Genomic DNA, 57,671 nt, shown 5'->3' with positions numbered 1-57,671 from the left:
GATAGTGGTGGACCCCACAGTGGCGTCAGTGGGTTACGGGTTGGAATACTGTTATTCTGTCATGGAGAGGGTGCGCATGGCTGCTCTCACACAGAAAGATGAAAGGCTCCAGTTTCCGATAGTGTGTAACCTGTCCAAAGAGGTCTGGAAGATCAAAGAGGCAAAAGTGAGCCAACAGGAGGCCCCCTTGTTGGGAGATCCTGAAAAGAGGGGTGTTATGCTTGAGGCCATGACAGCGATGTTATTCCTTCTGGCCGGCGGCGACATCCTGATCATGCGGCACCCGCATGCCATTAAGTTGGTCAGGGGTTTTATGAATGACCTGATGGGAAACTGAATGGAATGTGGAGTGCGGAGTGGGGAATGAGACAATTGCGGAATGCGGATTGCAGAATGCAAAATAGGTGATAGAAATCCGAAATCGAAGTTCCAAATCCCAAAATCTGAGAGACGAGGTGTTTGAAAAGTGTCAAAAATCATTTGTTCTGCAGCAATTCGGGGTGCCCATAAGATCGTAGAAAGGGCGCAAAGCAACTATCAAGAAGCCATCGATAAATGGGGGCCTGATCAAGAGATCGGCTTTCCCAACACGGCCTATTACCTTCCCGTTATCTTTGGCATTACAGCCATACCTGTCAAAAACCTTGGAGATGTCAAACAGGTCCTTGAGCGGTGCAGGTCATTGCTGCCCCCCATGGTTGACGAACATGTGTGGCTCCCGTATCTGGCACCCGCCTTGGAAGCTGGGATGGCTGCACTCTTTGCAGAAGAGATCATTGAGGCCATACGCTATCTTGAGGCCCCGGAGTTCTATACCAAGACGGAAGACCCTTCAAACGGAAACATCTGGTTGGGCGCAGCCGATGACGTGATATTGCGTAAACGCGGCGTGGAATTCGTTGACGGCACCGCCCCTGGCTTTGCAGCTATCCTTGGCGCCCCGCCGACCATAGAGATTGCTGTACAGCTTGCCCAGGAACTTCAGGAAAAGAACCTCTATGTCTTCATGAGTGCCGATCATCAGGGCCGCACTATGTCCGAGCAGTTGGTCGAGGCAGGGGTTCAGATCGGGTGGCCCACACGGCTTGTTTCCTTTGGGCCGGAGTATACGGCTACCGTATTTGCTGCTGGCTTTGCCACCCGGGCGGCCATGTCCTTTGGCGGAATAAAGCCAGGGGATTTTAGGGGCATTCTTTTTTACAACAAGGACCGTATCTTTGCCTTTGCCATGCCATTGGGTACAGTAACCGATGAATGGTATGCAAATGCCGCCGGTGCAATAAACTGGGGTTTTCCGACCATTGCTGACACGCCGATCCCGGAAGTACTCCCCACAGGTATCTGCACGTATGAGCACGTGGTCTCCAATGTCCCGTACGACGAATTGGTAGCCAGAGCGATTGAGGTCAGGGGGCTGAAAGTCGCCGTGACAAAGGTTCCCGTCCCGGTGTCCTACGGGCCGGCCTTTGAAGGAGAACGGGTACGTAAAAACGATCTCTATCTGGAGTGCGGCGGCGGCAGGACGCTAGCCGTGGAATGGGCTACGACCAAGGATATGGACGAGGTGGAAGACGGCAAGATCGAGCTGTTCGGCCCGGATGTGGATGATGTGCGGGAAGGGAGTAGGCTTCCTCTGGCTATCGTGGTCGAGTTTGCAGGAAGAAAAATGGAGGAAGACTTTGAGCCGATCCTGGAAAGACAGATTCACCATTTTGTAAACTACGCCCAGGGTCTTATGCACATTGGCCAGCGAGACATTACATGGATTAGGATGGCCAAGGCTGGCGCCGCAAAGGGCCTCAAGATCAAGCACATCGGAGATATCCTCCATGCCAAGTTCCATCAGGATTTTGGTGCTATCTTTGATAAGGTCCAGGTCAAACTCTATACAGAAGAAGAAAAGGTAAAAGAAATTCTGGAAAAGGCAAGGCAGGTGTACCAGCATCGAGATGCCCGGATCGAAGGGATGACTGATGAGACTACTGAGACGTATTACTCCTGCACGCTTTGCCAATCCTTTGCGCCGAATCATGTTTGCATTATCAGCCCTGAGAGGACCGGCCTTTGTGGTGCTTACAACTGGATGGACTGCAAGGCATCCTATGAGATCAATCCCACTGGGCCTAACCAGCCGGTAGAGAAGGGGGAAACTCTCGATGCAAGGCTGGGACAATGGAAAGGGTGTAACGACTTTCTGTACATGGCCTCACGCCAGGCCCTGGATCACTACAATTTTTACAGCATTGTCCATGACCCCATGACGACCTGCGGTTGCTGCGAATGCATTGCTGCTATACTTCCCATATGCAATGGCGTCATGACCGTGGATCGTGATTATGTGGGGATGACTCCCTGTGGCATGAAATTTACTACCCTTGCCGGAACCATCGGGGGCGGGATGAGCGTGCCCGGATTTGTGGGGCATGGTAAGTACAACATCACTCAGAAAAAATGGTTAGTGGGTGATGGCGGGATCAAGCGCCTGGTTTGGATGCCAAAGCGCCTTAAGGAGGAGATTGCAGAGCGCCTGAAAAAACTGGCGGAAGAGATTGGTGTCCCTGATTTGCCAGACATGATTGCCGATGAAACCGTAGGGACTTCCGAAGAGGAAATCCTCCCTTTTCTGGAGGAAAAGGGCCATCCGGCTCTATCCATGGACCCGTTACTTGAGTAGAGTCATTTATCATCCGTCACTTATCAATGACCAATACCCAATAATAACCGATACCTGATGCCCGATGCCAGCCCCCTCTATCAGGCATCTGGCATCAGGCATCCTGCATCGAACCAATGACCAGTCACTGATGACTAACAACGGAGGAACAATATGGCTTTAACAGGAATTCAGATTTACAAACTTTTGCCCAAGACCAATTGCGGGGAGTGCGGGGTGCCAACCTGCCTGGCCTTTGCCATGAACCTGGCTGCGGGCAAGGCAGAGCTGGGTGCTTGCCCCTATGTTTCAGAAGAGACCAAGGCAGAACTCGCTGATGCCTCAGCACCTCCCATCAGAGTGGTGGAGATTGGAACCGGGGACAGGAAGCTGAAGATAGGCGGTGAAACCGTGCTCTTTCGTCACGAGAAGACGTTCTTGAATTCGCCTGGGCTAGCTGTCCTTGTCACGGATGAGATGGCTGACGAGGAGGTGGCTGGCCGGCTTGAACGGTTCAGGACACTGGAATACGAACGTGTGGGGCTGATCCTGAGGGCTAACCTTGTGGCTGCAAAGTCCATCTCTAGCGATACGGGAAAGTTTGAGGCCCTGACTGCGAGGGTAAAAAATGAGACAGACGGTGGCATTATCCTCATGGCCACGAATGCCAGCGTGATGGAAGCAGGGCTTAAGGTATGCGCTGATCGCAAGCCGCTCATCTATGCAGCGACCAGGGACAACGTGGACAGCATGGCCGGCCTTGCCAAAGAATATGGCTGTCCCTTGGCAGTTAAGGGAGACGGTATCGACGACGTTTCGGATTTGACCACGAAGTTGACAGAAGACGGACTCAAAGACCTGGTTATCGATTCTGGAGCACGTACTACCAGGAAGGCCTTTGAAGACCAGATAGCTATCCGCCGTGGGGCCATTGTCAAGAAACATCGTCCCCTCGGTTTTCCCACCATTACATTGCCATGCGAGATGATCGATGATCTTATGCAAGAGACCTTGATCGCCGGCATGTTTGTGGCAAAATACGGTGGAATCATTGTGCTTTCAGACCTTCAAGGTCATAGCCTCTTCCCGCTCCTCGTGGCCCGTATGAACATCTATACAGACCCGCAGCGCCCCATGGCTACATCTCCCGGTATTTACGAAATCGGAGGACCAAAGGAGGACTCGCCCGTACTGGTGACCTGCAATTTCTCGCTAACCTATTTTATTGTGTCGGGCGAGATCGAAGCGAGCCGGATTCCTGCATGGTTAGTCGTTGTAGACACAGAAGGCCTTTCAGTGCTTACGGCCTGGGCTGCCGGAAAATTCGTAGGAGATGCCGTCGGCATGTCCATAAAAAAGTGTGGCATAGCAGACAAGGTGAATCATAAAAAGGTGATCATACCAGGCTATGCAGCTGCCATCTCAGGGGACCTGGAAGAAGAATTGGGCGACTGGGAGGTCATGGTGGGGCCAAGAGAGTCGGCCCACATCCCCGCCTATCTCAGGGAGTGGCAGGCTTAGAATTGACGATTTTTGATTGTAGATTGACTATTTTGAAAGGAATCGCTTGATTCCTAATTCATCAATCATCAATCATCAATATTCAATCGCTAGGGGGTTTCATGATTCTGATCGGTGAAAATCTGAATGTTATGGTCAAGAGAATCGGGCAGGCCATCAAGGAGAGGGACCCAAAGCCCATCCAAGGGCTGGCCGTGGCTGAAGCAGAAGCTGGGGTGGATTACATAGATATCAATCTGGGCCCTGCCAGAAAGGGCGGGGAGGAATTGATGGAGTGGATGGTGAAAACCATCCAGGAAGTCGTTGACCTGCCCCTATATCTCGACACCACGAATGCGAAGGCTGTTGAAGCTGGCCTCAAGGTTTATGAGAACAGACTGGGAAAGGCAGTGATAAATTCTATCATGTGTCGCCCTGAAAGGATGGAGCAACAGATCCCGATGGTTACCAGATATGATGCGGGCATGGTGGCACTGCTTTGGGGGCCCGAAGGGATGCCCAGGGACGCGGCAGAGCGCGGAGTCCTGGCTGCCGATATACTCCAGAGGGCTGTGGAGGCTGGTGTGGCAGGAGAAGATATATGGGTCGATCCGATTATAACGCCTGTCAATGTCCAGCAGAATCAACTGCTGGAATGTAATCAGTTCATGTCAGAGCTGGCTATGATAGCAGAAGTGCTGGCTCCTGGGTGCAAATCCACTTGTGGGCTGTCTAACGTCTCAAATGGCGCACCTGACCATCTTCGGCCCATCCTGAATCGGACTTATATGATCATGCTCGAAAAGTTCGGGATGAAATCATGTATCGTGGACGCCTTTGACAAGGATCAGCACAAGATCGCACGGGGCAAGCTGCCAGAAATCACAGCCTTGGTTCATCAAGTGGTTGACGGGAACGATCCGATCATGGAAAACCTCAGCAAGGAAGCTAAGGAGTATGTGAAAACCGCAAGGGTGCTTTTGGGGCATTCCCTCTATACCGATTCATGGCTGGGGTTATGAGTCGTTGCCAGGGATGTGAAGAACTCCTTTGCTGAATAGCTAGTGCCCATCGACGAATGGTTTTCAAATCAAAAGGCAGTGGCGTATGTTTCCAATTCAGTCCGCCTGAGGCGGATTTCTCTGAGCACTTGTGCCGGCGTAGCCTTGGCGAAGCCGCAAGGCCGCACAAGGGTTTATGCCGAGACGTACTTTTCGTACGTCGCAGGCGTACTGTTCTCAAGCCGCAGGCGCACAACCCGCGGAGAACGCCGCTCAGAGAAAAAAGGGCCATTTATGGATGGAAACTAGCTAACTGTTCGGAGTCCAAGTGACGAATAGTGTGCAAGTCAGGATCGATGGTCAAACCGTGTGGGTTGAACCTGGCACGACCATTCTCGATGCCGCCTCGCATGCCGGTATTAATATCCCCACCTTATGTTCGCATCAGGCGGATCATCCATGTCAAATATGCGCTGTTGAAATTGAGGGGGAAAAAGCCCTCGTGCGAGCCTGTTCCACGCCGGTGGAACACGGCATGATTGTAAGCACCAAGAGTGATCCTGTTCGAGCACACCGCAAACATATCTTGGAACTAAAACTCTCCCGGCACTATGGAGACTGTATCTCCCCTTGTTCCTTTTCCTGCCCGGCCAACATAAATATCCAGGGGTATGTCAGCCTGATCGGCCGTGGGCAATATCTTGAGGCGCTCAGGCTCATCAAGGAGAAGAATCCCCTTCCGTTATCGACAGGCAGAATCTGCCCCCACCCTTGTCAGGACATGTGTCGCCGGATGCTGGTTGACGAGCCTGTGACTATAAATCACCTCAAGCGATTTGTTGCAGACTATGCGTTGCATGCTGAACAAAGAGATATTCTTGGTCCTTTGGCGTCCACCGGACATCGTGTGGCCGTCATTGGCGGTGGACCTGCAGGACTGTCAGCAGCCTACTATCTGGCCCGAAAGGGTCATGCGGTTACAATCCTTGAGGCGATGCCCAAACTAGGCGGGATGCTCCGTTATGGCATACCAGAGTACCGACTCCCCAAGAAGATCCTGGATCTGGAAATAAGAAATATTCTTCAAACCGGTATTAGCGTTAGGACCGGACAGCGGCTGGGAAAGGACTTTACTCTGGAAACTCTGAGTGAGGAAGGCTTTGGTGCGATTTTTGTCGGCATAGGAGCATGGCGCGAAATAAATATGGGGGTGGAGGGGGAAGATCTGGAAGGGGTCGTTTCCGGATTGGAGTTCCTGAAAAACGTAGCTGCCGGCAAAGATGTCAGTATAGGTAAAAGGGTGGCTGTGATCGGAGGGGGAAACTCGGCCATGGATGTGGCGCGGACCTGCCTGAGAATAGGGGCTGAAGAAGTAACCATCATCTACCGGCGCAGCCGGCTGGAGCTGCCCGCCAGGGAGCAGGAGGTCAGGAAAGCAGAAGCAGAGGGGGTGCGCTTTTTTTTCGTGGCAACTCCTTCAAGGATTATGACAGAGGATGGGCGCCTGAAAATTGAAGTACTTCGAACCCGACTCAGCGAACCGGAAAAGGACGGACGACGACGTTATCCTGTTCCCATTTCTGGTTCTGAGGCTATTTTTGAAGTGGATAATGTTTTTTCTGTAATCGGTCAGAGGCCTGACGTCTCATTGTTTTCTACTGAAGGTAAAATTGGTGAACTCGCTATATCTCAAAAAGATAGGATCATTGTAGACCCGGACACTTTTCAAACTAGCGTAAAAGGGGTTTTTGCCGGTGGGGACGTGGTTAGCGGTCCAAGAACGGTCGTTAAGGCAGTTGCTGCCGGTCGGAGAGCTACCGATTCGATCCATCTCTACCTTACCGGGAATGAGATAAGACCTGCTCAAACAGAGCTTAACGTTACCAGGGGAGGGAACCTTGATGAGGTAGATCTTAAGAATTTCGCTGGGATTCAAATCGAGCCGAGTGAACAGATCCCCGAGCGTCCTCCCAACATACGTATCCGGAGTTTTATCGAATATACGCTTGGCTTTTCCGAGGATATGGCCCTTCGAGAGGCGGGACGATGTCTGGGTTGCGGCTGTGTGGCTCTTCCCAAATGTGAACTCAGAAGGCTTGCCATGGAATATGGTGCGGATCTCTCTGTCTTGGGAACGGAAAAACGTCTCAAGTATGCGATAGACGATAGCCATCCTCTTATCACGATTGATCCCAACAAGTGTATCTTTTGCCAGCGCTGCAGAAGTAATTGTGAATTTCAGGCAATGGAAGTGAATGCATCTCAATTCGATGACAATGACCTCCCTTTGGACATTACGATCAGGATAAACGAAAGCTGTACGTCTTGCGGAAAATGTGTGGACAGTTGCCCCACAGGCGCCCTGGTAAAAAAGTGCGTCACGCTTCCTGTTCCTTCTGATCGATTGAAGCAGACAAGGACCGTTTGCGCATATTGCGGGTGCGGCTGCAATCTGACACTGAACGTGAACGGGGAATCCCTGGTGGAGGTGACATCAGATCCTTCCCATGCCCCGAATTTTGGAAACACGTGTGTCAAGGGGCGATTCGGATACGATTTTCTCCATCATAAAGACCGTCTCACGCATCCTCTTGTGCGAAAAGGTGAGTATTTCGTTGAAGCAACCTGGGAGGAAGCGCTGTCATTGGTCTCCCAAAAGTTTTTGGAATTGAAGGAAAGATGCGGCCCACAGGTTTTGGCCTGCTTGAGTTCTGCTAAGTGCACTAATGAGGAAAACTACCTCATGCAAAAGTTCATGCGAGCTGTGATCGGGACGAACAATGTGGATCATTGCGCGCGACTCTGACATGCCTCGACCGTGGCCGGTCTGGCCGCCGCCTTTGGTAGTGGAGCGATGACCAATTCTATGATGGAAATAGAAAAGGCGTGTGTTATTCTACTTACCGGCAGCAACCCGACAGAGAACCATCCCATAGTGGACCTCCACATCAGGCGCGCAGTCTCCCGGAACGGAGCAAGACTTATCGTGGTAGACCCTCGTGAGCTAGAACTTATGAAATACGCCGATGTCTGGCTTCGGCCCAGACCAGGCACAGATGTGGCCTGGCTTAACGGCCTGATGCACGTCATTATTCAGGAACAGTTGTGGGACAGGTCCTATGTGGAGAAGAGGACAGAAAACTTTGATGCCTTGAAAGAAAGCGTCACAAAATACGATCCCGAGTTTGTGGAAAAGATCACAGGCATCCCTGCCCGGGATCTCAAGAAGGCTGCCCGCCTCTATGCCGAGGCCGAGATTGCTTCTATCGTGTATGCAATGGGGATTACCCAGCATGCGGCAGGGACTGATAATGTGAAGTCCATTGCCAATCTGGCCATGCTGTGCGGGAATGTGGGGATCGAGGGAGGAGGGGTAAACCCCCTCCGTGGGCAGAATAATGTCCAGGGAGCCTGTGATATGGGAGCGCTTCCAAATGTGTTGCCAGGGTACCAGAGCCTCTCTGACCAACGGGTAATTGAGAAGTTTGAGCAGGATTGGGAGGTAAAAATCTCTCCTGAGCCAGGGTTAGCCGTTACAGAGATGTGGCCTGCCGCACTCAAGGGGAAGATCAAGGGTCTATATGTTGTTGGGGAAAACCCGGTCATAAGCGACCCTAACTCCAACGAAGTGAAGGCTGCCTTAGATAGTCTGGAGTTTTTGGTCGTGCAAGACATATTCATGACCGAGACGGCCAAGCTTGCCAACGTAGTACTTCCCGCAGCGAGTTTTGCCGAAAAGGAAGGTACCTTTACCAACACAGAAAGGCGTATCCAGAGGGTAAGACAGGCATTTACTCCGGTGGGCCAGGCCAAGTCGGACTGGCAGATCATTTGCGAACTTGCCCGGACGATGGGCTACCGGATGAACTATCTATCCCCCGGAGAAATCATGGAAGAAATCGCCGGCCTCACTCCGAATTATGGTGGGATTTATTATGATCGCCTGGAAAAACAGGGGCTTCAGTGGCCTTGCCCGACGAGAGATCATCCAGGCACACCATACCTTCACAAGGACACGTTTACCAGGGGCATGGGGCTATTTCATCCGACAGAATTCATTCCGCCCGGCGAACTGCCGAATGACACCTATCCATTTTTTTTCTCCACAGGACGTGTACTGCAACACTATAACAGCGGCACAATGACCCGGAGGGTACGGGACCTGAATTTGCTATGTTCAGAGCCGTTATTGAAAATCCATCCTAAAGATGCTGAGACGTGCAATATTGAAGAAGGCTGGATGGTAAGAGTTTCCTCTCGCCGCGGGCAACTGGTTGTCAGGGCCCATCTGACTACAAGTTGCCCACAAGGGCTTGTCTTTATCCCTTTTCACTTCAAAGAGGCCGCCGCAAATCTTCTGACCATTGATACCCTTGATGCGGTTTCGAAGATACCCGAATACAAGGTTTGCGCGGTTAAAGTCGAACCAGAGACAGGGATTGGGGCGGTCAAGAATTTTTCGCGATAGCGCCCCGGTGCTCTATTGACAATTTTGGATTTGGGATCTTAATTGCACAATCCGCAATCCCAAATTGTATATCTATCTATGGAAAAAACGCGCTTGACAATCAAAGCCGGTCCCTGTCAGGTCTTCAGATCCGTCTGTCATAAACCGGGCGCCATCTTTTTAGAAACTCAGAAGCCTTCCTTTACCAACCGATATTCCTTTATTGCCTGGAAGCCGGAAAAGGTGCTTAGCGGAGATATCACGGGCCTTAAGAAGGATGATTTCTTTGGTTTCATATCATCCAATGCACAAGTCTACTTTGTAGCCGGTTACATAGGGTACGAAGCCTGTCAGTGGATAGAAAACCTGCCAAGGCCTGGCGGCAAGGACAGAGCACTTCCTGACATCTACCTTGGGGCCTACCCTCAAGTCCTCGTATTTGATCATTTCCAAAAGAGCTGGTCCTGCTGGCACAGAGACGAACGCCCTGCCCTACCTGCCTCTCGTTATGAAAACAGCAGGCCCTGTACGGGCAAAATAATAGGATTCAATCAAAGCAAAGCCACCTATCTTGAAAATGTCCGCCACGTACTCGATCATATAAGGAAAGGAGATGTTTATCAGATCAACTACACCCAGAGGGTCTATTTCACCTGCCGGGGAGACATCTTTGATCTGTACTTGCACTTGAGGGAGATCCAGCCGGTCGCCTATGCGGCCTTCATCAACTTGGGAGATGGTCTGGTTATTTCCGGAAGCCCGGAACTTTTTTTGCGCCTCAAAAAAAATAAGATCTTGAGCAAGCCGATGAAGGGAACGAGAAGAAGATCGAGTAATGCCTCTACAGACAGGAGATTGCGGCAGGAACTCAAAAAAAGCGAGAAAGATAGAGCTGAAAACACCATGATCGTGGATCTCATGAGAAACGATTTGGGAAGGTTCTCCGAATTCGGTTCTGTGGAGGTGCCCAGACTGTATGTCGTGGAGGCCTACGACACCGTCTATCAAATGGTTTCTTACGTGACTGGCAGGGTTAGAAATGACACTTCGATGTCCGACATCATCCGCGCCACCTTTCCGCCAGGCTCTATTACGGGCGCCCCTAAAAAAAGGACCATGGAGATCATTTATAAACTGGAACCCCATCAACGAGGCGTGTATTGTGGAACGATTGGATATTTTTTTCAGGATAAAATGACCCTGAACGTAGCGATTCGAACTCTTGAACTATGGGACGGACAGGGTGTCCTCGGGGTGGGAGGGGGTATCGTGGCTGATTCAGACCCTGAAGGAGAATATGAGGAGAGTATCCTCAAGGCAAAAGCTTCCATGATGGCAATTGGAATCGAATTATAGATGAAAAACCGAACTCTCTTTTTTGGTGAAGGCCTCTTTGAGACGTTTCGCGTCTATGCAGGCAGAAAGGTCGCCTTTGTAGAGGATCATTTGGACCGCATGACCGACGGGTGCCGCTTTTTCGCCCTCCCCTTCTCTAGAAAAAAAGCTATGGATGCATTGATACTGGCCCTAAAGGAAATTCCAGCCGGCACAGAGGCCCGCCTTCGGCTCAACCTGATCTCCTATGGAGATCACAGTGTGGAAAAAACAGCTTTCCAGACAACCTGGGAGCCATTGCACGGGATCCGGGCCTGGCAGGATTCAGGGGTCAAGCTGGCCTTGGCCCCTTTTCAGAGATTTTCTCAGTCTCCTTTGGTAAGGTTCAAGACAACTTCCTACCTGGAAAACATCTTTGTTTTCAACTGGGCCAGAGAGGAGGGGTTGTTTGATGCCCTCTTTACGAACGAACGTGGCGAGATTACTGAGGGGAGTGTCACTAACGTGTTCTTCTTGAACAAAGGGAGGATCAATACACCGCCGGTAGATGCAGGCCTCCTTCCAGGTATAACACGCAAGCAGATCATAAAGGTTGCCAGGAGGATTGGCGTCTCCTTGACCGAATCGAAGGTGACGCCGGCAGATCTGAACCGATTTGACGGGGCCTTTGTCACCAACTCGGTCATTGAGGCCCTGCCAGTGCGCAGGATAGGCGCTACGGATTACGGGTTTCCTGAAATGATCAAGGTGTTACAAGAGGGCTATCAAAAACGTTTGGAGATCTATTTTCTGGAAACGCATCCGCTCCTTTTTTCGTAGCTCATCAAAGAACCCGGGTAGTTCGTTCTCCGTGGGGGGAAACCAAGCTATTGGGAAGTTGCCTTAGACCGATCATCTTGGAGGTGCATATCCGTGAGGGCCTCCCCTACGCGCAGCCAGTCACGCTCCTCCTTTTTCTTACATTCTTCCCAGAGCTTTGCAGTTTGCTCGGCGAAACGTTGACGCATCTCATAGTCATGATCAGTGTGGTTGTGTTCTTTCATATCATTAAACCGTTTTCTAGCCAGCAGGAATGTTGTTGCAAAGGTCTTTTATGATTCTCTGGGCATGATAGCTCTGTCGTTTATCATCAAGCAAAGTTACAGTGCTATTGCCGGAGCCTGACCACACTAATTGACCTGTGTAGCCGTCATAGATTTTTATGGTAATCCCGACACCACCGTCATTACGAAAGGCTATGAATTCACGCCACTCCGTTATGGACCCGGTCACAAAACAATCGACCGCCAACAGCTGACGCACTTTGTCGAGATTGGTTCCTACCGGGAACTCGCTTATTTCAAGATTGCGCTCCTCAAAGATCGCTTGCACGCGGGCACGCTCTACCACGTCCCATCCTTTTTTCAGGAGCTGCGTGGCAACAATATCAGCCACGCCTTCACAGATGCCGGATGCTTGTTCCTTCGGCACTTCAGGTGGAGGAGCAAATGGCAGGACAGCCGCCCGTTTGAATCGAGAAAATTTTGCATCTTGTTTGACATAATGATCAGTGCTCATGCATCCAACAAAAACCCCAAGGCAGATAACAAGGTACGTTGAACGGGTAATGGTCTTAAATTTAAACATTTCAGCGGTCTCCTTCCTTTCAGGTATTATCGGCATCTGAGCTGAAAAACTTGAAAGCAAGGACATCAACAGCCGGGGTATTTCTGAATCAGAAAATCAATGAGACTGCAACATCGGAAGGAAAAACCTCACGCTATTTCCCACGCCATCCTGGATTTCCAACTCAATTCTGCCATTGTGAGCTTCTATGATTTTTCGTGCCATGGGAAGACCCAGGCCGACGCTAAAGGTCTTGGTGGAAGGATTCGACTCCTCTAAGGCATCTCGTATGTCATCCGGCATGGGGCGCCCGTTGTCAGAAATGCCGATGCATACTTGTCTGGTTTGCCGGAAGGGTTGAACGGTCACGGCTACAGCGCCACCGTCTTGACCAATCATGCCAATGGCGTTCTTCACAAGCTGTCGCAACACCCTGGAAATTCCGTCCGTGTCCACAGGGACCCGGACCGGTTCTTCAGGAAAATGCCTGACCACGTCGATGCCTTTTTCGTGGAAGAGATCTCGAAATTCATCAAGGATCTTGTCTGTTACTCTAACAAGGTCTTTCTCGGCAAAAGTGGGCTCGTAAGCTCGTGTATATTCCAGGATCTCCTTTAAGATGCGCTCCAGCCGTATAGACTCTTCGGCAATGATTTTGGCATATTGCCTGCCATGATCTTCTGCGCCGGCCTGGTGTGCGAGCCTCCTGGCAAAGCCCCCGATGGCAAGCAGTGGGTTGCGAATCTCGTGGGCCACCGCGTCCAGAGTGTTTTGAAGGATATCTCTGCGGCTTTGGCTCATCTCCTCAGATATCCGGTTCAGTGATCGGTCATACCGACCCACCTGGTCCAAAAGCCCCTGAAGGGAGGTGTCCATGGAGGCGTTTATCCGACCGAGGGCCTGATTTGCGTTTTCCATTACCCTTACTATGTCGGTCTGTGAATCAACCTCGATAAGGAGTTGCTCGGCCAAGTCTTCAACCTTATCAAATGCCTCTGACAGAATGACGTTCACCCCCTGCGGTTCCAACTTCAGGAGGTCTTGAGCCAGCCTTTGCAGCTCATGCAAATCCGCGGTTTGACCGAATACGATTTCCGTTGCTCTCCTTGCCAGCTCCACCACCCTGCACAGAATCGGCTTGTCTGCCTCAATGGCCCCCGTCCCGAAATAACTCTGGCTATCCACCAGATCGGCTGAAAACCGCCAGCGTCGCAGAATGAGGCTCCCTACCTCCCTGTGGTTGACACCCAGATTTTTCTCCTCCCAGGAAACGGCCTTTTCCAGGGGCAGATTCCCGCCAGGAAAGCTCTTCCTCATCTCCTCGGGACAAGCCGCATGGTAAAGCATGAGCATGCCGATTTCCAGGATCAAGCCCGCCACAAAGGCTTCTCCCGGATCGAGGCTGCGTGGCTGCGCGCACTGGGCAAAATCATGTGCAATGAGCGCTCGATACAAAGAGGTCTTCCAGAAATGATTGTAGTCCATGCCCTCTGTCCCGCCCATGGGAAATGTGTCCCGCAGAGAAAGGGTTAAACCCATGATGCGCACCCTCTTGAAACCTACCAGGACAACTGCCTGGGAGATAGAGGCGACCGGCTGTGGCCGAGCAAAAAAAGCGCTGCCAACTAATCTCAGAAGCCGCGTAGCCAGACCAGGGTCCTGTTCAATGATTGCGGCCAAATCCCGTGCAGAGCTCCGGTCGTCCGCAGCGAGTTCAACCAACTTGATGGCAAGAGGCGATAACGAGCGAAGGCCCTGACTGTCCAGAATCCTCTTGAGCAGCTTTGCTTTTTCGCGATTTTTCATGGCAAAAAACCTACCAGAATGGGTTTAGTTTGACAATGGGCTATTTGACCAGTGCAGGACAGAAAAGAATCTTGAAATGCGATAATAGCACCTTAGTCCGCCAGCCCGAAAGTTAGGTTTCAATATTGTAATTGCGATGAAGAAACATATCCCCCGCAAATCACTAAAACCCGTCTCGACCCCTCCTTTCCAGAAAAAGGCGCAACAAAGTCCGACTGGCTTTTCACACGGCCCTTTTTACTACATTCATGGGGTCTCCCCACCTGCCTTAAAGCCTTTTCAATCAACACTCCAGGCACGAATTTCATAGACTCGCGTATTCAATAATCTTCTTCATATCTAGTTCGCTCAGTCGAAAAAAGAATCCATTGAAGAAGTCTCCGTCTGAAGTACTTATAGGCAATGGCATGCAAGTTGCGTAACGCTCCGACAAAACGTTGCGGTTCATCCGGAAACGTTATCCGCGGCCATTGGATGAGTCGCCCACTTTTTGACTGAGAGGAGCCAAATATTTCTACCAAAACACCTCATTGAAGTCAGGTTCCTTCACGTACTTACAGGAGGAGTAAAATGCACCGAAAAAAATACATGATATCGATCTGCACATTTGTCATATTCACGTGTTTGTTCAGCGTCATAAAACCCGATTGCTGCGGAAAAAGCTACTCACCTAACGTTCACTGGATATTTTGTATCGATACAAGTGGAAGTATGAAAAGGAAAGGTCATATAGACCTGCTAAGAGTAATTACAGACAAAATTGGCGCCGAATTTCTCGACGGCAGCAAGAATATCATTAAGGCCGGAGACAGGATAACTATTTTTTCGTTTGATGAAGGAGTGAAACTGGAAGCAACAGCCCTGTACCAGACCGAAAATGATATCCTTCCGATCAAAGATAGACTGGTCAGGCTGAACAAGAAGAGTGGCAGCTTGACATTCATTTCTGAAGCTATCGTCCAGGCTACGGATTTCGCAGGACAATATAGTAAATTTTTTCACACCAACGCACTGTACGTATTCACAGACGGAAAGTCTGAACCATATTCCAACAAATGGTCAAAAGAGAAAAAAGAGGCAAGGAAGAAAAAAGATATGGAGAACTTTAAGAAGATCTCACTACTTGGGAGGGAGCATGAATTGAATGCCTGGCTTGGTGTCTTGAAATGGGAAGCATTCAATGATGCGAAGTCTCTTGTAGCGAAGTTGGGCAAGGGGGCACATCTTGTCGATCTGACAGATTTTAATCGCCTGTCATTAGAGAAAGCCTTGACCAATTTTGCTGAAACAGTGAGATCCAGCCTTGAACTGCCGGATTTGAGAGCAATAAATTTCGGCACAATCCCTTATGACCGTGTGGGGCAATACCAAAAACATGTCTCTTTCAACGTACGGGGGGACAAAATCAACGAGCCGCCTCCGATAACCGGACGCATCAGTTTTGATCCGAACAACCCTTCTGAAATTCCACAGGACTATCCTTTAGAGATAAGAACTACGAAAGACAAAATGCTGTTTAACTTTCAACTAGCACAATCCAACGAACTCAAACCTGGTACGTACAAAGGGAAGCTTGACCTCTTCCCATCTCAAAAGCACTTCGGCACTCTTGTAATCAAACCATCACAGTTTCATGTGAAATTCAAAAAAGCAGGCTATTTATCGTTTTATGTTTGGAGAGGGCTGGCTGCGCTTGTCGCTACCCTTTTCATTTCCTTTTACCTAATAAGCAAAATCAGAAGGAAGATGCCCATCAAGGTGTAACCTCAACAAAAAAACTGACAGAAAGGAGACATTCATGATGTTAAGACATCTTATATCAGCCAGTAACAAGTTCTACGAGGACCAGGCGCTAATCTTTTTGACCTTTGGTGGGTTTGGAAGATATGTACTATCTCTCTTGCATGCTGAATTCACGAGACTCGGTATCCCCGAAGACAAGGTGAGTTTCCTGGCATTTGATACTGAAAAACCACACAGAGATCGTTTAGACCTGGAGCGTGAGTCAGATTACTTTATCCATCTGGATGAATTTGATGGCGACGTTTACATAGAAAACGAAGAGAACGAGCAGCTTATGGAGCAGGTAGCTCACATACCTACTAATCTATTATGTGACATCGAAGGTGGCTGCAAAGGGGTTCCTGCCGTTGGTTTTGTTGCCTTTCACAAATACGACGATCTTCTCATTACAAGAGAAGCTCTTCGCCTAATCGATGATGTCAGGGCAAAGAATCCCGGAAAAAAACTCAAACTGATAGTCATTTCCGGAATGGGTGGCTCCGTTAGCAATGGAATGACCATACCCTTTTTGTACAGAATAAGAAACAGGTTAAGGGAAAAGAAAATACGAGTGGAGGTGTTCCTTGCCACTTCAGAAGGTTATCTCGGCTTGCAGAATGTGCAGGAAGACAGTGTGGAAAGAAACTGCGTGGCATCTGCCATGTTATGGGAATATGCCATGGCCGGCAGGAATGGGTTGAGATATCCCGGCAAGAATGGGGTGAGAGACCAAAGGATGTTTGATGGCAGAATAGCTCATAGGGTGTATGCCTTTTCCGGAGGGTGCGCAGAGACATCACTGAAATACCAGGCCATTGCAGCAACTATTGCGCAGTGCATTTCAACACTGGAAACAACAAAACTTGGAAGCTATCTGGACGGTGATAGAGTCAACTATTCTGCTCACATACTGGAGCGCGAATGGAAAGGCAAAAATGGAAACGCCCATCCCACAGCTCTCATGACCATGAATGTTGCCGGTCTTAAAGCCGATTGCCTTCCGCAAGTATTTCATCTCCATATGGCAAGGCGCCTTTTTGAGGAACTAGTCAAACCGGTCAACCACCAGGATGCGGAAAAGATAAAAGGCAGAGCCATGTCTTCTTTTTTTGAGAGCAATCTTAATGAAGACGACATACTTGACCTGTTTAAAATCGACATTCCCAGTCTGACCGCGGAAACCATAAATCAAGCAGGTGTATCGGAGGAAAAGATCTACGAGTTCTTAATGGATAAAATTGCCGAAATGCATGAGACTGCCGCTGAGCGGTTTGAGAAGAAAAAGAAACTCGATGACGTCTCATGGTTTGTTGAGAAAGCCGTTAACATCTTCTCGCAAGCAGGCGACGAGATAATCCTGACTTCCGCCAATTCTTTGAAAGCTGCCTTTCTCTTCTATGAAAGGTTGTCATCGCTTCTTGACGAAAAGATAACAGATGTAGCTGAAGGTATCTCAAAACTCGAAGAGGACCTTTTTCAAGGCGCAAACCAGAAGGCTTTGAACAGTCTGCTGGAGAGGCTGGCAACTGTATCGAGGAAGAAAAGCGGGATTGGAGAACTTGTGGTAAAACTCGGAGGCCAGTCACCCACCATCTCCCTCGTGAATCAAATCCTGGATGTTGCTTCAAAGATACAAGAGCAGAAAAAGGGAAAATATGATTATCTTTTGTTGAAGCATATTTACGATTCGTTGTTGAAATCTGTTCGGAACAAACAGGGCATGTTAAAGAACAGCGTTTTCAAATACAACGGACTAATTTCAGAAATTGACCGCGAGGTGGATAAGATAAAACGTATAGGCCGGAGCGCTTTTACTTATAACAAAGCGCAATTTGACGAAGTCACTGAACACCTGATGGAACAAATCTATTCAAGACTTGACGTAATGCCTACTCAGGAGGTTATAGCAAAACTGGGTGCTCAGATACCGCAAAATGGGAACTTCAAGGAGAGAGAATATCTTGAAAGAGTCTTGGAAATCATGAAGCCTGACTTGAATCAGTTCAGCGGGGTTGTGGATGAGCTATTTTGTATGGACAAAAAGGTGTATGATTATGTTGAATCAATGCTTGGTCAATTCTTCATGACCCTGAAATTGGATCGTGACAGGTTCCCCACTCTGGAAACCAGTCAATCCTGTTTCGTGATATGCACAAGAAACTTCTACGAGAAGTACAAGGATGATTTGTTCGTGGGGTATTCCCATATAGAGACGGAAAACCCCTTCAACGTTATTGTGACAAAGCATGAGGAGGGGTTTCCATTCATTGCAATGAGCTATTTACACCGGATTAATGAAGAGTTCAAGGAACTCCGTGGTCGTGGTGAGTCAGCCGCCGGGCATATTATGGGCAACCTGGACGAAAAACTTCCACTCCTTGACGCCTAAAACAGGAGTTGTCGTTGGGGCAGGACAATGAGCGAGACCAAGAGAAATTTGGACGGGTTGATCGAAAAGATCGAAGAGATACCGACCATTCCGGTCGTTTCCCAGAAGGTCATGGAACTTTCCGGAGACGAAGAAGCCCGTTTTGAGGATTTCGTAGAGATTATCGAAAAAGACCAGGCATTGGCCGCAAGGATACTAAGAGTTGCAAACTCTGCTTTTTACGGCTTTCTGAGCCGGATCAGTTCTCTTGAGCATGCTTTGGTCATTTTGGGTATTGATGAGGTAAGGTCCATTGTGCTGGGCTGTTCCGTATACAATTTCTTTTCTCAGAGTGAAAGTGACGCCTTTGAGCGCACAGGATTCTGGAAACATGCCATCATATGCAGCCAGGTTGCCAGGTTATTGGGCACACATTTTAATATCCGCAATAACGGCTCTTTCTTTCTTGGTGGGCTTATTCACGATATTGGAAAGGTCGTCCTTGATCAATATTTTCATGAAGACTTCCTGAAAATCATCGGACATGTCTCCTTGACCAAGACTACCTTCAGTAAAGCGGAAAAGAAGATCCTTGGGACAACCCACTATCAAATCGGAGCAAAACTCCTCAAGCAGTGGAGATTCCCTGACGAGGTTGTCACGCAAATCCTATATCATCATGCGCCGTGGCGTGATGAAAATCCCGGGCCAAATTCCAGCATGATATACCTTGCAAACGTTCTCACAAAACTGGCTGGTTACCCGTGCCATCCGGATGAGCAACAGATCGATCTCCATGAATTCGCAAACTCGTCAGAACTCGATTTCATTATCAAAAAAGGATTTGACCTCGATTACGAGACAATCAAAAACCTCATAAGTGACATTCAGGAGTTTGCGCTCGCAGAGGCGGACAATGTAATGAAGCTCTTTAACTGATCGTGCGATCAAGGGCAATTTGTCCTGCCAAAATGTGCAGCAAACAAAGCCAGGCCCAGCCGGGCCGCGGATTATACGACACGGCGCAATCATCCCCAAGTGTGATCCAGGATGATCATGTCTCCTGCCTCGTGCTGGGGGGCCAGGCTGAGCCGAGCGGCTTGATGGCTCACGGCCTCGCCCACGACAGACAAAGCCTTGCCAGGCTCGTTGTTTGTCTCGCTCATGTGGGATACGATCACATGTTTGAGTTTGCTGCCTGCAACAGCGCCCAGAAGATCACGCGAGGCCTCATTTGAAAGGTGACCCAAGCGGCTTGAAATCCGCTGTTTGACATGCCACGGATAAGGGCCTTCTTCCAGCATCTTGAGATCGTGATTCGCTTCGAGGATCATTAGGCTGCACCCCTCAAGATGATGGCATACCAACTTCGTTGCCACACCGAGATCGGTGGCAATGCCTATTTTGGCGCCACCATCTCGAATCGTAAAACCCACGGGATCTGCAGCATCGTGTGAGACGGAAAAGGGATGAATACTGAGGCTGCCAATGCAAAAGGAAGCGCCGCGTTGGAAATGTCTAACCTCATGAAGGGCGCCAAGCCGGGTTCTTGATACCGCAAGCGTTGGCTCATTGATGTAAACCGGAAGGTGAAATCGGCGCGACATGACGCCCACACCGTGAATGTGATCTCCGTGTTCATGGGAGACCACTACGGCATCAAGTGCGTCCGGGCTGATGTTGCGCGAGCGCAGGCGTCGATCTATCTCGGTCCCTGACAGGCCGGCATCAATTAGAATGGCGGTTTTATCATTGGAAACAAAAATAGCGTTTCCCTTGCTCCCGCTGGCCAGCACACAGATCTTGGTCATTAGTCACTAATGCCCAGTATGCCCAAACCCGCCTTCGTTACGCTCGGTTTCGTCAAGGGCCCCCACAACTTCTAATGATGCTTGATACACCTTTTGAATAACAAGCTGGGCTATTCTATCGCCCCGGCGCACGGTATAAGGCTCTCCTCCCAGATTGATAAGGGCGACCATTATTTCACCTCTGTAGTCAGCGTCTATGGTGCCGGGGCTGTTTATGATACTGATCCCGTGCTTGAATGCCAACCCGCTTCGGGGGCGAACCTGCCCTTCAAATCCCTCCGGAATAGCCATCGCGATGCCGGTCGGAATCGCTTTAATGGCGCCCACATCTAGGACCTGTTCGGTCTTAATGGCTGCACAAAGATCCATCCCGGAACACTTCGGGGTCATATAGCCAGGCAGGGAAATATCGGAATCGTCTTCCGGGCGGAGACGGCGGACTCGAATGACAGGATTATTAGTCATTGGTCAATTACCGGCTGACATCAACTACAGACTGAGCGCCTCCTCGTAGGACGCGTCTCTATCAACCGGTCCGAGAAGAGTCAAAGAGACACGGTCATTTTGAAAAATCTCCCGGGCAACTTCCAGTATCTGTTCCGCAGTAACCTCTTCGACTTTGTCTTCCACCTCTTTCAAAGGCACGAAACGGCCAAAAGTGATCTCATTTTGGGCAATACGAGTCATCTGATTATCAGTGCTTTCCGCGCCAAGATATAGACCGCCTTTCAAGTATTGCTTTGCATTTGTAAGTTCGGAACTATCGACAGGTTCGTCTTTGGCTCGCTTCATCTCTCTGGCAATGACTTCTACAACTTGCTCCGTATTTGAGTTGTCGACTCCCACATAGGCGCCCCACGTTCCTGTGTCAGAGTACAGCGAAAGAAAGGAATACACGGCATAGGCCAGACCACGACGTTCTCGAATCTCCTGAAATAGCCGTGAACTCATGTTTCCTCCCAGAATCGTATTCAAGACAGCGCAAGCATAGCGCCTTGGATCCGTGGCGTGGACCCCCTTGGCGCCGATACAGACATGGACCTGTTCCAAATCCTTGGGATGGACACTAATGACTCGATTCATGTCCGGCACAATACGCTCCGGAAAACCATCTGCCTTCCCAACTACTTCAAACGATTGAGCAACCAATTCCGCAAAGGAGTCATGCTCCAAGTTTCCGGCTGCGGCAATCACTATACGCTCCGGCTGGTAGAGTCGGCTAAAATATTCCTTGGCGGTTGCAGAATTAAACCTGGCCACAGTTTTAGGGCTTCCCAGAATGGGCCGGCCCAAGGGGTGGTTCCCCCACACGGACTGGGCCAAAAGCACATGGACGTATTCATCAGGCGAGTCCTCCAGCATCCGGATTTCCTGAAGAACAACCTGGCGCTCTCTTTCAACCTCCTGAGCATCAAATACGGAGTTGAGAAAAATGTCAGTCAAGAGGTCCACCATCGTATTCAAATAGGCATCCATGACCTTTGCGTGATAGCACGTATTCTCTTTGCTGGTAAAGGCGTTGGATTGGCCGCCGATGGCGTCAAACTCCTTGGCGATTTGAACTGCCGTTCGCTTTTCAGTGCCCTTGAAGATCATATGTTCGATAAAGTGAGAAAGGCCGCTCTCCTCCGGCCTCTCGTCTCGGGCGCCCACATTCACCCAAACGCCCATGGCCACCGAACGAGCATGAGGTACCCTCTTGCTGACGATTCTGATCCCGTTGTCCAGGGCGGTCTTGTTGAAATTATCTTGCACCCTTTTGCTCCTCCAAGGCAGCCTTTCGGCTCAGCCGGATCTTGCCATCACGGTCTACTTCCAGAACCTTCACCCGGACCTTATCCCCCTGTTTCAAAACATCGGTTACCTTGGCGACGCGCTTTGAATCGAGTTGGGAAATATGCACCAATCCGTCCGTTCCAGGAAAAATCTCCACAAAGGCCCCGAAATCCATTATCTTGCGGACAGTCCCCTCGTAGACGGCTCCAACCTTGGCTTCCTGAACAATGGCTTCTATCATCTTCAAAGCCTTGTCTCCTTCTTCCTCGTTACCGGCCACGATTTTAACAAGACCGCTCTCTTCGACTTCAACGCGTGTATTAGTCTCCGCCTGGATAGCCTTGATTACTTTTCCACCCGGTCCGATAATATCTCGGATCTTGTCCGGATTGATCTGCATGGTGAGGATCTTGGGGGCGTAGGGGGATATTTCCGCCCTTGGTTCTTTCATAGCCTCATCCATCTTGTCCAGGATAAACAGGCGGCCTTTGCGTGCTTGCTCAAGTGCCTGTTGCAGCACCGGCTCAGTCAGGCCCTGCATCTTGATATCCATCTGAACTGAAGTAATACCTTCCCGTGTGCCGGCCACTTTGAAGTCCATGTCTCCCACGTGGTCCTCGTCACCCAGGATATCCGAGAGTATGAGAACCGTATCCCCCTCTTTTACAAGGCCCATGGCAATCCCGGCCACTGGCGAGCTGATAGGAACACCCGCATCCATAAGAGCAAGGCTACTCGCACACACGGTGGCCATAGAAGAAGAACCGTTCGATTCCAGAATCTCCGACACTATACGGGTGGTGTAGTCAAATTTCTCTTTGTCTGGCATAACCTTCTCAACAGCCCGCGTTGAAAGCCCCCCGTGCCCGATGTCCCGACGGCTAGGCCCTGCCAGTCGTTTTACTTCTCCCACGCAGAATGGCGGAAAGTTGTAATGAAGCATAAAGGGTTTGAACACATCGCCATCCAGGGTTTCAACTCGCTGTTCATCGCCCGTCGAACCAAGGGTCACAACGCCAAGGGCCTGTGTTTCACCCCGCGTGAAAAGGGCTGAACCATGCGTGCGGGGTAGTATGCCAACCTCGCAGTGAATGGGACGGATTTCATCAAATCCGCGGCCGTCAACCCGACGTCCCTCAGAGGTAGCCATGTTGCGTATGACGCGGCGCTCAACGGCATAAAAAATGTCATAGACCTCGCCACGGCGATTTGCATAGTCTTCTCCAAGAGTTTCAAGGACATCAGCTCTTATCGCTTCCACCGCCTTTTGGCGTTCGAGCTTTTTCGGGATATTGACAGACTCTCTTATGCGCTCGGCCGCCATAGCTTCAATCTGGTCAACCAGGTATTGATCCACTTCGTCTTCAGAGACAGGCCGCTTTGGCAAACCAACGGCGTCTTTGAGTTTGACTTGCAAATCTATAATCGGCTGCAAGGATTGATGGCCAAAAAAGATTGCCTCCAGCATGTCCTCCTCTTTTACGAAGTAGCCGCCACCCTCCACCATCACCACGGCATCCCTGCTCCCTGCCACAATCAGATCAATGTCGCTTTCTTCCAGTTCCAGCCGTGTGGGATTGGCCTTGAAATGCCCATCTATGCGGCCCACACGCACACATGCGATTGGCCCCGCAAAGGGAATGTCTGATATCTCCAAGGCGGCCGAGGCGCCTATAACGGCCAGAACATCGGGATCGTTTTCATTGTCAGCCGAGAGCACCGCCGCAATGAGCTGTGTCTCATTTCTGTAGTTCTTCGGAAACAAAGGTCTGATAGGCCGATCTATGATCCGAGACGTCAGTGTCGCCTTCTCGCCCGGCCTCCCAATCTCCCTGCGAAAATAGTTACCCGGAATCTTGCCGGCAGCGTATCCTCTTTCCTGATATTCGACGGTCAGTGGCACAAAATCGATTCCTTGCCTGATCTCATTGGAAGCGACAACCGTCACTAACACAAGAGTTTCACCGTAGCGCACCAAAACAGCCCCGTCGGCCTGCCTGGCGATCTTTCCTGTCTCTACTGCGAGTGTCTTGCCACCCACCTCTCCTTCAAAAGATATTTCCATTTATGTTCTCCTCAATATTTGTTGTTCTAAAATTGTCGTCTGATTTACGATATGGCATGCTGTGCCTTCCAAGGCGTGACCCACCGCAGGCGGACACAAGCCTAAGGGCTTGAAACGTGCATACTCACACGATTCACGGGACTATTTTCTGAGCCCCAGAACCTGGATAAGGGTGCGGTAGCGATTAATGTCCTTGGCCTTAAGATAGTTCAACAGCCTTCTTCGCTGGCCCACCAGTTTTAACAACCCTCGTCTGGAATGGTGATCTTTCTTGTGGACCTTAAAATGCTCGTTCAGATAGCTGATACGGTGGGTCAGCAGGGCAATTTGGACCTCAGGAGACCCCGTGTCCGCCTCATGCAGTTTGAACCGGTCAATTAAATCCTTCTTTTCTTTCACTGCGAAAACCACTTTGAAAACCTCCTCTTCTCGTTGTTCGCGTTTCTTCAGTATGAATTTCCAAACATCGTTGTAGTGGCAAAGAATCTACAGAAACAACCACGAAAGCACGAAAAGCTCAAGGCACGGAATTTGTGCAAAAATACCTTTTCGTGTCTTCGTTGTTTCGTGTTTTGCGGCGTTCGCCTTGAGAACATTACGTGGTAATTCTCTATGTTCTGCTTCCGGTTTATCCGGATCAGGAAATACACACACGTACGGCAAAACGCCCTTTCTCTCCCTTGACCCCAGCACTGCAATCAGGTTTCTATCGGCATCGGTGACCTTGACCCACAGAGCGCCTGTGGCGTCAACTGGTCCGAGCTTTTCCTCCGTCACCGGCTCGCCATGTCGTATCCTCCGTGCCAGCCCCTGACTGGCCTGGATCTCCGGAATTCCCTTTAGAGCGTTGCTCATGGGTATGACGCAGTTTGAGACTTCGCCCGTTGCCGCGAGTCTCTCCATGCCTTGTAAAGATATGGTCTCTTCCAACGTAAAGCCGCTACTTTCAGTTCGACGCAACTGGACTAAATGGGCGCCGCATCCCAGGGCATCTCCCATATCAGCACACAATGTTCTAATATAGGTTCCCTGACTGCAACTTACCCTGAAGCGGACATAGGGAAGGTCGACGTCAAGCACTGCTAGATCATAGATCGAAATTCGTCTTGAGGGTTTTTGTACAAACGTCCCCCTGCGCGCCAGTTTGTAGAGGGGCACGCCATGGTGTTTAAGGGCCGAAAAGGCGGGGGGAGCCTGCTCTCTGACGTTCAAAAAGCGCCGAAAAACCGGGCCTATCTCATGGTCAGCTACGGCCAGAGTCGGTTCTCTCGAAACAATGCGTCCGGTCAGATCTTGGGTGTCGGTTCGAATTCCAAGACGCATAACTGCTTCATAGCCCTTTTTCCCATGTGAAAAAAACTGGGCAAGCCGGGTGGCCTGATTGATACAGCAGACCAACACGCCAGTGGCAAATGGATCGAGAGTACCGCAATGACCCACCTTCTTTGCCCTCAGGATTCTCTTTACCTTGGCCACCACTTGCGCAGATGTCATGCCTGCGGCTTTATCCACGACCACAATTCCGTTCATCCGATCTTCTCCATCCGATCGCATACCGTGAACAGTTACCCAAACCTCAAACTATTTGTCGACATCTGAACCGGTTTCATCATGTATGGTCTTAAAGATCCTGTTTAACGCAGCAGCCCGATCAAATGATTCATCATAGACGAATTTGAGTTCCGGCACATATTTGAGTTTCAAACGCTTGCCCAATTCGTGTTTGAGATAACCTTCAGCGCTCACAAAGCCCGCCAGGACACCCTGGTTTCGACTCTGGCCTTCAGCAACACTGAAATAGATGCGAGCCGAACGAAGGTCGTCAGTCATACTTACCCGGCTGATTGTCACCAGATCCAAACGGGGATCTTTGATTTTTGTTGACAGGAGATAAGATAATTCCTTTTGAATCAGGCTTCCCACTCTGCCGGCTCGCTTAACACGGATCACAGATTCAGAATCTCCATGTCTGTGTCGATGATTTCGGCCAACTGCATAGCCTCAACAAGATTAAGGGCCTTATCCAGCTTTGAATTGACGACCCGCCGATCATTGCCCACAAAAGCCAGTCCTATCTCCGCGCGCTGGTGAATGTTGTTGGCTCCCACCTCGGCTACTGAGGCGTTAAAGGTGTTTCGAAGCCTGCTCACGATACTCTTCACAACCTTGCGCTTTCCCTTCAGGGAAGTATTGCCAGGGAGCCTGAGGACGATTGTGCCTATTCCGATAACCATTGTGTGTGTAAAATGCCTAAAGTTATAAGATACATGTGGTTGTAGTTGCGGCACTCGTTTCGTGGGACGGCTGGGGACCGCAACCAAACAACGATACACGATACCAGCAGCGCAACCTGAAAACGCTAGACGCAACCGTAGACGCTTCAGATCACTTTACTTCACTTCAGGCACTTTCCCCCTACTCAAGCACAGGCGCCACTTCCTCTACCTGGTAACACTCAATAACGTCGTTGACTTTCACATCATTGTAGTTTTCAATCCCGATTCCACATTCATATCCGCTTTGGACTTCCTTGGCGTCATCCTTGAACCGGCGCAAAGACTTCATCTTGCCGTCATATATGACAACGCCATCACGAATCAGCCGGACCGGCCTGCCGCGTTCGATCTTCCCTTCCGTTACGTAACAACCCGCAACGTTTCCCACCTTTGTGATGCTAAATACCTCCCTGACCTCTGCCCGTCCGATAAAATGTTCTTTGTAGGTCGGCTCCATCAGACCCACAATGGCCTTCTTGATGTCATTGATCACATTGTAGATCACGTCGTAGAATCGAATGTCCACATTGTGTTCATTTGCAAGATCCCGCACTTTAGGGTTGGGCCGAACATTGAAGCCAACGACAATGGCGTTGGAGACCGCGGCCAGCATGATGTCTGATTCTGCCATGGATCCAGTGGCGGAATGCACGATGTTTACCTTGACCTCGCTCGATGGGATATTCTGCAAGGCTTCAGACAAAGCTTCGATAGATCCCTGAACATCTGCCCGAATAATAAGGTTCAGATCTTTGACAACACCGTCTTGCATCTGCTCATAATACTTCTCCAGGGTCAACGTGCTGGTCTTTGCAAGTTCTCGCACGCGCTGCTTCTGCGCACGATGCAGACTAATCTGCTTTGCCATTTTTTCATCAGCCACGGCAATAAACTCGTCGCCAGCCATCGGAACCCCTGAAAGCCCCTGAATTTCAACCGGCATGGAAGGCCCGGCGCTGTCCAAACGTTGCCCCCTATCATCTGCCATGGCTCGAATTTTTCCGTGATGAAGGCCACAAACCACGGCATCGCCTGTGTGCAATGTCCCCCCCTGAACCAGCACAGTGGCTACTGAACCTCTGCCAACATCTAGCCTTGCCTCAATAACACGCCCTGTTGCGAGTTTGTCAGAATTTGCCTTCAGCTCCAGAACGTCGGCCTGAAGAAGTATCATCTCAAGAAGCTCTTCAAGGCCTGTCTTTTCCTTGGCTGACACGTTCACAAAGACTGTATCGCCACCCCAGTCTTCCGGGGCAAGGCCCTGTTCGGCCAGTTCGCGCTTCACCCGATCAGGATCTGCTTCTGGTTTGTCAATCTTGTTTATTGCCGCAAGGATAGGCACGCCGGCTGCCTTGGCATGATTAATAGCTTCTATGGTTTGAGGCATGGCGCCATCGTCGGCAGCTACCACGAGCACAACCAAATCGGTTACTTCAGCGCCCCTTGCACGCATGGAGGTGAATGCCTCATGACCGGGTGTGTCAAGAAATACGATCTGCCTGTCTCCCACAGTGACATAATATGCCCCGATATGCTGTGTGATGCCTCCAGCTTCACCGTCAATCACTTTTGTTTCACGAATGGCATCCAGGAGAGACGTCTTCCCGTGGTCAACGTGCCCCATAATAGTCACAACGGGTGGCCTGGGTCTCAATTGGTCTGGACTATCTTCCTCGATATGTATGATACTATCCTCCTCAAAAGCGGCCCTTTCGATCTCGTAGTTGAACTCGCTGGCAACTACAACTGCTGTGTCAAAATCGATGGCTTGATTCAGTGAAGCCATGACTCCCAAGGACATCAACTGCCTGATCACTTCGCCGGCCTTAATCCCCATCCTCTTGGCCAGATCTGATATCATGATGGCATCGTCGATCTTGATGCGACGCTTAATGGCTTTTGGCGTGGTAAGAATGGGTTTTTCGCCCTTGATGGCTACCTTTCCCTTACGGCCTCTTCGGCCCTTGCGACCCCTGAGGGCTTTTCCGTCATAAAGGTCTTGCCTGTCCAAAACCTCCTTTTTCCGAAAAGTAATCTTCTTCTTAAGAAAGCGCCTGTCTCCTTCGACATCTTGTTCCGGCGGCATCTCCCTTTTCTTTTCTCTGCCTCTGGCAACGGGCTGAGGCTCTTCATGTCTTCGAGCAACTTTCTGATGTTTTTTAAGTTTTAATCCTTCTTCGGCAGGCACCGCCAATTCCGTTTCAGAAATCGGTTTGACAGAAGGAGCAGCAACAGAAGGCAACTTGATGATCTTGGCAGGCTTCTCCCTCTTGATTCTGGGCCTTTTCTTGGCCCTAACCTTCTTCGCCGGCTCTGCCTTCTCAGGCTCCGCTCCTGCATCCTTTGATTCAACGGGAAGCTCTGCAGGCTTTTTCTCTTCAATCTCAGTCTCTGCCTCTTTAGGCTCAACCAACTTGATAACCTTTTCCTTTGATGGCTCTTCAGGCACAGCAGGCGAGACCTGATCCGGTTCGACTTCAGCTTCTACTGATACATCAACTTGTTTGACTTCTGAGACAGTATCACTTCCCGGCTCGGCCTGGAGGGAAACTTCTTTCGTTTCTGCCGGCCTCTTCCCGGGTCTTTTACGTCTTCTGATGACGGTGTCCTTGATCCGCTTTTCGACGACAACCTCTGGTTTTCCTCCAAACATAACCTCTTTGATGAGAGCTACCGTCTCTTCATCTACTGCACTCATGTGACTCTTCACAGAAATATTCATCTCCCTTAACCTGTCCAAGAGGTCTTTGTTAGTTGTATTGAGCTGTTTGGAAAGATCATACACTCGGATTTTCGCCATTCATTGCCTCCAAGTCTAAGATGGACCCCATTATTGACTCATCAATTTTCAGAAGGCGCTGTTGTGGGTTCATCTGAAGACTCCGTCTCCTCTGCCTCCCCCTTTGGGTCCTCCTGCCCTCCAGACACATGCGAGACTTCTTCATCTTCCACAATATCCCCGTACTCCTGCCTCCTCTCAAGGACCTGCTGAGCCGATTCCAATAGGGCTAGCGCCTTTGTCTCACCGATTCCCTTTATCTGAATGAGCTCATCAATCGTGGCGCTGGCAAGTTCTTCAACTGAATACAAACCGTGTTCATAGAGGGCATCGGCCGTGCCGGCTCCCATTCCGGGAAGCTCCATCAGGGATTCATAACCAGCCCGCATGTCATGACTATACTGGCTTTCGCTCCTAACATCTATATTCCAGCCCGTCAGCTTACCAGCAAGACGCACGTTTTGCCCCCGTTTGCCAATGGCAACTGCCAGATGTTCATCCTGAACAATCACCTCCATAGACCTGGTGGTTTCGTCCACCACGACACGGGAGATTTCGGCTGGCGACAGGGCATTGCAGACGAACCTTGCTGGGTCGCTGTGCCAGGGAATGATGTCGATTTTCTCTCCTTTCAGTTCCTGAACTACGCTTTGAACCCGACTTCCTTTCATGCCGACACACGCCCCCACCGGGTCGATATCCCTATCATTGGAGGCAACGGAAATCTTTGCTCGACTACCAGGTTCGCGGGCCGCCCCCATGATGTCCACGATGCCTTCCGTGACTTCGGGCACCTCGGTCTTGAATAGTGTCACAAGGAATTGTGGGTGGGTCCTAGACAGTATTATCTGAGGGCCGCGGGTTTCACGAAGCACATCCAGCACATAAGCCCGAATCCTGTCCCCTCTCCGATAAGCCTCCCTCGGAACCTGTTCCTGCGCCGGAAGAACTGCCTCGGTTCGACCAAGGTTAACGATAATGTCACCCCTGTCGATCCTCTGGACGATGCCGTTTATGATCTCTCCCTTTCTGTCGACAAAGCCCTCATATACGACGTCTCGCTCAGCATCCTTCATCTTCTGGATTATGACTTGTTTTGCCGACTGGGCAGCGATTCTCCCAAAGGTGGTGGTATCCATCTTGACACCGAGACTATCTCCCTCTTCACACTCAGGATCTAGCTTACGGCCCTCTTCGAGACTTATTTCGAGGTCAGGCTCTGTGACCTGGACAACAACATCTTTGAACTGAAATACTTCCATTTCACCCAGTTCCTCATCAAAATGGACTTCGATGTCCACCGTAGTCCCGAATTTCTTTCTAGCCGCAGACCTAAGGGCCTCTTCCACGGTCTTGATCAGTACTCCCCGGTCAATACCCCGATCACGGCTAACTTGCTCAATAACCCTTTTGACATCCGATTCTAACATATTCCATACCTTAATTGTAATTCCGATTACAACATCGTACGATTGATCACCCTGCACCCGTCCTACGAAGCAGGTCTATCATGATAATCGAGTCGAGCCTTTACGATATTCTCATAGGAAATTGCCAAAGTCCGCTTCTCAACAGCGACTTTAACCACGCCATCGGAAAACCCTTTCAACACTCCTCTGAAATTCCTTTTCCCTTCTATTGGACTGTCAGTCATAATGAATACTTGCCGGCCTTCAAAGTGGACAAAGTGCTTTGGTTTTGTCAACGGCCTCTCAAGACCTGGAGAGGAAACCTCCATGTGATACGGTCTCCGCACATCCATCTTTGCGTCCAGGATGTCTCCAAGTTGCTTGCTCACATCGGCGCAATCACCTAGAGTGACGCCCCCGTCCTTGTCAACAATCAACCGGAGGGTCCACCCGCTATGCTCCCTTCGGTACTCCACATCGATCAGTGTGATACCTTCAGACTTGAGGAGAGGTTGCGCCAAGACCTCCACATCAGCGATAAACCTTTCAGTCCATTCATCCATCTACAAAAAAAACGGGCTATTGCCCGTTTCCCGCATCACATCTACGTCTCAATAAACCTTTTTATTGAGTCTTTACACAGAAAACCACAGGCACAAATTATCAGCAACTCCACTCATCGAAGCATATATGCCTTGCTGCCTAGCCGCACAAGGCATCGCCTCAAAAAGGGAATAGGGCTCACTTTCAGGCACGACAAAACTGGAGCGGGCAACGGGGCTCGAACCCGCGACACCAAGCTTGGGAAGCTTGTACTCTACCAATCTGAGCTATGCCCGCTTTATCGTCTGATAATTTATACCCATCTTTTCCCGTTGTCAAACATTTTTCGTAGGGACGCCACTTTAAGCTTTCGGCTTTATGTGATATGCGATGAGTCGAAAACGTTGTGAGCTATGGGTAGAGTTTTTTTGATCGGTCAACACTTGAGGGTCTCGTAAAAAGTCGAAATCCGCCTCCGGCGGACTGTCATTCCGCCGAAAGCCGGAATTCAGTTTATTCAGCTAGTTACAAAGGCTCTGGACTCCGGTTTTCACCGGAGTGACGACTTTTTACGAGATTATCAACACTTGGCCGGCAAACCGGCTCAACGGGCTCAACCTAAAACACACGTGAGGAAAACCATGACTAGTGCAAGAGAACAAATCGAATTTGATGTCCTGTTTGTTGGGGGTGGCCCTGCAAACCTTGCTGGCGCCGTTCATCTGATGCAACTGGCCAGAAATAAGAATCTTGACCTTGAGGTAGCGTTAATTGAAAAGGGCGCTAACGTGGGTTCTCATGCCTTAAGCGGCGCGGTCCTAAACCCTATAGCCCTCAAGGAGCTTGTGGCAAACTACAGGGAAGCAGGCTGCCCTATTGAGAAAGACGTTCGGGGAGACGAATTCTATTTTTTGACCGAGAGGTCCCAATATTCCATACCTTTCGTGCCACGGTACATGAAAAACAACGGATTCCACGTCATAAGCCTCTCCAGGTTTGTCCGCTGGCTTGCTGCCATTGCTGAGGATTTGGGCGTGAACATCTTCCCAGGCTTTGCGGGCAAAGAGGTGCTTTACGACCAGGATGGCAAGACCGTCGTCGGGGTCCGCACAGGAGATAAGGGCCTGGATAAGGATGGACAACCCAGGGCAAACTTTGAGCCTGGCGTGGACATAATTGCAAAGGTAACAGTACTTGGAGAGGGCGCCAAAGGATCGCTTCTCAGAGAGCTTTCCAAGAAGTTGAACATCTTTTCCGGAAAGGTGCCTCAAACCTTTGAAACCGGCATAAAAGAAGTTATCGAGCTGCCTGAAAAGAACTATTTTGCAGACAGCTCTGCCAATGATATTCATACCTTGGGCTATCCATTAAAGCTAGACATCCACAGTGGCGGCTTTGTTTATGAGATGAAGGACAACAAGGTAACCCTGGGCCTTGTCGTGGGATTGGGATATGAAGATCCCATGCTCGATCTCTATGAAGAATTCTTGAGATTCAAAGGGCATCCGTTTGTGCGTGAGATCATAACCGGCGGGCGGGTGATTGAGCAAGGGGCCAGGGTAATTGGTAACGGAGGATATTACACCGTGCCGAAGCTGGCTGTTGATGGTGCGGTTTTTGTGGGCGCCACAGCATCCATGCAGAATCCACCGGCGCTTAAAGGAATCCACACCTCCATGAAATCGGGCATGCTTGCGGCGGAGGCAATTCTGGAGGCCTTCTCAAAAGGCGGTTTCACGCAAGAGGCGTTGTCTTGCTACCGTGACATGATTGAAAACAGTTGGTTGAAACAGGAACTCCATGTGGGAAGGAATTTTGCCCAGGCCGTAGCCAAGAAGATGCCGATAAAACTTGTCCACTTGGGTATCCAATATCTGACAGGTGGCAGAGGTGTCATTGACAGGATGTCCATCCAGAAAGACTCAGGCTCCTTGCGATCCTTGAAGGATGACGACTTGGAGACCTCAGAACAACGATACGGAATACATGAATATGATGAAGCGCTCTTTGTGGACAAACTGACCGGTGTATATCTATCCAAAACGCAGCACCGGGAGGATCAGCCATGTCACTTGATTGTCCATGATCTTAATCTATGTGTTAATCAGTGTTTTGACACTTATCAGTCTCCATGCACAAGGTTTTGTCCGGGCAATGTATACGAAATGGAAATTAGCGAGGACACGCATGAAAAGAAGCTGCGGCTGAACCCTTCAAATTGTCTTCATTGCAAGACGTGTGAGGTTAAGGATCCCTACGGCAATATCACATGGACCTGTCCGGAAGGAGGCGACGGACCAGGATATACGGTCCTGTAAACGCTTACTTTATCAACATACAAATGACATCATTTGATAATAATTATCTATAATTTTGCGTAATTTTCTTGACAAGTTGGCCCAAATCATGCATCTTCCCGTCAAGCAATATGGCAGTTTCAGAAGTTGTGAGAATTCTTTTTGCATGGATGAACATGGCTTTGGGGATGGCACACAGTCAGAACCAGAACCCAGCAGGAGACGAGCTGGCATGGGCAGGAATGCGCTAAAAGAAATACGGGAATCGCTTTTGATAAGCAAGGCCGAACTTGCGAGAAAGGCCCGAGTCTCACCCATAACCATTGATAGAATCGAAAAGGGGAAAAATTGCCGCTTGGAGACAAAAAGAAAGCTCCTCTTGGCTCTCGGCTACAGACTTACCGACAAGAACAAGATATTCGCTGACTAAAGGAGCCATATGCTTTTTGCAAAGAAAGAACACCTCATCGGCCTGGATATCGGTTCCCGGACTGTCAAGCTGGGCGAGGTCGTGGAAAAAGGGGAACAACGGATCCTAAAAAAGTTCGGCATGGCCAACTTGCCGCAAGGCGCCATCGTTGAGGGACGTATTAAGAAACCCGAAGTAGTTGCCGATACTATCAAAAGCCTGGCAAGGAACTTGAACGTAAAAGAGCAAAATGTTGCAACATCGATCTCCGGCTATTCCGTAATTATCAAGAAAATTGTAGTGGCGAAGATGGCGGAGGAGGAACTCCACGACAATATCCAATATGAGGCCGAACAGTACATTCCATTTGATGTCCAAGACGTGAACATTGATTTTCATATACTTGGCGACCATGAAGCGAATCCGAATCAAATGAATGTTATGCTTGTTGCTGCCAAGCAGGAGGTCGTTAATGAACACATAGACCTTCTAGAAATGGCCGATCTCAACCCATGTGTGCTCGATGTCGACGTTTTTGTGTTGGAGAAGGTATTTGAAGACAATTACCTGCGGGAAGAAAAGAGTGTTGCGCTCGTAGATGTTGGAGCCAATAAACTCAATGTCAATATTGTTAAGAATAATGTGTCCGCATTTACCCGAGACGTGGCTATCGGCGGAGAAGAAATCACTAGAGAGATTGCCACACAGTTTTCTTGTTCCTTTGACGAGGCAGAGGACATAAAGCTGGGCAAGGATTCCGGCAAGGTGCCCAAGGAAGACCTCGATGAGATCATCTTGTCCTTTGTCTCAAACTGGTGCAGTGAAATCAGGCGGGTGACAGACTTCTACTATTCCACATATCCTGACGAGAATATTAAGCAAATTCTCTTGAGCGGAGGCGCAACTCAGACCCCGGGGTTTGTCCAGCACCTGGCGACAGAGACTTCTTGTAAGGTGGAGATGTTCGATCCCTTCAGGTCTCTGGACATCAATGAAAAGGATCATGACACGAATTATCTTAAGAGCATAGCCCCTCAAGCTACTATCTGCATCGGCCTGGCATCCAGGAAGGTGGGCGACAAATGATCAGGATTAACCTTTTACCAATTCGAGCCGCACGCAAGAAGGAAAACATTCGTCGTCAGGTCTCCGTCTTCTGCCTGTGTCTTGTTTTTGCCTTTTGTGTAATGGCTTACCTTGCAATTTCGACGAACCGCAAGATATCCAAGCTCAACCAAGACATCGAATTGGCCCAGTCAGACCTGAAAAAATATGAGGCGATAGCCAAGCAGGTGAATAAGATTACAAAAGAGCTTCGGAAACTCGAAGCAAAGATGGATGTTATAGTCAAGCTTGAAGCGAATCGAACCGGTCCGGTCCGTTTCATGGATGCCCTCACCAACTACGTGGTGGCAGACAAGATGTGGCTTAAGAGCCTGACGGAAAAGAACGGAACCATTAAGCTTGCAGGTGTGGCTAGCGACAACAAGACTGTTGCAGATTTCATGACTCGGCTTGAAGAATCGCCCGTTTTTGGTGGTGTTGACCTCATATCTTCAAAGCAAGTCAAACTGAAGCAGGACAAAAAGTTTAAAGAGTTCATATTGACCTGTATGCTGAGCCGACAACCCCAGAAGAAACCGACAACCCCTTGAGGATAAATGGCTGGAAAGTCCCTCCCAAGTTTACCTTTTGATAAGATTGCGGCGCTGACCCGTGCACAGAGAGCTGCGATCTGTATCGGAACATTTCTGCTTTTTGGCGGACTGTTTTATTATCTCATCTACATGCCGCAATCCAGCCGGGTCAGTGAGCTGAAGCAAGAATTCGAGGATATCGAAATCAAGTTGACAAAAGCAAAGGCTGGTGCAAAGAACCTCAAAAAATACCAGAAACAATACAACGATGCCCAGGGAAAGTTCAGGCTTGTTCTTCGCCTTCTGCCAGACAAGAAGGAAATCCCGAGCCTCCTGGAGAGCATATCAAAATCGGGAAGGCATTCGGGCCTGGAGTTTCTGTTGTTCAAACCGGCGAAGGAGGTTTCAAAGGGTTTCTATGCCGAGATTCCTGTAAAGATAGAGGTCGTCGGCGGATATCACAACCTGGCAATGTTTTTTGACAAAGTGTCAAGGCTCTCCAGAATCGTCAACGTCTCTGACATCAATATCAAGAAGGCAAAAGGTTCTAAGAAAGCCGAAGGATACCTGAACACATCTTGTGTAGCCACCACATATAGATTTATAGAAAACGCAAAAAAGAAACCCGCAAATGGAAAGAAGAAAAAAAAGGGCTGATATGACTATCGCGGCCAGCGCTCGCAAGTTGCTTCTTGCGGTCACGCTCATGATAGTAGCTGCAGCCGGGTGCGGAGATCGGTCTGATTCCGAGACTCCGCAACAGCCACCGGAATTGCGCAAGAAGATTGCCATGCCCAGAGAACCGATTGCTCAGCCAGAAAAAATACCCTTAGAACCTCGCGTGGCTGAACATGGAACCAGGCTTGCGCAGACTGGTTCCGAAAGGGCCGTGGAGCCATCATTGCCTGAGAAAAAAGGCCTGATCCGGCCGAAAAAATCAGACAGCCTAATGCTTGCCGAAGGGATCGGAAAGAGACCCGACTATTTTTACGATCCCAGGGGAAAACACGATCCTTTTGAGTCTCCTTTTGAAACAGAAACCGAACGTATCGTCCCATCCAGGAGAGAGGCCAAGAAAAAGAGGCTGCCCCTCACGCCACTTCAGAGGGTGGACCTGGGCCAACTCAAGCTCGTTGCTGTAATACTGGCGCCTACGGGAAATAAGGCCTTGGTCGAGGAACCTTCTGGCAAAGGCTACATAATATCTAAAGGCACATATGTTGGCACAAATTTTGGACGAGTGAAACGAGTGCTAAAGGACAGGGTCGTCGTTGAAGAGGAGACCAAGGATTTCCTCTCGGGTAAAATGGAGCTTCAAACCACGGAATTAACGTTTCCAAAAAACGTCGGAGATGTATGAAATGACTGGCAACAAGAAAACGATTTGGAAAAGGAAATGGCCGTTGTTTATGCTTGGAGTTCTCTTTGTCTTTGCGGGTTGCGCTTCCGGGCCCCCTGCAAAACCGGCAGCGGTTGCGCCTGAGCCAACTCCCGGGGAGAAAATAATTCACAGAATCGCTGTTTCTGAGGACGTAGAAACATCCCAAGTGATCATGTATGCCAATCAACCTCTCACTTACACGGCAGTGAAGCATCAGTTCCCGCTTGGCGTCGTCCTCTATTTCCCGGACACGGCGTTAGAGGGGATTCAAGATAGCTATTCGCCGCCGGACAGCACACTGATCAAGGCTATTCAGGCCTCGGAGTTGAGGAGGAAAAGGCCTTCTTCGCGGATCGAGATCCGCTTAAACAGAGACGTTTCCTACGAAGTGACACGGGCTGAAAATCAGGTGCTTGTCCGCCTGAGGCGGAAATCGGTTGTGGAGCCCAGGGAGGCGAAGAAGCCGGAACCGGAAAAGGCCCCTCAAATCGCCAAAAAGGTCCAACCCGAAACACGGAAAATGGCAAGGTCTGAAACCCCGGTTGAAGCTCAAGTCACATCCGAAAAAATCAAAAAGGCAGCAGCCTGGGTCAACCAAATCGACTTCCAAATGCTTGAAGACGGCAAATCCCGTGTCACTGTGGGAACAACGAGTCAGATCCGATATGAAACACAGAAGTCCTCGGACAAAAGGCTCCTGTTAAAGCTCTTTAATACCAGGATTCCTGACTTTCGAAGACGCCCCCTTATTACAACGCGATTCAAGAGCGCCGTAGACCGTATTTTTCCCATACAGAGCACAAAAATAGGAGACACGGCCGTCATCGCCATTGAACTCAGGGAAGCGGTTCCCTTTAGAGTTCATCAGAAAAAAAATGTGTGCGTTGTTGACTTTGAAGCCTCCTCAGTCCCCCCAAGGCCCATGCCGGAAGCGGAAAAACCCGGATGGATCCAGGCGATGAAAGAGACGGAGGCAGCGGTCATAAAAGAAGTTACAAGGCCCCCTGAAAAACCCGTTGTGACCGAAGAGGGCAAGACCTTCGCGGGGGAAAAAATATCTCTTGATTTCCAGGATGCGGATATTCACAATATTTTTCGAATCCTTCATGAGGTCAGCGGAAAGAACTTCGTCATCGGCCAGGACGTCAAAGGAAGGGTCACCCTAAAACTCGTCAATGTCCCTTGGGATCAGGTTCTGGATCTAATTCTCAAAATGAACAACCTCGGAACAGTTGTTGAAGGCAATGTCGTTCGCATCGCAAAACTTGACACTCTGGCAAAAGAGCTCAAAGCCCTTGAGGCAAAAACCAAGGCCGAACAGGATGCCAAAGAGCTCGAGCCTTTGGTTACGGAATATATTAAGCTCGACTATGCGGATGCCTCTTCCTTGAAAACGCACTTAGATGAAGTCAAGAGTGATCGCGGAAAGGTCACTGTTGATGACGGCACCAACATGATTATTATTAAGGATGAACGTGAGGCCTTGGATAATGCCAAAAAGCTGATTACAGAGTTGGACGACGCCAACCAGGAAATCGCCACCCGCCAGGTGTTGATAGAGGCCCGGATCGTTGAGGCAGACACCAATTTTACACGGGATCTCGGGGTTCAGTGGGGTGGAGATTATTACGCTACCGGCACCGACGGTAATGCCACGACATCGGGAAGGCTTTTTGGAGGCCAGACTTATTCATCCGCCACTCAGAATTACGCGGTCAATCTCCCCCCGGCGAGTATCACAAGCGGCCTGGGCTTTACATTCGGCAGAATAGGAGGAACCGTTCTTAACCTTGATATCAGACTGCTGGCCATGGAAGAGCAGGGAAAAGGCAGGACCGTATCTGCTCCGAAGATTCTCACACTGGATAATAAGAAAGCAACCATAAAGCAGGTGACCAAAATCCCTTTTCAGGTCATAGAAGATAACACAACCAGCATCAAGACCGAAGAGGCGGGGATCGAACTGAGCGTAACGCCTCAAATCACGAGAGACAACCGCATCCGTATGGAAATCTACGCTGAGAAGGGCGCGCCTGATTGGTCCAACACCGTTGCGGGCAACCCGGCTATTGATACGAACACGGCAGAAACAGAGCTCTTTGTTAACGACGGACAGACGATAGTGATCGGAGGAATTCTGGTCACGACTGACTCCGTTTCTGAAGCGCGGGTCCCCTGGCTTTCAAAGATTCCCTTTTTCGGATGGCTATTTAAGGAGAGGAAAACCGTCAAGACCAAAGAAGAGCTTTTGGTTTTTATTACGCCGAAAATCATCAGGCTTGAGGAGACATCAGGGCCGGGGTCCTAGATGAACGCTAGATACGTTTCAAAAACCGTTTCTTTTTTTCTTGTGGTCTTCATTGCCCTGTGGCTGTTCCCTGTGGGTTCTCACGCGCAGGACCAACTCAAGACCCACAAGCTCGATTCCGGGCTGTACTATACGATCCAAAAGGGAGACACCCTTTGGGATCTCTCCGAACATTTTTTTGACTCCCCCTGGGTCTGGCCTGATCTCTGGCAAAAAAACAAAGAGATTCCCAACCCCCACTGGATCTATCCGGGAAACCGGATTCGTATTTTCAACCGCGAGGCGATGGAGATGGTTTCCGAGGCAAGTCCCAGCCTTGAACCAACGCCTGAGGTTGAAAAGAAAAAAGAGCCATCATGCTACCTCTATCCCCCCATTGACAGCATAGGTTTCGTAAGAAAAGAGCCTTATCCCCCGTCGGGCGCCATCTTCAGGGTCAAGGAAGACAAGGTCATGATCAGTGAGGGTGACCTGATCTATGTCCGACCCACGGAAAAGACTGCTTTTAGGTCTGGGAATCGCTTCACCGTGTTTCGTACACTGGACGCCGTAAAGGACCAGGAAACCAAGACCCTTGTTGGAATCCAGCACTATATAGTGGGCGTGATTGAAATTGCCGGCGTGCAGGCAAAATATTCCACGGCCAGGGTCGTTGAATCCTTCCGGCATATTGAAATCAATGACCTGCTGATGCCCTACAATGCACGATCGCCAAAGATTATTCTCACTGAGAGCAAGAAGGGAATTAACGGCAAGGTCTTGGTCTCTGAGGAAAACCAGACCATGTTCGGTGACCAGGCCGTTGTTTTTGTTGACAAGGGGCGCAAAGACGGCATCAAGGTGGGACAATCATACAGCATATACTATCAGGACAAGGAATACCTCGACACAAAGGGAAAAGAGGAGGTGCTGCTGTCACCTGTCGATTTTGGCAGGGTTCTGATCCTTCATACCGAGGATACAACTGCTACGGCCCTGGTAACCATGGCTGAAAAGGACATAGAACCCGGGGCAAAACTCCGCACACCATCTCCATAATTTTTCAATCCCTCAATATTGATGGTTTCGTAAAAAGTCAAAAAACGTCCTTTTTTGTCATTCCGGCGGAGGCGGATCAGCAACTTATGACTGACCTGGACCCCGGCTTTCGCCGGGGTGACGACTTTTTACGAGTGCATCAATATTCCTGCAATTTCCTGATCTCTGCCCGGGCTCTGTCAGCGAGTGAGGAGTCCGGCACAAGCACAACAACTTTTTTGAAGGCTGCCATGGCCTTTTCCGTGTCGTATTTTCCACCATAGGCCCGACCCAGATCATACTGGGCGGGGGCAAAGCCGGGGGCATACTTAACAGCCTTTTCCAAGGAACGAACAGCAGCCTCATAGTCGCCCAAGTCCAGATAAGTCAACCCCAAGCCCCGGTGCGCGTTTGCAAAATGCGGGTTGTCTTCAAGGGCCTTCTTGTAAAAGTCTATGGCCAGTTCGTAGCTTTTTCCCCCCCGGTATGCGTCACCCAGGTTGTTCAGGGCAAAATATGGCGTGGCATAGAGCAGATTGGCCCGGGCCTTGTTGAAACATGATATGGCCTTGTCCCACTCCTTCAATCTCAAATAGACAGTACCCATGCTATTGAAGGCTTCCGAATAGTCAGGCTTGAGATCCACGGCCTTGTCAAAATGGCTAATAGCCAGCTCGAATTCTTCTTTTGCAAAATAAGCCAGGCCCAGATCATGATGAATATGGGGATCCTTGTCGTAGAGCTTTTCTGCCTTTAGCAATTCTCCCAGGGCTGCGCTGACATTGCCCTCTGCCAGGTATCCCTCGCCAATTGTCCTGGAGACTGCAGCCTTGTCCTTGCGTAGGGCCAGATTTGACGCGCATGAGACTGATGCCAAGCAAATAGTCAGAAACGCCAAGAACAATACGAACCGTCTATTCATATCCTAGCTCCTTGTGGTGGTCATCTGTGATGCATTCGTAAAAAATTATGAATCCGGTCATTGCGAGGAGTGAACTCCCTCGCCTGTCATTGCGAGGCTGACGAAGGAAGCCGAAGCAATCTCGTTGTTTAACGGATTGCCTTTTCCCAAAAATACTTGGCTCGGAACAGGCTCTGCAATCTCATAAATACAAGTAGTTATAGCAGAGAGATTGCTTCGCTCCGCTCGCAATGACATGTTTTTCGACTTTTTCCGAAGCCGTCAACATTGAATGATAATGGTTGTGCAAAAAAGATATTGGAACGATCCTAGCGGGGCCATTCTCTTATCTTCAAGATCCTTATCTGTTGTTCACTCAAGAAATCAAGCAGGTTCGGGTGGAGTTGCCCACGTGCCAGCAGAGATCTCTTCTCCTTCCCATGTGAAATCAGAAAGCCCGGAATAGCAAGAGAAGTAGTCTTGGCGAGCTTTCGGTTTGCGGCAAAGAAAACCGGGGCCTCGGTATAGGAAGACCCCAGCGCCTCAAGAACATTTTTTGCAATAGTCAGCAAGTCATCATCAGGCCGAATCGATAGCACGTTCAACCCTCCTGCTTGAATGGCGGATTTTGCGTCACCGTAAAAGGTCCCGAAATCGACCACGATATCCAGACCGTCTCCCCCGTATATAAGATTCGCAGTTGTCTGAACCTGAAAGCCGGCATAATCAAACGACAAGGGGACTCCGGGCTCATAGGAATATCCTATTGCCCTGACAAGCCCTGACACAAAGGCCTCCCGGCCTGATCCATCTATGGTAGAGACGGAGGACTCTTCCGATTTCTTATCCTGCAAAGAGGGGGGCTTGTTCTCCACGATTGCTGTTGTCAGTATGTCAATAACCCGGATATTTTCTTCCGCAAAATATTCAACAACCGAACTGGAAGAGTACTCCTCAGGAGTCTCAATCAATGTTATGCAATGATATTTGGTTCGCATCCCCTTTTCAGCCTCTTGAGGAAAAACCCAATCACCTCGCAAGGTGACCAGAACACCATCATCCAGCGCCGGAAGGTCGAGAACCTTTTGAACTCTTTCGCCCAACACGGCACGGAACACCTTATCCAGCACCACGGCATCTGCCTCTTGGGCATCTGCGTGAATAATCAACAGCCCTTCCCAGGAAGCGCGTATGGCTTCCTCTACGTCGTGTGTAAGCCTGGCTCCCGTTTCAAACAGAAGATGCTGTCCGTTCTTTAGTTCGATGACCGGAAAGGCCGCAAGGTCCAGTGCGATATCGCTCCGGTCCTTTCCCGGGAAGTAACATCTACCAGACGCCAACAGCTTGCCGCCAAGTTCGTCTGCTATTCCGGAAACAACTTCCTGCCACCCAGGTACGTGTGTCGTCTTGCCAGGACCAACTAAACTGACATCCTTTTTTGATGAAATTCCCTGAGACCTCGAAACATTCACGCTAGCTGCCGCTGTCTCATCCTTAGCCATTTCCTTTTCTGCCGCAGGTGTCTCAACCGTTGACGGAGCCAAGGGCTTCGAGATCGGGAACGTAGCATCTGCTTGAACCTCTTCCTCTGAAATTGGCTGATCAGGAACGTCTTCCTCGGGTGTAACCGGTCTGGACTCCGGGGCAGATGGCTCATGGGTAACCAGCTTGGAAATCTTCTCCTCTGCCGGCGCTGCCTCAACTGGCAAAGGAGCGGCAGGCTTCGGGGGCAGGGCTACAGCCTGAGCAACCTCGTCACCGGTCTTCGTCTTAGCAGCCATTTCTTCTTCGCTGGCTGGCGGCTCAGGCTCTGTGACGGATGCGTCTTCGGCATCTGACTCCATTATCTCGTCTTCAACTGGCTGCGTCTCGGCAGGCAATGCAAAAGCAGATTTCGGACGTGCTGTTCTCGCTTCAACCTCAGCCCGGGCCGTTATCTGAACAGGCAGATCTTCCTTGGCAACTCCAGAACCAGGTGTTGCAGCAGGATGTTCCTGAAAAGACAACTCGGGAATGCGTATTTTCTGGCCGGGGTAAATAAGATCCAAATTCTTGATACGTGGGTTGAGACGCCTGAAGGTCTGGAAGTAGGCCTTGGAAAGCCGATCCCACCGCACCCCGAGGTAAGCTGTCACTATCTTGGACAGACACTCGCCTGCGTCCACCTTGCGGCTTTTGTAAAGCACATCCGGTATGATGGGAATAGTGATATAGCGCGGCCCCGCTTCTGCGTGGCCTTCCTTGGCCTGTATCTGCTTTAGAGGGACCAAAATATTCTGGTCGGGATAGATCTTGTTCACATCTTTGATGTGGGGGTTAAGGTCTTTCAGGATCGAAACAAACCTCGGGAAATCATCTTCTGCAATGCGTCCCTTTCGACGGAGGATATCCCAGACGTGGTCATCCTTTTGAACCGTATAAGAATCGCATACAACATCCCACGCCCCGTACCTGTTGATAACATAAATCTTGTACGGCTTTGCTCCCAACGCCGGAGCGGCGGACAAAAAAAACAGTATAATGATAAGAATGAACCCGGTGGTCGAAGATTTCATGGGTTGTCTTAGTGGAAGTCACTTGTGGGAAGAACGCTATTCTTCTAAGCACCTTGTCTGTGACACTTTTTAACACAAGAAATCGTGTAAGGGAAGAAAAAAGGAGTGGGCTGGAAGGTGAGATTTTTCCTGATTTCGAATCACGAGTTTGACGATCTCGCAAAAAGTCGGGTTCGGTTCCGTCCGCGGCAGAATTTCGATCCCGCTATTGGCAGGGAGAAATTTTATATTTTCAGCATGCTACGTCGGAAGGATCTCTCGCTTGGTTCAAAATGACCACGCCATCGGCGTAGTTGAGACTCTTGGCGAAACCAACAGTTTTAAATGCGCAAGAAAGAGGCCCCCTTAGACAAGACAACCTCCCGTTGGCGCCGGGCCAAAAACAGCTATCACCTCCCAGACTTTGAACCTATTACTTTTTGTCCTTTCACACCTCGAATACTTATCCGGCCATCTTTATCTACTATGTATTTGCCGCCAGTTATTACTAAATGATCCCTGCGACCATTCACAATCTTGATTGTTTCACTGTCAGTCCTCCGAAATCCATAGCCATAGAGATCTGCCATCTCGAGTGCACCGCCAGGATCATCGGTGAAGTAAGTCTGAGCAATGGCATAAGCGTTTTTCAAGTCTTGCCGTGCAACTTGACCGTACGACACATCTTGAGCGCTCGCCCATTCAACGCAAAAAGTCACAACAACTAAACATACCCCAAAAAGGCGAAGAAACCTCGTGAACATCATGACATTCTCCTTTCCATTGGCAAAACATCTCGCCTTTCTATATGAATCAATCCCCAATTTTCCGCCTCTTCACCCTAGTCCTGTCTCAGAACAAAAGAAGCTTTTGCCCATTTTCTGATGCAAGCTAGTTCCCCACTTGAACCCAGTTAAGAGGCCTGCTCTTGTATGCCGCAGGGAGGTTTTCCTCCCTTATCTCAACGATCTCTCCTGTACTGGTTTGAATGATGACCTTGGCGCCTTCTGTTGTGCCAATGTGAAGGCTTGGGGAGGATGCCACACCATAGCCCAGGGATATTCGTCTCTTTACTTTCGCCTTGGTTTCCCCACCTTCAGTTATGGTCGTGCTGTCATCCGTGCCGATAACACTTTCCCAACTGGCAGTTCCTGTCTTATAATATATGGCATTCAAATAGCTTTCCCCTTCATGCCTGCATATATCGGCAACATCGGGCAGATAGGAAGAAAAAGTAGCTAGACCGCCGAGAACCGTAGGTTTCGTAATGCACCGCTCTCCTCCTGTGAGATCGATAATCCATCCGTCATAATCTGAATCGCCCGAACCTTGTTCGATCTCATTCTCAAGGCCAATAAATGTCGTCTCCGTTCCGTTCGACAGATCGTCGTCCGTATCCACAGAACCCCCTTCAAAGACAGTATAATCAGTGGTGTCCAAAAGATTAGAAACCGTGGCATATGTGAAATTTGGTCTGGGGCTGCTAAAATCTGTTGGCTCTTTCACGCCTACCAATGCCTGGGTAGCTGTGTTCAACTGATCGCTGTCGGTGAGCAGTTTGCCTGTACCGAAATAGACCCACAGCCGATCATTGTCGTCTTGGGCAACTGCAGGGCCTGAAGTAATCGGCTTTGTGCCCCCGCCCAAATCCAGGAAAAGCGACGGGGTCCCTGCCCACGAAAGGCCCGTGCCTGTTATTCGGTACAACTGGCCTGCCGAATTTCCTATGTAAAAGATGTCAGGTGAGTATGAACAGGTCCCCCCGCTGCATTGTGAGGTAGAAATATCGGTATCCACGGAGGTTGGATCTCCCATGAATGTAGTGTTCCCGCCGGTAGTAATGGGAGAATTGTTCCTCTGCTCAGCGGTACTGAGCTTAACCACATAGGTTCTTCCTGTATTACTGCTGGTTCCGTTGTAGTCTGTCGGTCCGTTGCCAAAGGCCAGCAACCACGCACTTCCATCCACACCAACTATGGCTGGATAAGAAGTTGTAAACCCAAGATCGGCATCTGTGAACTCCCACAGCAGCTCCGGATTCAGCGGGTCTGTGATGTCAAAGGCAAAATAGGCAGACCGGAAGGTCTTTTTCACACCCGCCTCTATCGTTGAGTCGCCGTCCCAGTCATAGTTGACCTCTGACTCACTCAGCTCGAAAGTCCCTCCTCCTAAACGCATACCGCCCACCAAAACAGTACCCCAGCCACCAATATGTGTTGTTGAATCTGGCGTAAAAATCTTTGCGTCAATTACTTTCGGTTTGAGATCTACATAAAAGACATGGCTGTAATCTTCCAAGGCCAGCCATTGAACGTGAGGTAAAAGATTGTACGGAATGTAGGCCCACAGCTCCTGCCCGAGGGTATAACCCGTCCCGTCTGAGAATGTGTATGTCGATTCATTGTAAAATCCGGCGTTAAAAGCGTGGAGCATTCCGTCATTGGCGCCAGCGTAGACAACCTGCCGCCTGTCCTTGTGTGCGCTCTTGAAGCTGGCATAGCTGGTATCGCCGTAAATGACCTCATATCGTTCCTTGGGCGCGCCCACGACCGTGGGCGTGGAATAGACAATATCTCCAAGCCTCCAAACCCTGTCCGTGCCATCCACAGCAATGGTGCGGCTCCGATATCCTGTCTGCTCTTCGCCGCAGATGTAATTGATCAGCTTGGTCGTCTCCGTGGTGCCGCTTGTTTCAACTGCCAGATAAGGTCGCAAGTCACTTGCGTTGCTCGCGTTAAACGATACGACCTCGCCGCTGTCGACCGAACCCACGGTGCCGCTACTTAGATCATCAACCCAGGTCTTGATGTCACGGGGACTGGAGCTCAAATCTCTTTGGGCCAATGATTTTCCGGCCGACCAAATAGGGCTAATGTCATCCACCTCCACAATCGCTTCTGATCCTGAATCAGCTTCACCATTGCCATCTGTATCGGTATATCTCTTAACACGGGTCCGGGAATTGCTTTCGTCAAAATAGAACGTAATGATCCTGTCTGAAGTCAGGCTCATTACAGCATTGCTGTCCGTGTCTTCACGGATATTGCCGTATTCATCGAGCCACAAGGCTTTCACATCACCAATCCAGGAGACCTCCTTGCCGTTTGCATCGGTAAGTTGAGGGAAGAATATGGCCTGATACAAGGCCCCGACGCCGGACTGTGAGTCGGCCACCACCGCAGCGGCCGTACCTGAAGACATTCGTTCCAAGATCCTGGCAAAGGCCTCTCCGAGCTGCTCCTCAAGCTCTAAGGGGTTGGTCACATAGAAATACGTATCAGGCGTGTTATCGCCGTCTTCATCCCACTCGGCAGTTTGATCCGGGAGGTCATTATCATTCTTATCGTCAAACCCGCCCCATTTGGCCGCGTACCACAGAGGGTTTTTTAGATGAGAGGCAGCGGCAGTGCCTGCAGTGTGGGTCTTTTGACCGCACCAATAGTCTTGGGTGCAAGCGCTCTCGTAGCGTCCGACACCGTCCCCATCATTACAAGTTTCCGAGTCGCTGCAGGTTCGGTTCGAAAACCAATGCCCGTCGTTGCTGCCAATATAATGAACGCCGTCATCAGTCGTTCCACTCACTACGTAGCCAAGATCCAGGTCATAGCCTGTTGAGGAATTTGTTGTTTCAACCTTAAAGGTCACCTGGTTGCCGCTTATCTCGTAATACACGATGCAGTCAGCATCCATGTCATAGTCACCGCCCTGCTCCGAGTCTTCCCAGTTTACATAAAAGCTCCCGGACGTGGCAGTCTGGGTCAGGACCTGAAAGTGTACCAGGGCGCAGTTCCGACCCGTGTCGTTGTTGTAACATGCAGGCATCACTTTTACGGTGTTGCCGCTCACAGACAGCTCGATCTCAGGCAGTGGAGAACTCAAGGCGATCGAGTATGTGCTCACCGATTGTTCAAAGTTGTAGTCTGTCAGGTCCGTTCTCAGGTCGTTCGTTTTTCCCCAGTAACTCAAACCAGCCAGATAGTAGCTTCCTTGCCTTCCCGGCTCTTCCGGACACAGCCCCCTGCAATCGCCCAGATTGGAGGACACGGTCTTCGCCGTGCAGGTGTCATCGCTCGTTGCCCCGCTCTGGCCTATGAAATAGTCACCACTTAGACTCTCGTTTGACCCAATGGTATCGGTCTCCGTCTCTACGTCTAATGAAAGGTCGCCGGTAAAGCTGTTAAAGTAACTCCCAGGGATCTGGTTGGAGTCAAAACTGGGGTTCACATCACTTATCACCATGACAAAAGGCTTGGAACAATAGGGATAGGGATAACCGTATGGATCGCTCCAGGTCACCGGAGAAAGACCGGAAATAATGCTGCTGTCATCAGTCGAAAACGCAGACGTGGCGCTGGTTTTGCCTGAGAAATACCTAAGGGCCTCATAATATATCTCTCCGATGGGGTTTCCCCAGTTCGTGCACTGGCCGTCGCTGAAACTTGACAACCCCCAGTTGCAACTGTCCGTACTGTTATAAGTGCCATCACCATAGTTGTATCTAACGATCTCTATCTTGTTCAAGGTATCTATGATGCCGGCAGACCCAGTAAAAATACCGGTATCTGCCGTAATCTCGTCGGTAAAGGAACTGGTGTTTTTTCTTAACACACCGCCTGACTTGTTCTTGGTATAAGAACCTGTCATAAGGCCGAAATACATCTTGTCTGCTTCACCATAGGTCTGCAACAACCCGTAGGGCTTGATGTTTCCGTTTGGATATGTCTTGCATTTTTCTGAACCGATAAGACCGGAAACACAGACCTGGACCCTTACATTGTAATCCCCAAGCAAGTCATTGGTCTGATGGGGCCTCAGGCTATTGGTGCCGCTTTTACCTTCCCCATCACATGCACACTGCCACCTCTCGTTGGAAGACCACCTCGGCCAACCGGCCTCACCACTCTGGTTGCCGTTTGCCACTCGCATCAAAGGCGCATTGCCATAACTGTCTTTGGTCGTGTTACAAATGGAGATGGTGGTTTCACTGAAGGGGGTCAGATCGCTGATCGAGGGGTCACCAGCGCCGGGTGTATATATCTTCACCCAGCTGTGAGCATCTTGCGGGATAAACGTCCTTTCCAGTACAGTTTCCGTATTGTCATCTGTGGAGCGGTATCCTCCGTACAAGACCTTTCTCAAAGTGTCAATCCTGGCCATGGTAGACCAGTTGAGGAAGTTTCCGCTCCACTCGTTTACTTCATCGCAAATCTTGTCATTACCATCTGAAACTCTCACAGGTTCAAATCGATTACTCAGATATTTGTAGCATTTGTAGCAATCAAAATATCCGTAATAATCGATAGAGTGTTCATAGCTCGTATCCAGTGAGTCGTCGCCGTCCAAGTCGGAGTAATCTGTGTAGGCCTTGTAGAAAAGCTTGTGGTCCTTGGACATGGCAAGCATCACAAGGGGCGGAACATTTCCCGGAAGAAACGGGGGCTGCGCTGCAAACTCGCTATTGGTCGCTGCCCTGGCAGTATTAGTCACTACCATGGAGGGAATGCTTGCGGCAAAATACATTGCAAACAAAAGCATGGACATGATATATATAAATTTTTTAAACATAATCTGTCTCCTTTTCTACTCAATAAGGCAGCAATCTGTATTGAAGCTGCACCCTGGCCTCAGAACCGCTTGGCTCTCGTCCAATGCTGTCTATTCGATAAATAGCCTGGACCATGCCCTCGTGCCCCACGCCTTCATATCCTGCTCCAAACTCTGCCGAAGCGCCTGGCATAGGTCCTACTTGTATCTTATCAATATCCAGATCTGCCCCAAGGTTACCTGACAACTGCATGTCCGGGTTTGACGACACATTATCCACCGTGTTGCTCACATCAAATCCTTCAGTGAAAAAACTCCCATCTGCCATCGTAATATCGGCGTTGCCCTCAAAACTGGCGCCGTCAGTCCAGGTCGTTCCGGCGTCAGCAGATAGGATGGCTTTGGAGGCCATAATTCGACCGTTTTCGGCCCGGTAGAAGGCCGTTTTTGCCACCTTTTCATTCCGGGCAACGTTTAGCTCAATAGATGATGTCATGGTAATGGATGTGCCGATCACCATCAACAGGCCCATAATAATGAGACTAACAACCAGGACTGCCCCTTTTTCATTATTTAGGTTCAATTTTTTCTCCTATTCTAAATCCTGAAAGCCCATGTTGCGAATTCGAACCCTGGTCGCAAGGGTTCTGGTCCGGCAGGTGCCCGTAGTTGAAGAATACAAGTCATACCCACCGGCAAAGCCGGGATCCTCGTTTTGTGTGTGCACCTGAAATTGTATGGCAACGACCCGGATATCATTGCGATCCGTCTGGTTGGCGGGAACAAAAGACGTGCCATCAGCCTTGAAATAGGTAAACAGCAGGCTGTTGGGAACAACCTCTTCAATCATAGGGTTTCCCATCCTGGTTATCCGCCGGTTCGTATTGTCTATCGTGTATGTAACATCCTCGTTTGCGTCATTCGGATTTCCAGCTTCGTCGTCTCCGCTCAGGTTGGAAAGCACCCGGATCGTATTTGACGTAGCTGTCTGTATAACATCAAAACCATTGTTTTGAGGATCATAGCCGGCCCCTCTTATCTCTCGTGCAATAATATCCATGGCTGCCCTGACATTTTGCTGGGCATAGGCGACTTCTTGCTGAACGGCATTGGTCCGGTTCTGGCTCACAAAGATATTAAGGACTGCCGCAAGCACTACCAGGCCAAGGACCAGGGCTACGAGGAGCTCTATCAGAGTGAACCCACGATCCGTCTTGTGCAAACATAAAGGTATCATCTTAGGGTCCCCTATTAGTAGCCGTCACTGGATATGACACCATCGACGTTCACGCGGTGTTGTCCAATAATATCGTTCCAAGTCACAGTCACAGTTATGGTTTGAGAGCCGTTCACAGGAGTGTTGTCTTGAATCTGCCAGACTCTTGTAAAGATGCCGCCCCCACTGCCTGTCTCATCAATGGGATTGTACGGGTCAGGAGTACTCGCGGTTGGCGTCAAAGGATAATTAGTACCGCTACCAGAATTGATCAATTGCTCCAGTTGATCTTGGGCTAGGGCAAGGGCTTGGCTTGTGCGGTTTCCCAGGTCATTTCCCCGTATGCCCCGAGACTGCAACGTGGCCAATCCCATAATGCCTATGGAAAGCAAGCAGATGGCGATGAGCACTTCGAGAATGCTGAAGCCCTTGCTGTCTTTAGATAGATTCATGTTGTGGTAGCTCCAATTCACGGGTTATACTTCTGAATACGCACCCCACCCATACTGTTGACGTTCACCATTCGTCCTTCCGGTGGGTTTTTGTTGTTTTTCAAATAAACGATCCCGTTTGGCGAGGGCAAAGCGCGAGTTGAAAAAGAAAAAGAATTAGCCACTCCAGTTCCTGTAAACGTAACCCCATCTCCACTACCGTAATTTGCGTCGAAACTGACACGGCCATAGCCTAATCCAGCAGAAAATTGTACACGCTTCAAGATAGTCTCACCGGCATCGTATTCAAAATCACCATTCGCGTCTTCAAAGACGATGTAGTCATCAGACGTGGAATCGAAGTCGATTCCGTATCTACGGTTTTCGCTTACAGCACGCAAGCGTATCAGTTGGATATCAGAGTAAAGTTGCCGTGCGGCCCCGTTCAGTTCGGCCGTCGGCTTGATCGTTATGTTGTAAGCCGGAATAGCGATAGCCGATCCGATAACAATGATGGCAATAACGATCATCAGTTCCACAAGGGTGAAACCGCCCTTTGCCTTGATAAGTCGTGATGTAAGATGCAAGCTCATGATGCCAGACAACTCAGCAATCTTCATGCCACAATTTCCAATATAAGCGCCGTTAGGGGAGAATCTGATGAAAACATTAGGAATATTCATACCCCCGGAAGTCAGCCACACCACTGACTCACATATTAACAAACTTCATAGCTATTAAATTCTTTTAGGGTACAGCAGGGTTCATGGAGGGTCATAGGAAGGAGGACGGGCGCAGCGTCTTCGGAGCTGCGCCGCCCTCAGGGCCGGTCTAAGGCGTTGTTAAGGCTCCATCGCAGGTGCCACCGTGTTCGTCGCTGTTTGTCAAGTCCGGGCACGTGGTCAATTGCCAAGCCACGCCGCTCAGGTTCGCATTGGACAAGTCAGCGCCGCTCAGGTCGGCCCACCACAGGGCCGCACCGCTCAAGTCGGCGCCGCTCAGGTTGGCGCCGCTCAGGTTGGCGCCGCCCAGGTTGGCGCCGCTCAGGTTGGCGCCGCTCAAGTCGGCGCCACTGAGGTCGAAGCCGCTCAAGTCGGCACCGCTCAAGTCACAGTTATGCAGGTCGGCTCCTGGGCCAAGGTTGTCTGGGCAGTCCTCACCGACGCCGGCGCTGACCTCGGAGCAGACGATGCTGCCATCAGCATCAAAGCCCGTCACAAAAGCGCCCTCGGGACACATTTGACCAGAAAGATACAGGTTGCCCGGTTCACCCGGAGGTCCCTGGGGGCCTTGCTCTCCAGCCGTACCCACTTCACCCTGAGGGCCTTGCGGTCCAACCGGTCCCGGAGGTCCAGCAGGGCCTTGCTCTCCAGCCGTACCCTGTAACGCTTGCATATCAACTCTGAAACGGGTTTCCCACCATCTGCATTTGCGTGGATGCTTCACAATACGCGCCCTTCCGGAAAATTTGCTAACGCATCCACAAACTACGTTTTTTTGGGCCCAACTGTGAGCCGCCGTAACAAGTGAGAATGCAAAAACAATCGCTGTCGCTACCAATACTTTTCTCATTTTTATCCTCCTTTCTCAATGATGCCGTGGACATGCAAACACCCCCAAAATAGAATTGGCGAACTTCTTAGCAGGCAAAAATCAAGCCATATCGAACATCCCTGGCCTTCTACTATAATTTCGGCAGGTTAAAACACATGCAATCGGTGCGCGCATAAGAGGTGGCCCGCAAAATCTGTAACCTGTATTACAAAACCGTCAATATTGACTTTGCGTCCATTTGGAAGTACAAGCCAAAAAGCAAAAGCACCCTGACTTCGCTACGGAGGACTTCATGAAAAGGGTTTCTTTGACTGCGCTTGTGATTGCCTTATTCGCCTATCCTTCTATTTGCAGCCCCTCTTATCTGATCCAGTTGACAAATGGGAATGAATTTGTCACTGACCAGTATCAAGAAGAGAGCGGTCAGATAAGGTTTTATTCTCACGGTGGCGCTGTTGGAATTCCAAAGGATTCTGTCAGAAAGATAAGAGAATCAGATATTATATTGGAAACTCAAATAGACAGCAGATGGGCTCTCTTGTCCCCCAAAGCCCCGGACATGTCCCTCATACAGGATGAGCCTGGAAAGGAACCATGTGCAGGGGAAAAGCGCGTAAATGCAATACCGAGCCGCAAATATTACAAAGGGGAAAAACTCCGGCTTGTGGCCGAACTGGACAAAGCCTTAGAAGAATTTCGGCAGGCATCGGGGAACAGGGACTCAGAAGCGAAAAAGAAAGCAATGGGGGATATGGCACGGCTGTCGAAAAAAATATCTGATCTTATTAATCAATTGAAGGAAATGAACAAAGGCGTGCTACCGGACTGGTGGATGGATTAAGTCATCAAGGGATTGAGGAATCCAGCAAATCCTAAACCGGAAATACGAAGCACGAATTTAACTTCTGCCAGAAAAAACACGAAGTTCACGACTAACGGACTAAATTCCTGAATCCCACAATTTTTACATTTTACATATCCTCTTTCCAACTTAAGAGACGCAAGGGTCGATTGCTGGTATGATTATCTATCGTTTTGCTGCAATAGACAATGTTGGCACTGCCTCCCGAAACATCCACAACGGCCGACCCGCCAACGATTAAGGCGCCTGTGATATTCCTGTTTCCGCCTCCGGAAAATACTACGGACCCGGTCACAATAACAGGACCATACCACGAGAAATCGCCGTTAATGTCCAAATCCCCCTCAATGAGAAGAATGCCGCAGCCTGAAACGCCGCCGCTAAGCTGCACATAGGTCCCGCCGGTATCGTAATGGACAACATTGCTGCAAGTGCACGAAGACGGGTCCTGTAATGTTGCGCCGGGTGTGGGGTTTCCCCACCCATCCCCGGGACCAGGGAGGCTCGTTGCAATATGAGTGGCGCTGTTTACGGTATAAGAAAAGTCCGCGGATCCTTTAAAGGAATTCACAATGGACTGAATATCCATATCCGTGCCGTTGTATACGATGTCGGGCGCACCGCCTCCGACACCCGTGACATGAGGACCGCCGACGAAGGTGACAGACCCCGGATTTTCCGTGGTAACGATTCCGGCCTTGTCAGAGGAGCCGCCGCACCCGTCAGTCCCGATTACATAGGTACTGCTGCCCTGAATGATGGTTGTACCCTTCACATAAAGGGCGGACGGAACAGTAATACTCGGAATTTTGGTCACTTCTATCTCTACGGTCTTGTTCGAGCCGCCGGCCGCACCATAACTCGTAACCACATATATGTTCTCACCGCTAGTTGTGTTTCGTTCGTCGATTCCGTCACCGTCGGCATCACCCCAGTACAAAACATTGCCGGCGCTATTTGTCTGGTGTCTTATCTGTACTGTGTAGCCTACATCTGATGCGAGACTGTTATATCGGGTATGCATGCTGGTGGTGGAATCATAGCCTTTCTCCTTGGCCTTTGAAGAGCTCCCGATATATGCCTCCCACTGTGTTTGAGTGGGGTTGCCATCGCTGACCGGGTTTGCCGCGTTCCCTCTTAATCTGGCCCTTGCCTCCTCGCATCCCGCCTGAGCGCTGTAAAATGCCTGTTCACTGACCTTGTAGTTGGCCCCGATTCTCATCTCGGTTGTGGTTGTAACAACGGCTGTTGTCCCCAACATGGCCAAAACACCCAAAAACACAAGCGCCGTGGGAAGGACCATGCCTTTTTCACATCCCAAAAGCTTTGCAATATCCCTAAACAATGGTGTTTTCATTTTGATTCTCATATCTTATTTCGTGCTTTGCGGCTGCGCCTTGAAGACATCACGTACTTCCGTGTTTTCGTGATTGATTTTCATTAGTCTCTTAACCTCACAGCTCCGAAAATTCAGGCGCTGCTCCTCCTACCGACATACAAGATTCATTGGGGTTATCAAGGAAGTCAACGTGTATGTCCTGTAACCACCATTGGCAGAATAACCAGGATCGGGCTTGGCAGTCCTGGCTGTGATTGTAACCCTTATTTGCCGGATATTAGCCGTTGTGGTGGTTAAATTGCCATCTCCATCCAAATAATCAAATGTAAACGTTTCAATATTCTCTGCAAATGGTTGGCCCCCTCCCCCTGTATTCCTGTCGATCTGAAAGCTCTTGGAGTCATATGAATACATGATATTCTCATTTGGGTCGTCAGTGTCTCCATCGGCCGGGTCGCTCGTCTTTGCTCCCCTCAGGTCAGCTACTATCTGAAGTCGTGAGGCATCATGCGGAATACCATCGAAACCTGCGCCTGTCGGATCATATCCTGCCATCCTGACCTCACGACTTATCATGTCCATTGCAGCCCTTGTAGTCTGCACCATCTCAGTTATTTGTTCCTGGGCGTCATACGATTTGCCCTGCAGAATGAAAGTGCCGATTACCGCGCCCAGAAGAACGCAGCCTATTGCCATTGCAATCAGTAATTCTGTGAATGTAAAGCCGCGCTCTCCATTTTCAACATGACAGTCCTTCATCTTCACTCCGCAACAATCGTTTTCAAAGACACTGAATGGGCGTCAGAACCCCAATACACCGTGACTGTCACCGTTTTCATGCCGTCGGCGGAATTCGTTGTATCCGTGGTTACAACCCTTTTGAACAATGGATAATGCGCAATTGAGTTGTAATCCTCCATGGTGGTTGTATCAGCGGAGGACGTACCGGAATAACCTACCCTCCTGACCTCCTCCATCCGCTCCTGAGCCAGCGTTGCCGCCGTGGTCAGCCTCTGGCTGAATGAATTGCCACGCATTACACCTGCCGTAACACCCGCCATAGCCGCGAACCCAATGCACAGAACAAGCATGGCGATCAAGATCTCTAAGAAAGTAAAGCCGTTATTGTTATGCAGGTTTTTCATCGATAGACTCATACGGAATCGCTCCGGAATTCCATTCATGTAGCGCGGCTGCGCCGCTCTGGTGTTCGCTTAAGCCATCTTTACTCGGCCAGTAAGATGAATCTTCACCTTCTTGGAACCGCTGTCATTTATCAGCGTAATAGTGCCTGTGGATGCGCTGCCCCTCGGGAAAAAAATAGGATTAGTCGTAAAGCTGATACTCACATCGTGATATTCACGCCGGATATCCTTTATCTCAGTCCACTCACCGCCATCGGCCTTGCCGTCATTGTCATCATCGTCTAATATCTTATATTCATGATCGTTGATGAAGAAAACCTTGAATTCGTTTTTCTGGCTCACAGCCTGCATCCTTGCCCACATCAAATCGCCCATTACCTGACGTGCTGCCCCTTTCAAGCGGTATCTTGCCATCTGACCAATCATGTTGGGAATCGCAATGGCAGCCACGACGCCAACCACGGCGGCAACGACAACGATCTCGATAGTCGTGAATCCCTTTGCCTGTTTTTTCGAAGAGATAGCCTGTGTCATGGGAACAACCTCACTGTGATGATCACCGCATTTTGGTCCGATGCCTTAATCCCAGCTCTTGCGCAACGGCTTTGGCAGTTTGTTGGACAAAACGTTCAAAGTCCTCACCTTCAAGGGGTTTTTCGGCAGTGGGGACCTTCTCAAGGTCTTTGGGTTGAACCAACCGAGGGGCGTTTTGCAGGGACGCCTTAGGAATAATCTCAAATTCCGGGGGAAATCGGTTTTCAAAATACATCTCTTGAAAACCGGCAAACTTCAGGGCATGGGCCGTGGCATCGAGCACCACAGTATCATCTTTGCTCACAATTCCACGCTGTCTCGCTTCAACAAGCCCGGCCAACGATTCACCACCCTGAGTGCAGGCAATATGTCCGTTGCGGTTGGCCGTTAGCTCCCAGTCTATGATTGCCTGTTCTTCCACTTCCGCAAAGAATATGGCCTGGCTTCCCGCCCTTTCATTGTAGGTTTTGACCAGTTGGATCACACGTGGCATGGACACGGGATTTCCGATCATGGCTGCCTGAGCAACACTGGGACGAACCTTGACCGGAACAAACTCGCGCTTTTCCGGGTCCGGCTCCAAATAATACCTGTACACGGGATTGGCATGGGTCGATTGTACTCCAATGATCTTTGGCAGGGAGTCAATGATCCCGACTTCAAAAAACTTCAAGAAACCACTCATGACGGCGGTTATGTTCCCGGCATTTCCAATTGGGAGCACAATTACCTTGTGGTTCATATCATAGTCAAAGCCCTGTGAAATTTCATAGGAAAACGATTCCTGACCCCATATGCGCCATGCGTTTTTCGAGTTCAGCAGGGCCACGTTATATTGTTCAGAAAGGGCTTCCACCACCTTCATACAATCATCAAAAACGCCTGGGATTTCAAAGACCGTGGCGCCACTTCCAAGGGGTTGTGCCAGCTGCTGCGGCGTCACCTTCTTATGGGGAAGAAGGACAGCGGATTTGACTTCGGGCTGAAGATAGGCCCCGTAAAGGGCCGCAGAGGCCGACGTGTCCCCTGTGGAGGCGCATATAGCCAGGATGTCGGAAAGCCTTCCGGACTGTACCAAAAAGTTGATATAACTCAAGGCGCTGGCCATGCCCCTATCCTTGAATGAGGCGCTGGGGTTCTGGCCATCATTCTTAAAACAAAACCGTACACCCACCAGGTTCTGCAAATATGAATTGGCCTCAACCATGGGCGTATGCCCCTCACCCAGGTAGATGACCGCGTCAAGGGGGATTACAGGACCGATGAACTCATGGTAACGATAGATCCCCTGCACGGACGGGACATTTAGCATCCTCCGATAGTCAAAAATCTGATGCCACATGTCCGTTGGGATCTTCTTTAACCGGTCAAAGCTAAGGTCTGCAAGGAGAAGCACGCTGCCGCAC

General features: G+C 49.9%; 47 protein-coding genes, 1 tRNA gene and 2 pseudogenes (2 of these 50 cut by a window edge). 20 read left to right on the top strand and 30 right to left on the bottom strand.

The annotated features are described in order from the left end of the window. The 8 genes and pseudogenes from JW883_05050 to JW883_05015 all read left to right on the top strand — a co-directional run. Nucleotides 1-337 carry the end of an acetyl-CoA decarbonylase/synthase complex subunit delta gene (locus JW883_05050; GenBank protein MBN1841636.1) on the top strand. It extends 611 nt beyond the left edge of the window, so only the last 337 of its 948 coding nucleotides appear in the window; its start codon lies beyond the left edge, outside the window; it ends in the stop codon at nucleotides 335-337. A gap of 129 nt (nucleotides 338-466) precedes the next feature. Next, nucleotides 467-2,674 carry a CO dehydrogenase/CO-methylating acetyl-CoA synthase complex subunit beta gene (gene cdhC / locus JW883_05045; protein MBN1841635.1) on the top strand — a complete coding sequence of 736 codons (2,208 nt, stop codon included), beginning with the start codon at nucleotides 467-469 and terminating at the stop codon, nucleotides 2,672-2,674. Nucleotides 2,675-2,827: 153 nt separating this feature from the next. Further along, nucleotides 2,828-4,174, top strand: a complete 1,347-nt coding sequence (locus JW883_05040) for an acetyl-CoA decarbonylase/synthase complex subunit gamma (GenBank protein ID MBN1841634.1) — start codon at nucleotides 2,828-2,830, stop codon at nucleotides 4,172-4,174. Nucleotides 4,175-4,275: 101 nt separating this feature from the next. Beyond that, on the top strand, nucleotides 4,276-5,175 hold the full coding sequence (locus JW883_05035) for a dihydropteroate synthase (GenBank protein ID MBN1841633.1): 900 nt from the start codon (nucleotides 4,276-4,278) through the stop codon (nucleotides 5,173-5,175). Nucleotides 5,176-5,467: 292 nt separating this feature from the next. Next, nucleotides 5,468-5,710 (top strand): annotated as a pseudogene (locus JW883_05030) ((2Fe-2S)-binding protein). Next, nucleotides 5,690-9,622: a formate dehydrogenase subunit alpha gene (gene fdhF, locus JW883_05025; protein ID MBN1841632.1), complete on the top strand. Its 3,933-nt coding sequence runs from the start codon at nucleotides 5,690-5,692 to the stop codon at nucleotides 9,620-9,622. Before JW883_05030 ends, fdhF begins: the two are co-directional and overlap by 21 nt. 93 nt (nucleotides 9,623-9,715) lie before the next feature. Next, a complete protein-coding gene (pabB, locus tag JW883_05020; GenBank protein ID MBN1841631.1) occupies nucleotides 9,716-10,957 on the top strand; it encodes an aminodeoxychorismate synthase component I in 1,242 nt (413 codons plus the stop codon). Continuing rightward, nucleotides 10,958-11,755: an aminotransferase class IV gene (locus JW883_05015; GenBank protein MBN1841630.1), complete on the top strand. Its 798-nt coding sequence runs from the start codon at nucleotides 10,958-10,960 to the stop codon at nucleotides 11,753-11,755. Between the two features lie 47 nt (nucleotides 11,756-11,802). Here the strand turns inward: JW883_05015 and JW883_05010 are convergent, their stop codons facing one another. The 3 genes from JW883_05010 to JW883_05000 form a co-directional block, all read right to left on the bottom strand. Further along, complete coding sequence (locus JW883_05010; GenBank protein ID MBN1841629.1) at nucleotides 11,803-11,979, bottom strand: hypothetical protein; 177 nt, start codon at nucleotides 11,977-11,979, stop codon at nucleotides 11,803-11,805. Nucleotides 11,980-11,995: 16 nt separating this feature from the next. Further along, a complete protein-coding gene (locus JW883_05005; protein MBN1841628.1) occupies nucleotides 11,996-12,562 on the bottom strand; it encodes a hypothetical protein in 567 nt (188 codons plus the stop codon). A gap of 96 nt (nucleotides 12,563-12,658) precedes the next feature. Beyond that, the gene (locus JW883_05000; GenBank protein MBN1841627.1) at nucleotides 12,659-14,347 is read right to left on the bottom strand and encodes an HDOD domain-containing protein; all 1,689 of its coding nucleotides are present in this window, start codon (nucleotides 14,345-14,347) and stop codon (nucleotides 12,659-12,661) included. A 711-nt stretch (nucleotides 14,348-15,058) separates the two neighbouring features. Here JW883_05000 and JW883_04995 point away from each other — a divergent pair. From JW883_04995 to JW883_04985, 3 genes are read left to right on the top strand one after another with little or no spacing between them, the layout of a single operon-like run. After that, the gene (locus JW883_04995; GenBank protein ID MBN1841626.1) at nucleotides 15,059-16,111 is read left to right on the top strand and encodes a VWA domain-containing protein; all 1,053 of its coding nucleotides are present in this window, start codon (nucleotides 15,059-15,061) and stop codon (nucleotides 16,109-16,111) included. A 34-nt stretch (nucleotides 16,112-16,145) separates the two neighbouring features. Next, nucleotides 16,146-18,518: a hypothetical protein gene (locus tag JW883_04990; GenBank protein ID MBN1841625.1), complete on the top strand. Its 2,373-nt coding sequence runs from the start codon at nucleotides 16,146-16,148 to the stop codon at nucleotides 18,516-18,518. 27 nt (nucleotides 18,519-18,545) lie between these two features. Further along, nucleotides 18,546-19,436 carry an HDOD domain-containing protein gene (locus JW883_04985; GenBank protein MBN1841624.1) on the top strand — a complete coding sequence of 297 codons (891 nt, stop codon included), beginning with the start codon at nucleotides 18,546-18,548 and terminating at the stop codon, nucleotides 19,434-19,436. 89 nt (nucleotides 19,437-19,525) lie between these two features. Here JW883_04985 and JW883_04980 read toward each other — a convergent pair whose 3' ends face one another. The 12 genes from JW883_04980 to JW883_04925 all read right to left on the bottom strand — a co-directional run bounded on the left by JW883_04980 (nucleotide 19,526) and on the right by JW883_04925 (nucleotide 31,453). Continuing rightward, nucleotides 19,526-20,308 carry an MBL fold metallo-hydrolase gene (locus JW883_04980; protein MBN1841623.1) on the bottom strand — a complete coding sequence of 261 codons (783 nt, stop codon included), beginning with the start codon at nucleotides 20,306-20,308 and terminating at the stop codon, nucleotides 19,526-19,528. Between the two features lie 6 nt (nucleotides 20,309-20,314). After that, on the bottom strand, nucleotides 20,315-20,773 hold the full coding sequence (gene dut / locus JW883_04975; protein MBN1841622.1) for a dUTP diphosphatase: 459 nt from the start codon (nucleotides 20,771-20,773) through the stop codon (nucleotides 20,315-20,317). Between the two features lie 24 nt (nucleotides 20,774-20,797). Beyond that, complete coding sequence (locus tag JW883_04970) at nucleotides 20,798-22,063, bottom strand: insulinase family protein (protein ID MBN1841621.1); 1,266 nt, start codon at nucleotides 22,061-22,063, stop codon at nucleotides 20,798-20,800. After that, complete coding sequence (pnp, locus tag JW883_04965) at nucleotides 22,053-24,149, bottom strand: polyribonucleotide nucleotidyltransferase (protein ID MBN1841620.1); 2,097 nt, start codon at nucleotides 24,147-24,149, stop codon at nucleotides 22,053-22,055. Before pnp ends, JW883_04970 begins: the two co-directional genes overlap by 11 nt. A gap of 141 nt (nucleotides 24,150-24,290) precedes the next feature. Continuing rightward, a complete protein-coding gene (rpsO, locus tag JW883_04960; GenBank protein ID MBN1841619.1) occupies nucleotides 24,291-24,560 on the bottom strand; it encodes a 30S ribosomal protein S15 in 270 nt (89 codons plus the stop codon). A 75-nt stretch (nucleotides 24,561-24,635) separates the two neighbouring features. Next, a complete protein-coding gene (gene truB, locus JW883_04955) occupies nucleotides 24,636-25,679 on the bottom strand; it encodes a tRNA pseudouridine(55) synthase TruB (protein MBN1841618.1) in 1,044 nt (347 codons plus the stop codon). Nucleotides 25,680-25,730: 51 nt separating this feature from the next. Beyond that, complete coding sequence (gene rbfA, locus JW883_04950) at nucleotides 25,731-26,099, bottom strand: 30S ribosome-binding factor RbfA (GenBank protein ID MBN1841617.1); 369 nt, start codon at nucleotides 26,097-26,099, stop codon at nucleotides 25,731-25,733. Continuing rightward, a complete protein-coding gene (locus JW883_04945) occupies nucleotides 26,096-26,383 on the bottom strand; it encodes a DUF503 domain-containing protein (GenBank protein ID MBN1841616.1) in 288 nt (95 codons plus the stop codon). The genes rbfA and JW883_04945 overlap by 4 nt, the downstream gene beginning before the upstream one ends. A 181-nt stretch (nucleotides 26,384-26,564) precedes the next feature. Continuing rightward, a complete protein-coding gene (gene infB / locus JW883_04940) occupies nucleotides 26,565-29,225 on the bottom strand; it encodes a translation initiation factor IF-2 (protein ID MBN1841615.1) in 2,661 nt (886 codons plus the stop codon). Between the two features lie 41 nt (nucleotides 29,226-29,266). Then, nucleotides 29,267-30,634, bottom strand: coding sequence for a transcription termination/antitermination protein NusA (gene nusA, locus JW883_04935; protein ID MBN1841614.1), 1,368 nt, complete (start codon nucleotides 30,632-30,634; stop codon nucleotides 29,267-29,269). Between the two features lie 62 nt (nucleotides 30,635-30,696). Continuing rightward, nucleotides 30,697-31,176: a ribosome maturation factor RimP gene (locus JW883_04930; protein ID MBN1841613.1), complete on the bottom strand. Its 480-nt coding sequence runs from the start codon at nucleotides 31,174-31,176 to the stop codon at nucleotides 30,697-30,699. A gap of 200 nt (nucleotides 31,177-31,376) precedes the next feature. Then, nucleotides 31,377-31,453: transfer RNA gene (locus tag JW883_04925), tRNA-Gly, on the bottom strand. Nucleotides 31,454-31,797: 344 nt separating this feature from the next. Between JW883_04925 and JW883_04920 the strand changes: the two genes are divergently transcribed. The 8 genes from JW883_04920 (at nucleotide 31,798) to JW883_04885 (ending at nucleotide 40,226) form a co-directional block, all read left to right on the top strand. After that, complete coding sequence (locus tag JW883_04920) at nucleotides 31,798-33,474, top strand: electron transfer flavoprotein-ubiquinone oxidoreductase (GenBank protein MBN1841612.1); 1,677 nt, start codon at nucleotides 31,798-31,800, stop codon at nucleotides 33,472-33,474. Between the two features lie 211 nt (nucleotides 33,475-33,685). After that, nucleotides 33,686-33,883, top strand: coding sequence for a helix-turn-helix domain-containing protein (locus JW883_04915; protein ID MBN1841611.1), 198 nt, complete (start codon nucleotides 33,686-33,688; stop codon nucleotides 33,881-33,883). 9 nt (nucleotides 33,884-33,892) lie between these two features. Beyond that, nucleotides 33,893-34,948 (top strand): type IV pilus assembly protein PilM, encoded by a 1,056-nt coding sequence (gene pilM, locus JW883_04910; GenBank protein MBN1841610.1) that lies wholly within the window; start codon nucleotides 33,893-33,895, stop codon nucleotides 34,946-34,948. Then, nucleotides 34,945-35,517 carry a PilN domain-containing protein gene (locus JW883_04905; GenBank protein ID MBN1841609.1) on the top strand — a complete coding sequence of 191 codons (573 nt, stop codon included), beginning with the start codon at nucleotides 34,945-34,947 and terminating at the stop codon, nucleotides 35,515-35,517. The genes pilM and JW883_04905 overlap by 4 nt, the downstream gene beginning before the upstream one ends. Before the next feature lie 6 nt (nucleotides 35,518-35,523). Continuing rightward, nucleotides 35,524-36,156, top strand: a complete 633-nt coding sequence (locus JW883_04900; GenBank protein ID MBN1841608.1) for a type 4a pilus biogenesis protein PilO — start codon at nucleotides 35,524-35,526, stop codon at nucleotides 36,154-36,156. After that, nucleotides 36,131-36,859 carry a pilus assembly protein PilP gene (locus JW883_04895; protein MBN1841607.1) on the top strand — a complete coding sequence of 243 codons (729 nt, stop codon included), beginning with the start codon at nucleotides 36,131-36,133 and terminating at the stop codon, nucleotides 36,857-36,859. Before JW883_04900 ends, JW883_04895 begins: the two co-directional genes overlap by 26 nt. A 1-nt stretch (nucleotide 36,860) precedes the next feature. Further along, complete coding sequence (gene pilQ / locus JW883_04890) at nucleotides 36,861-39,188, top strand: type IV pilus secretin PilQ (protein ID MBN1841606.1); 2,328 nt, start codon at nucleotides 36,861-36,863, stop codon at nucleotides 39,186-39,188. After that, the gene (locus tag JW883_04885; protein MBN1841605.1) at nucleotides 39,189-40,226 is read left to right on the top strand and encodes a LysM peptidoglycan-binding domain-containing protein; all 1,038 of its coding nucleotides are present in this window, start codon (nucleotides 39,189-39,191) and stop codon (nucleotides 40,224-40,226) included. It abuts the gene before it with no gap. 139 nt (nucleotides 40,227-40,365) lie between these two features. On the opposite strand, the gene JW883_04880 is transcribed toward JW883_04885, so the two are convergent. The 10 genes and pseudogenes from JW883_04880 to JW883_04835 all read right to left on the bottom strand — a co-directional run bounded on the left by JW883_04880 (nucleotide 40,366) and on the right by JW883_04835 (nucleotide 52,403). Continuing rightward, nucleotides 40,366-41,127, bottom strand: coding sequence for a tetratricopeptide repeat protein (locus tag JW883_04880; GenBank protein MBN1841604.1), 762 nt, complete (start codon nucleotides 41,125-41,127; stop codon nucleotides 40,366-40,368). Nucleotides 41,128-41,435: 308 nt separating this feature from the next. Further along, nucleotides 41,436-43,661, bottom strand: coding sequence for a LysM peptidoglycan-binding domain-containing protein (locus JW883_04875; GenBank protein MBN1841603.1), 2,226 nt, complete (start codon nucleotides 43,659-43,661; stop codon nucleotides 41,436-41,438). Nucleotides 43,662-44,050: 389 nt separating this feature from the next. Next, on the bottom strand, nucleotides 44,051-44,407 hold the full coding sequence (locus tag JW883_04870) for a hypothetical protein (protein ID MBN1841602.1): 357 nt from the start codon (nucleotides 44,405-44,407) through the stop codon (nucleotides 44,051-44,053). Between the two features lie 124 nt (nucleotides 44,408-44,531). Continuing rightward, nucleotides 44,532-49,205 (bottom strand): hypothetical protein, encoded by a 4,674-nt coding sequence (locus JW883_04865; GenBank protein ID MBN1841601.1) that lies wholly within the window; start codon nucleotides 49,203-49,205, stop codon nucleotides 44,532-44,534. 19 nt (nucleotides 49,206-49,224) lie between these two features. Next, nucleotides 49,225-49,767: a pilus assembly PilX N-terminal domain-containing protein gene (locus tag JW883_04860; protein ID MBN1841600.1), complete on the bottom strand. Its 543-nt coding sequence runs from the start codon at nucleotides 49,765-49,767 to the stop codon at nucleotides 49,225-49,227. Nucleotides 49,768-49,776: 9 nt separating this feature from the next. Beyond that, nucleotides 49,777-50,421, bottom strand: coding sequence for a prepilin-type N-terminal cleavage/methylation domain-containing protein (locus JW883_04855; protein ID MBN1841599.1), 645 nt, complete (start codon nucleotides 50,419-50,421; stop codon nucleotides 49,777-49,779). Nucleotides 50,422-50,435: 14 nt separating this feature from the next. After that, complete coding sequence (locus tag JW883_04850; GenBank protein ID MBN1841598.1) at nucleotides 50,436-50,852, bottom strand: prepilin-type N-terminal cleavage/methylation domain-containing protein; 417 nt, start codon at nucleotides 50,850-50,852, stop codon at nucleotides 50,436-50,438. Nucleotides 50,853-50,869: 17 nt separating this feature from the next. Next, on the bottom strand, nucleotides 50,870-51,451 hold the full coding sequence (locus tag JW883_04845; protein MBN1841597.1) for a GspH/FimT family pseudopilin: 582 nt from the start codon (nucleotides 51,449-51,451) through the stop codon (nucleotides 50,870-50,872). A gap of 211 nt (nucleotides 51,452-51,662) precedes the next feature. After that, on the bottom strand, nucleotides 51,663-52,070 hold the full coding sequence (locus JW883_04840; protein ID MBN1841596.1) for a pentapeptide repeat-containing protein: 408 nt from the start codon (nucleotides 52,068-52,070) through the stop codon (nucleotides 51,663-51,665). Between the two features lie 30 nt (nucleotides 52,071-52,100). Further along, a pseudogene (locus tag JW883_04835) lies at nucleotides 52,101-52,403 on the bottom strand (hypothetical protein). A 274-nt stretch (nucleotides 52,404-52,677) separates the two neighbouring features. Between JW883_04835 and JW883_04830 the strand changes: the two are divergent. Then, complete coding sequence (locus JW883_04830; protein ID MBN1841595.1) at nucleotides 52,678-53,226, top strand: hypothetical protein; 549 nt, start codon at nucleotides 52,678-52,680, stop codon at nucleotides 53,224-53,226. Nucleotides 53,227-53,356: 130 nt separating this feature from the next. On the opposite strand, the gene JW883_04825 is transcribed toward JW883_04830, so the two are convergent. The 5 genes from JW883_04825 to thrC all read right to left on the bottom strand — a co-directional run. Continuing rightward, nucleotides 53,357-54,604: a pilus assembly PilX N-terminal domain-containing protein gene (locus tag JW883_04825; protein MBN1841594.1), complete on the bottom strand. Its 1,248-nt coding sequence runs from the start codon at nucleotides 54,602-54,604 to the stop codon at nucleotides 53,357-53,359. Between the two features lie 129 nt (nucleotides 54,605-54,733). Beyond that, nucleotides 54,734-55,345 (bottom strand): prepilin-type N-terminal cleavage/methylation domain-containing protein, encoded by a 612-nt coding sequence (locus tag JW883_04820; protein ID MBN1841593.1) that lies wholly within the window; start codon nucleotides 55,343-55,345, stop codon nucleotides 54,734-54,736. 2 nt (nucleotides 55,346-55,347) lie between these two features. Next, on the bottom strand, nucleotides 55,348-55,731 hold the full coding sequence (locus tag JW883_04815) for a prepilin-type N-terminal cleavage/methylation domain-containing protein (GenBank protein ID MBN1841592.1): 384 nt from the start codon (nucleotides 55,729-55,731) through the stop codon (nucleotides 55,348-55,350). A 69-nt stretch (nucleotides 55,732-55,800) separates the two neighbouring features. Next, nucleotides 55,801-56,265 (bottom strand): GspH/FimT family protein, encoded by a 465-nt coding sequence (locus JW883_04810; GenBank protein ID MBN1841591.1) that lies wholly within the window; start codon nucleotides 56,263-56,265, stop codon nucleotides 55,801-55,803. A gap of 22 nt (nucleotides 56,266-56,287) precedes the next feature. Next, nucleotides 56,288-57,671, bottom strand: the 3' portion of a protein-coding gene (gene thrC, locus JW883_04805; protein MBN1841590.1) for a threonine synthase. Its footprint extends 131 nt past the window's final position; 1,384 of the gene's 1,515 nt are visible here — the last part of the coding sequence; the start codon falls outside the window, past its right edge; it ends in the stop codon at nucleotides 56,288-56,290.

This window comes from Deltaproteobacteria bacterium (assembly GCA_016930875.1).
Taxonomy (GTDB): Bacteria; Desulfobacterota; Desulfobacteria; order Desulfobacterales.
This window is presented reverse-complemented; position numbering and strand designations above follow the sequence as displayed.

Coding starts and splice junctions, on each gene's coding strand:
- JW883_05040 (MBN1841634.1), top strand. CDS start 2,828: ATGGCTTTAACAGGAATTCAGATTTACAAACTTTTGCCCAAGACCAAT.
- JW883_05010 (MBN1841629.1), bottom strand. CDS start 11,979: ATGAAAGAACACAACCACACTGATCATGACTATGAGATGCGTCAACGT.
- JW883_04830 (MBN1841595.1), top strand. CDS start 52,678: ATGAAAAGGGTTTCTTTGACTGCGCTTGTGATTGCCTTATTCGCCTAT.
- JW883_04810 (MBN1841591.1), bottom strand. CDS start 56,265: ATGACACAGGCTATCTCTTCGAAAAAACAGGCAAAGGGATTCACGACT.
- pilQ (MBN1841606.1), top strand. CDS start 36,861: ATGACTGGCAACAAGAAAACGATTTGGAAAAGGAAATGGCCGTTGTTT.
- JW883_04820 (MBN1841593.1), bottom strand. CDS start 55,345: ATGAAGGACTGTCATGTTGAAAATGGAGAGCGCGGCTTTACATTCACA.
- JW883_04895 (MBN1841607.1), top strand. CDS start 36,131: ATGGAAAGAAGAAAAAAAAGGGCTGATATGACTATCGCGGCCAGCGCT.
- JW883_04995 (MBN1841626.1), top strand. CDS start 15,059: ATGAAAAGGAAAGGTCATATAGACCTGCTAAGAGTAATTACAGACAAA.
- JW883_05015 (MBN1841630.1), top strand. CDS start 10,958: ATGAAAAACCGAACTCTCTTTTTTGGTGAAGGCCTCTTTGAGACGTTT.
- JW883_04870 (MBN1841602.1), bottom strand. CDS start 44,407: ATGATGTTCACGAGGTTTCTTCGCCTTTTTGGGGTATGTTTAGTTGTT.
- JW883_04905 (MBN1841609.1), top strand. CDS start 34,945: ATGATCAGGATTAACCTTTTACCAATTCGAGCCGCACGCAAGAAGGAA.
- JW883_04865 (MBN1841601.1), bottom strand. CDS start 49,205: ATGTTTAAAAAATTTATATATATCATGTCCATGCTTTTGTTTGCAATG.
- JW883_04985 (MBN1841624.1), top strand. CDS start 18,546: ATGAGCGAGACCAAGAGAAATTTGGACGGGTTGATCGAAAAGATCGAA.
- infB (MBN1841615.1), bottom strand. CDS start 29,225: ATGGCGAAAATCCGAGTGTATGATCTTTCCAAACAGCTCAATACAACT.
- JW883_04845 (MBN1841597.1), bottom strand. CDS start 51,451: ATGAAGATTGCTGAGTTGTCTGGCATCATGAGCTTGCATCTTACATCA.
- JW883_04875 (MBN1841603.1), bottom strand. CDS start 43,661: ATGAAATCTTCGACCACCGGGTTCATTCTTATCATTATACTGTTTTTT.
- truB (MBN1841618.1), bottom strand. CDS start 25,679: ATGAACGGAATTGTGGTCGTGGATAAAGCCGCAGGCATGACATCTGCG.
- JW883_04930 (MBN1841613.1), bottom strand. CDS start 31,176: ATGGATGAATGGACTGAAAGGTTTATCGCTGATGTGGAGGTCTTGGCG.
- JW883_04880 (MBN1841604.1), bottom strand. CDS start 41,127: ATGAATAGACGGTTCGTATTGTTCTTGGCGTTTCTGACTATTTGCTTG.
- dut (MBN1841622.1), bottom strand. CDS start 20,773: ATGACTAATAATCCTGTCATTCGAGTCCGCCGTCTCCGCCCGGAAGAC.
- JW883_04825 (MBN1841594.1), bottom strand. CDS start 54,604: ATGAAAACACCATTGTTTAGGGATATTGCAAAGCTTTTGGGATGTGAA.
- JW883_04855 (MBN1841599.1), bottom strand. CDS start 50,421: ATGATACCTTTATGTTTGCACAAGACGGATCGTGGGTTCACTCTGATA.
- JW883_04990 (MBN1841625.1), top strand. CDS start 16,146: ATGATGTTAAGACATCTTATATCAGCCAGTAACAAGTTCTACGAGGAC.
- JW883_04840 (MBN1841596.1), bottom strand. CDS start 52,070: ATGTGTCCCGAGGGCGCTTTTGTGACGGGCTTTGATGCTGATGGCAGC.
- JW883_04885 (MBN1841605.1), top strand. CDS start 39,189: ATGAACGCTAGATACGTTTCAAAAACCGTTTCTTTTTTTCTTGTGGTC.
- JW883_04815 (MBN1841592.1), bottom strand. CDS start 55,731: ATGAAAAACCTGCATAACAATAACGGCTTTACTTTCTTAGAGATCTTG.
- JW883_04850 (MBN1841598.1), bottom strand. CDS start 50,852: ATGAATCTATCTAAAGACAGCAAGGGCTTCAGCATTCTCGAAGTGCTC.
- pilM (MBN1841610.1), top strand. CDS start 33,893: ATGCTTTTTGCAAAGAAAGAACACCTCATCGGCCTGGATATCGGTTCC.
- JW883_05005 (MBN1841628.1), bottom strand. CDS start 12,562: ATGTTTAAATTTAAGACCATTACCCGTTCAACGTACCTTGTTATCTGC.
- pnp (MBN1841620.1), bottom strand. CDS start 24,149: ATGGAAATATCTTTTGAAGGAGAGGTGGGTGGCAAGACACTCGCAGTA.
- JW883_04900 (MBN1841608.1), top strand. CDS start 35,524: ATGGCTGGAAAGTCCCTCCCAAGTTTACCTTTTGATAAGATTGCGGCG.
- JW883_05035 (MBN1841633.1), top strand. CDS start 4,276: ATGATTCTGATCGGTGAAAATCTGAATGTTATGGTCAAGAGAATCGGG.
- nusA (MBN1841614.1), bottom strand. CDS start 30,634: ATGTTAGAATCGGATGTCAAAAGGGTTATTGAGCAAGTTAGCCGTGAT.
- JW883_05000 (MBN1841627.1), bottom strand. CDS start 14,347: ATGAAAAATCGCGAAAAAGCAAAGCTGCTCAAGAGGATTCTGGACAGT.
- JW883_04945 (MBN1841616.1), bottom strand. CDS start 26,383: ATGGTTATCGGAATAGGCACAATCGTCCTCAGGCTCCCTGGCAATACT.
- JW883_04980 (MBN1841623.1), bottom strand. CDS start 20,308: ATGACCAAGATCTGTGTGCTGGCCAGCGGGAGCAAGGGAAACGCTATT.
- JW883_04915 (MBN1841611.1), top strand. CDS start 33,686: ATGGGCAGGAATGCGCTAAAAGAAATACGGGAATCGCTTTTGATAAGC.
- JW883_04920 (MBN1841612.1), top strand. CDS start 31,798: ATGACTAGTGCAAGAGAACAAATCGAATTTGATGTCCTGTTTGTTGGG.